This window comes from Armatimonadota bacterium (genome assembly GCA_016789105.1).
Lineage (GTDB): Bacteria > Armatimonadota > Fimbriimonadia > Fimbriimonadales > Fimbriimonadaceae > UphvI-Ar2.
Genome location: JAEURN010000008.1, coordinates 509,057 through 566,421, shown reverse-complemented (window position 1 = coordinate 566,421; position 57,365 = coordinate 509,057). Strand labels below are relative to the sequence as shown.

General features: G+C 59.0%; 55 protein-coding genes, 2 tRNA genes and 1 rRNA gene (1 of these 58 cut by a window edge). 25 read left to right on the top strand and 33 right to left on the bottom strand.

The window, feature by feature from the left end; all coding sequences use genetic code 11:
* Positions 1–113: 113 nt before the first annotated feature.
* From JNM28_11295 to JNM28_11265, 7 genes are all read right to left on the bottom strand, one after another.
* Entirely contained in the window at positions 114–677 is a 564-nt protein-coding gene (locus tag JNM28_11295; GenBank protein ID MBL8069025.1) for a type II secretion system protein, read from the bottom strand.
* Positions 678–700: 23 nt separating this feature from the next.
* The gene (locus JNM28_11290) at positions 701–967 is read right to left on the bottom strand and encodes a hypothetical protein (protein MBL8069024.1); all 267 of its coding nucleotides are present in this window, start codon (positions 965–967) and stop codon (positions 701–703) included.
* A gap of 281 nt (positions 968–1,248) precedes the next feature.
* Entirely contained in the window at positions 1,249–1,512 is a 264-nt protein-coding gene (locus JNM28_11285; GenBank protein ID MBL8069023.1) for a DUF1232 domain-containing protein, read from the bottom strand.
* An 80-nt stretch (positions 1,513–1,592) separates the two neighbouring features.
* Complete coding sequence (locus JNM28_11280) at positions 1,593–2,777, bottom strand: tyrosine--tRNA ligase (GenBank protein MBL8069022.1); 1,185 nt, start codon at positions 2,775–2,777, stop codon at positions 1,593–1,595.
* Between the two features lie 42 nt (positions 2,778–2,819).
* A complete protein-coding gene (locus JNM28_11275; GenBank protein MBL8069021.1) occupies positions 2,820–4,289 on the bottom strand; it encodes a DUF1800 domain-containing protein in 1,470 nt (489 codons plus the stop codon).
* A gap of 30 nt (positions 4,290–4,319) precedes the next feature.
* Positions 4,320–5,753 (bottom strand): DUF1800 domain-containing protein, encoded by a 1,434-nt coding sequence (locus tag JNM28_11270; protein ID MBL8069020.1) that lies wholly within the window; start codon positions 5,751–5,753, stop codon positions 4,320–4,322.
* Between the two features lie 101 nt (positions 5,754–5,854).
* Positions 5,855–6,049: a hypothetical protein gene (locus JNM28_11265; protein ID MBL8069019.1), complete on the bottom strand. Its 195-nt coding sequence runs from the start codon at positions 6,047–6,049 to the stop codon at positions 5,855–5,857.
* Between the two features lie 198 nt (positions 6,050–6,247).
* Here JNM28_11265 and JNM28_11260 point away from each other — a divergent pair, with 198 nt between their 5' ends.
* Entirely contained in the window at positions 6,248–6,688 is a 441-nt protein-coding gene (locus JNM28_11260; GenBank protein ID MBL8069018.1) for a transcriptional repressor, read from the top strand.
* A gap of 25 nt (positions 6,689–6,713) precedes the next feature.
* Here JNM28_11260 and JNM28_11255 read toward each other — a convergent pair whose 3' ends face one another.
* The 12 genes from JNM28_11255 to JNM28_11200 form a co-directional block, all read right to left on the bottom strand.
* Entirely contained in the window at positions 6,714–8,228 is a 1,515-nt protein-coding gene (locus JNM28_11255) for a trypsin-like peptidase domain-containing protein (GenBank protein ID MBL8069017.1), read from the bottom strand.
* Positions 8,229–8,301: 73 nt separating this feature from the next.
* Positions 8,302–9,264 (bottom strand): hypothetical protein, encoded by a 963-nt coding sequence (locus tag JNM28_11250; GenBank protein ID MBL8069016.1) that lies wholly within the window; start codon positions 9,262–9,264, stop codon positions 8,302–8,304.
* Positions 9,265–9,270: 6 nt separating this feature from the next.
* The gene (locus JNM28_11245) at positions 9,271–9,723 is read right to left on the bottom strand and encodes a zf-HC2 domain-containing protein (GenBank protein MBL8069015.1); all 453 of its coding nucleotides are present in this window, start codon (positions 9,721–9,723) and stop codon (positions 9,271–9,273) included.
* On the bottom strand, positions 9,720–10,310 hold the full coding sequence (locus JNM28_11240; protein ID MBL8069014.1) for a sigma-70 family RNA polymerase sigma factor: 591 nt from the start codon (positions 10,308–10,310) through the stop codon (positions 9,720–9,722). Before JNM28_11240 ends, JNM28_11245 begins: the two co-directional genes overlap by 4 nt.
* 24 nt (positions 10,311–10,334) lie before the next feature.
* Positions 10,335–11,228, bottom strand: a complete 894-nt coding sequence (locus tag JNM28_11235) for a hypothetical protein (GenBank protein MBL8069013.1) — start codon at positions 11,226–11,228, stop codon at positions 10,335–10,337.
* A complete protein-coding gene (locus JNM28_11230) occupies positions 11,228–11,557 on the bottom strand; it encodes a cyclic-di-AMP receptor (GenBank protein MBL8069012.1) in 330 nt (109 codons plus the stop codon). The genes JNM28_11235 and JNM28_11230 overlap by 1 nt, the downstream gene beginning before the upstream one ends.
* 44 nt (positions 11,558–11,601) lie before the next feature.
* Complete coding sequence (locus JNM28_11225) at positions 11,602–12,783, bottom strand: DUF1343 domain-containing protein (GenBank protein MBL8069011.1); 1,182 nt, start codon at positions 12,781–12,783, stop codon at positions 11,602–11,604.
* Positions 12,780–13,202 carry a DUF1854 domain-containing protein gene (locus tag JNM28_11220; protein MBL8069010.1) on the bottom strand — a complete coding sequence of 141 codons (423 nt, stop codon included), beginning with the start codon at positions 13,200–13,202 and terminating at the stop codon, positions 12,780–12,782. The genes JNM28_11225 and JNM28_11220 overlap by 4 nt, the downstream gene beginning before the upstream one ends.
* A gap of 32 nt (positions 13,203–13,234) precedes the next feature.
* Positions 13,235–14,164 carry a GNAT family N-acetyltransferase gene (locus JNM28_11215; protein ID MBL8069009.1) on the bottom strand — a complete coding sequence of 310 codons (930 nt, stop codon included), beginning with the start codon at positions 14,162–14,164 and terminating at the stop codon, positions 13,235–13,237.
* 1 nt (position 14,165) lies between these two features.
* A complete protein-coding gene (locus JNM28_11210) occupies positions 14,166–16,343 on the bottom strand; it encodes an ATP-binding cassette domain-containing protein (GenBank protein MBL8069008.1) in 2,178 nt (725 codons plus the stop codon).
* A 70-nt stretch (positions 16,344–16,413) separates the two neighbouring features.
* Positions 16,414–18,249, bottom strand: coding sequence for a polysaccharide biosynthesis protein (locus JNM28_11205; GenBank protein MBL8069007.1), 1,836 nt, complete (start codon positions 18,247–18,249; stop codon positions 16,414–16,416).
* Complete coding sequence (locus JNM28_11200; protein MBL8069006.1) at positions 18,246–19,592, bottom strand: SLBB domain-containing protein; 1,347 nt, start codon at positions 19,590–19,592, stop codon at positions 18,246–18,248. Before JNM28_11200 ends, JNM28_11205 begins: the two co-directional genes overlap by 4 nt.
* Before the next feature lie 71 nt (positions 19,593–19,663).
* On the opposite strand from JNM28_11200, the gene JNM28_11195 reads away from it, so the two are divergent.
* The 13 genes from JNM28_11195 (at position 19,664) to JNM28_11135 (ending at position 32,464) form a co-directional block, all read left to right on the top strand.
* Positions 19,664–20,611, top strand: a complete 948-nt coding sequence (locus tag JNM28_11195) for a Gfo/Idh/MocA family oxidoreductase (GenBank protein ID MBL8069005.1) — start codon at positions 19,664–19,666, stop codon at positions 20,609–20,611.
* Complete coding sequence (locus tag JNM28_11190) at positions 20,608–21,333, top strand: acylneuraminate cytidylyltransferase family protein (protein MBL8069004.1); 726 nt, start codon at positions 20,608–20,610, stop codon at positions 21,331–21,333. The genes JNM28_11195 and JNM28_11190 overlap by 4 nt, the downstream gene beginning before the upstream one ends.
* Positions 21,330–22,106 (top strand): SDR family oxidoreductase, encoded by a 777-nt coding sequence (locus tag JNM28_11185; protein MBL8069003.1) that lies wholly within the window; start codon positions 21,330–21,332, stop codon positions 22,104–22,106. Before JNM28_11190 ends, JNM28_11185 begins: the two co-directional genes overlap by 4 nt.
* Positions 22,103–23,119 carry an N-acetylneuraminate synthase gene (neuB, locus tag JNM28_11180; protein ID MBL8069002.1) on the top strand — a complete coding sequence of 339 codons (1,017 nt, stop codon included), beginning with the start codon at positions 22,103–22,105 and terminating at the stop codon, positions 23,117–23,119. The genes JNM28_11185 and neuB overlap by 4 nt, the downstream gene beginning before the upstream one ends.
* The gene (gene neuC / locus JNM28_11175; protein MBL8069001.1) at positions 23,116–24,282 is read left to right on the top strand and encodes a UDP-N-acetylglucosamine 2-epimerase (hydrolyzing); all 1,167 of its coding nucleotides are present in this window, start codon (positions 23,116–23,118) and stop codon (positions 24,280–24,282) included. Before neuB ends, neuC begins: the two co-directional genes overlap by 4 nt.
* A 93-nt stretch (positions 24,283–24,375) precedes the next feature.
* Complete coding sequence (locus tag JNM28_11170) at positions 24,376–25,443, top strand: nucleotidyltransferase family protein (GenBank protein ID MBL8069000.1); 1,068 nt, start codon at positions 24,376–24,378, stop codon at positions 25,441–25,443.
* Between the two features lie 27 nt (positions 25,444–25,470).
* A complete protein-coding gene (locus JNM28_11165; protein ID MBL8068999.1) occupies positions 25,471–26,454 on the top strand; it encodes an SDR family NAD(P)-dependent oxidoreductase in 984 nt (327 codons plus the stop codon).
* Positions 26,444–27,604 carry a LegC family aminotransferase gene (locus JNM28_11160; GenBank protein ID MBL8068998.1) on the top strand — a complete coding sequence of 387 codons (1,161 nt, stop codon included), beginning with the start codon at positions 26,444–26,446 and terminating at the stop codon, positions 27,602–27,604. The genes JNM28_11165 and JNM28_11160 overlap by 11 nt, the downstream gene beginning before the upstream one ends.
* 28 nt (positions 27,605–27,632) lie before the next feature.
* Positions 27,633–28,979, top strand: a complete 1,347-nt coding sequence (locus tag JNM28_11155; protein ID MBL8068997.1) for an N-acetyl sugar amidotransferase — start codon at positions 27,633–27,635, stop codon at positions 28,977–28,979.
* Between the two features lie 7 nt (positions 28,980–28,986).
* Entirely contained in the window at positions 28,987–29,733 is a 747-nt protein-coding gene (hisF, locus tag JNM28_11150; GenBank protein ID MBL8068996.1) for an imidazole glycerol phosphate synthase subunit HisF, read from the top strand.
* Positions 29,730–30,359: an imidazole glycerol phosphate synthase subunit HisH gene (gene hisH, locus JNM28_11145; GenBank protein MBL8068995.1), complete on the top strand. Its 630-nt coding sequence runs from the start codon at positions 29,730–29,732 to the stop codon at positions 30,357–30,359. The genes hisF and hisH overlap by 4 nt, the downstream gene beginning before the upstream one ends.
* A 9-nt stretch (positions 30,360–30,368) precedes the next feature.
* Entirely contained in the window at positions 30,369–31,346 is a 978-nt protein-coding gene (locus JNM28_11140; GenBank protein ID MBL8068994.1) for a hypothetical protein, read from the top strand.
* Entirely contained in the window at positions 31,343–32,464 is a 1,122-nt protein-coding gene (locus JNM28_11135) for an acyltransferase (GenBank protein ID MBL8068993.1), read from the top strand. Before JNM28_11140 ends, JNM28_11135 begins: the two co-directional genes overlap by 4 nt.
* On the opposite strand, the gene asnB is transcribed toward JNM28_11135, so the two are convergent.
* From asnB to JNM28_11105, 6 genes are read right to left on the bottom strand one after another with little or no spacing between them, the layout of a single operon-like run.
* Positions 32,428–34,245, bottom strand: coding sequence for an asparagine synthase (glutamine-hydrolyzing) (gene asnB / locus JNM28_11130; GenBank protein MBL8068992.1), 1,818 nt, complete (start codon positions 34,243–34,245; stop codon positions 32,428–32,430). The genes JNM28_11135 and asnB overlap by 37 nt on opposite strands.
* 3 nt (positions 34,246–34,248) lie before the next feature.
* Positions 34,249–34,803, bottom strand: a complete 555-nt coding sequence (locus JNM28_11125) for a sugar transferase (GenBank protein MBL8068991.1) — start codon at positions 34,801–34,803, stop codon at positions 34,249–34,251.
* Positions 34,800–35,624 carry an aldolase gene (locus JNM28_11120; protein ID MBL8068990.1) on the bottom strand — a complete coding sequence of 275 codons (825 nt, stop codon included), beginning with the start codon at positions 35,622–35,624 and terminating at the stop codon, positions 34,800–34,802. Before JNM28_11120 ends, JNM28_11125 begins: the two co-directional genes overlap by 4 nt.
* Positions 35,621–37,135 carry a hypothetical protein gene (locus tag JNM28_11115; protein MBL8068989.1) on the bottom strand — a complete coding sequence of 505 codons (1,515 nt, stop codon included), beginning with the start codon at positions 37,133–37,135 and terminating at the stop codon, positions 35,621–35,623. The genes JNM28_11120 and JNM28_11115 overlap by 4 nt, the downstream gene beginning before the upstream one ends.
* The gene (locus JNM28_11110; GenBank protein ID MBL8068988.1) at positions 37,132–38,301 is read right to left on the bottom strand and encodes a hypothetical protein; all 1,170 of its coding nucleotides are present in this window, start codon (positions 38,299–38,301) and stop codon (positions 37,132–37,134) included. The genes JNM28_11115 and JNM28_11110 overlap by 4 nt, the downstream gene beginning before the upstream one ends.
* Positions 38,298–39,545, bottom strand: a complete 1,248-nt coding sequence (locus JNM28_11105) for a hypothetical protein (GenBank protein ID MBL8068987.1) — start codon at positions 39,543–39,545, stop codon at positions 38,298–38,300. Before JNM28_11105 ends, JNM28_11110 begins: the two co-directional genes overlap by 4 nt.
* 59 nt (positions 39,546–39,604) lie before the next feature.
* Between JNM28_11105 and JNM28_11100 the strand changes: the two genes are divergently transcribed.
* From JNM28_11100 to JNM28_11090, 3 genes are all read left to right on the top strand, one after another.
* Positions 39,605–40,387: a hypothetical protein gene (locus tag JNM28_11100; protein MBL8068986.1), complete on the top strand. Its 783-nt coding sequence runs from the start codon at positions 39,605–39,607 to the stop codon at positions 40,385–40,387.
* Between the two features lie 45 nt (positions 40,388–40,432).
* A tRNA-Gly gene (locus JNM28_11095) sits at positions 40,433–40,506 on the top strand.
* A 17-nt stretch (positions 40,507–40,523) separates the two neighbouring features.
* Positions 40,524–40,598 (top strand) — tRNA-Gly (locus tag JNM28_11090).
* Between the two features lie 3 nt (positions 40,599–40,601).
* On the opposite strand, the gene JNM28_11085 is transcribed toward JNM28_11090, so the two are convergent.
* On the bottom strand, positions 40,602–41,876 hold the full coding sequence (locus tag JNM28_11085) for a glycosyltransferase family 4 protein (GenBank protein ID MBL8068985.1): 1,275 nt from the start codon (positions 41,874–41,876) through the stop codon (positions 40,602–40,604).
* Positions 41,877–42,009: 133 nt separating this feature from the next.
* Between JNM28_11085 and JNM28_11080 the strand changes: the two genes are divergently transcribed.
* Positions 42,010–43,335 carry an oligosaccharide flippase family protein gene (locus tag JNM28_11080; GenBank protein MBL8068984.1) on the top strand — a complete coding sequence of 442 codons (1,326 nt, stop codon included), beginning with the start codon at positions 42,010–42,012 and terminating at the stop codon, positions 43,333–43,335.
* A 15-nt stretch (positions 43,336–43,350) separates the two neighbouring features.
* Positions 43,351–43,953 carry an acetyltransferase gene (locus JNM28_11075; GenBank protein MBL8068983.1) on the top strand — a complete coding sequence of 201 codons (603 nt, stop codon included), beginning with the start codon at positions 43,351–43,353 and terminating at the stop codon, positions 43,951–43,953.
* Here the strand turns inward: JNM28_11075 and JNM28_11070 are convergent.
* The 3 genes from JNM28_11070 to JNM28_11060 are packed head-to-tail and all read right to left on the bottom strand — an operon-like array spanning position 43,950 to position 45,492.
* A complete protein-coding gene (locus JNM28_11070) occupies positions 43,950–44,432 on the bottom strand; it encodes a hypothetical protein (GenBank protein ID MBL8068982.1) in 483 nt (160 codons plus the stop codon). The genes JNM28_11075 and JNM28_11070 overlap by 4 nt on opposite strands.
* 34 nt (positions 44,433–44,466) lie before the next feature.
* The gene (locus JNM28_11065; GenBank protein ID MBL8068981.1) at positions 44,467–44,622 is read right to left on the bottom strand and encodes an Arc family DNA-binding protein; all 156 of its coding nucleotides are present in this window, start codon (positions 44,620–44,622) and stop codon (positions 44,467–44,469) included.
* Between the two features lie 9 nt (positions 44,623–44,631).
* Positions 44,632–45,492 (bottom strand): SPFH domain-containing protein, encoded by an 861-nt coding sequence (locus tag JNM28_11060; GenBank protein MBL8068980.1) that lies wholly within the window; start codon positions 45,490–45,492, stop codon positions 44,632–44,634.
* Positions 45,493–45,629: 137 nt separating this feature from the next.
* On the opposite strand from JNM28_11060, the gene JNM28_11055 reads away from it, so the two are divergent.
* Complete coding sequence (locus JNM28_11055) at positions 45,630–45,860, top strand: hypothetical protein (protein MBL8068979.1); 231 nt, start codon at positions 45,630–45,632, stop codon at positions 45,858–45,860.
* A 2-nt stretch (positions 45,861–45,862) separates the two neighbouring features.
* On the opposite strand, the gene JNM28_11050 is transcribed toward JNM28_11055, so the two are convergent.
* Both JNM28_11050 and JNM28_11045 read right to left on the bottom strand, forming a co-directional pair.
* Positions 45,863–46,444, bottom strand: a complete 582-nt coding sequence (locus JNM28_11050) for an SRPBCC domain-containing protein (protein ID MBL8068978.1) — start codon at positions 46,442–46,444, stop codon at positions 45,863–45,865.
* 19 nt (positions 46,445–46,463) lie between these two features.
* Positions 46,464–47,522, bottom strand: a complete 1,059-nt coding sequence (locus JNM28_11045; GenBank protein ID MBL8068977.1) for a 3-deoxy-7-phosphoheptulonate synthase — start codon at positions 47,520–47,522, stop codon at positions 46,464–46,466.
* A gap of 180 nt (positions 47,523–47,702) precedes the next feature.
* Here JNM28_11045 and JNM28_11040 point away from each other — a divergent pair, with 180 nt between their 5' ends.
* On the top strand, positions 47,703–48,731 hold the full coding sequence (locus tag JNM28_11040; GenBank protein ID MBL8068976.1) for a LacI family DNA-binding transcriptional regulator: 1,029 nt from the start codon (positions 47,703–47,705) through the stop codon (positions 48,729–48,731).
* A gap of 96 nt (positions 48,732–48,827) precedes the next feature.
* Complete coding sequence (locus tag JNM28_11035; GenBank protein ID MBL8068975.1) at positions 48,828–49,991, top strand: PEP-CTERM sorting domain-containing protein; 1,164 nt, start codon at positions 48,828–48,830, stop codon at positions 49,989–49,991.
* 52 nt (positions 49,992–50,043) lie between these two features.
* Here the strand turns inward: JNM28_11035 and JNM28_11030 are convergent, their stop codons facing one another.
* Positions 50,044–51,015, bottom strand: coding sequence for a hypothetical protein (locus JNM28_11030; GenBank protein MBL8068974.1), 972 nt, complete (start codon positions 51,013–51,015; stop codon positions 50,044–50,046).
* A gap of 664 nt (positions 51,016–51,679) precedes the next feature.
* A 16S ribosomal RNA gene (locus JNM28_11025) occupies positions 51,680–53,191 on the bottom strand.
* A gap of 433 nt (positions 53,192–53,624) precedes the next feature.
* Between JNM28_11025 and JNM28_11020 the strand changes: the two genes are divergently transcribed.
* From JNM28_11020 to JNM28_11010, 3 genes are all read left to right on the top strand, one after another.
* Complete coding sequence (locus JNM28_11020) at positions 53,625–54,359, top strand: spondin domain-containing protein (protein MBL8068973.1); 735 nt, start codon at positions 53,625–53,627, stop codon at positions 54,357–54,359.
* A 101-nt stretch (positions 54,360–54,460) separates the two neighbouring features.
* Positions 54,461–56,782: an MFS transporter gene (locus JNM28_11015; protein ID MBL8068972.1), complete on the top strand. Its 2,322-nt coding sequence runs from the start codon at positions 54,461–54,463 to the stop codon at positions 56,780–56,782.
* A 6-nt stretch (positions 56,783–56,788) separates the two neighbouring features.
* On the top strand, positions 56,789–57,365 hold the 5' portion of the coding sequence (locus JNM28_11010) for a hypothetical protein (protein ID MBL8068971.1). It continues 1,553 nt past the right edge of the window; only the first 577 of its 2,130 coding nucleotides appear in the window; the start codon lies at positions 56,789–56,791; the stop codon falls past the right edge of the window.

The following is a 57,365-nucleotide window of genomic DNA, read 5'->3' as shown; positions in this document are numbered from 1 at the left end:
CGCCAAGCCCAATCGTTGTGGCCATCATCAATTTTATTGCTGTCAGTTTCTTCATCACGATCTCCCTTTTAGATCAATGTTCTTCAAATTTCCACTAGGCTCTGATCTTGAGGTCACTCCGGGTTTGCCCACCAACCCGGTTTCAAGTGGTCTCCAATTCCGACCCTCAGTTTGACTTGGCCACTTAGGAAGACGCCAACCGCACGCTTGCGTGGATAGTCGTTCTTCAATTTGACTTCAGGGTCAGAACAGTTGTCTTCGATGAGCAGTATCCAATTTTCGCGATAGATATTCGATTCCTCGGCAATCCTTTCACGGCACTTTGGCAAAACCGCCTTCAGTTCCTCTTCGCTCATCCCGTCTTGGCCGCAGAAACACCTCACCCAGAAACTGACCCACAAATCCGGGTGCACACCGCATGGGGGTGGCCAAGTCTGATCGATCACGGCCATTGAGCGGGTTTGAAACTCTGGTAGACCCATTTCGGGAGAAGTCCCATACCGTCCGTCGCCTTCATAATCTGACCGGTAGAGGCTGAGGGCAACCCACTGGTTGCGAAGCCGCACCATGGTTGCCGTCACTTTGGCCGTGCGCTTGGCGGAAGACATGATCGGCACGGTGATTGCCATGAGAATCAGGATGACGCCGATCACAACAAGGATTTCGACGAGTGTCACTCCGCGGTTTCGACCGTGAATCATCATTTCAGGACTCCGTTGATTTCTTCTGAATCCTCAAAAACTTGAGTCACTTTCTGATCCCGGATCCCAAGAATCGTTGAGCCGTTAACGGGCAGATTCGGCTCGAGGTGAAAATCGGAATATGAAAGACAGGCATTGAGTTTGCACCAGTTACTTTCAAGGCCATTTTCAGGATTTACAACTAAGAATTTTCCATCAAGCTTGCGTGCCTTGGGGAAGCGAGCATAGGAACACGACTGGCAACTGGGCGGGAAAACAATGTTCAACTCACTGGAAGACTCAATTCCCTTTCGATTTAAGAGAGCCTGAGTCTTATCTGACAATCGTGCGCCAACAAGAAACGAGGATCATGGCAAAGAGTCTTCATGCACCCGCAAGAGCGCGAGGCCGATTGAACCCAAAGATAGCAACAAGCCTGAGCTGTAAATGAATATCGGCTTCACAAAGTCATTGTAACAATGATCTTGCCTTCACAAGGCCCCTCCCCCCCCTCTTTTGCAGCACTTGGGGGGGGAGTCTTTAGCCCTAGTTTGAACCTAAGTGGACCTTATGAAAAGGATTGCGGGATTTGCGGTTCCCGGGCGTTGGTTTCCACGATGGCCGACTGAACGCCCGGGCCGGGCTGGCGGAATCGTTTGCGGAACTTGACGAATGCCACCACGGCCATCACCAGAAAGATGGGGATTGCTATGGCATCATCCAACCATCCTAAGACGGGGATGACATCAGGGATCAAGTCGATGGGCGAGGCGCCGTAAAGGATTGCGACCAGGACATTGACGATCGCCATCCAAGGGATAGGGCTCTTCACCGGTGCAGGGGTATGGGCCATTGCTTGTTAGACGCCATTCGCTGCTTTGGGGTTGAAAGGCAATGGGACCCCACGGCGGATCACTGGGCCGATAGCTTGAAGAAGAGCTTTTTGCCGACCCGGAGGATTCGGCCGTCTAAATCGCTTGCCGGCCAGGCGGCACCCAGGTCAGCAATCTTGTCTCCGTCCAGTGAGACGGCCCCCGCCTGGATCAATTTCTTGGCCGCCCCTCGCGAATCTGCCCCGCCAGCCAGCATGACGAGCTCCACAGCCATAATTTCGCCGGAGACCGCCAAATCGGGGGCATCGGTCACCTGCTTCTTCTGGCTGAAGGTTTCGACGAAGAACCGCTCTGCCGACTCTGCATCTTCCACCGAATGGTAGAGAGCCACGATCTCTTTGCCGAGCCTGATTTTCGCGTCTCGCGGGTTCTTCCCCGGTTCAAGCATCGCCCGGACTTCATCCATGGGGACATCGGTGCAGAGTTCAAACCAATTTTCGATGAGGTTGTCGGGGATCGACATGGTTTTGCCGAACATGTCGTTGGGCGTATCGATGACGCTGACGTAATTGCCCAAGCTTTGCGACATTTTTTCTTTGCCATCTGTGCCGACGAGCAGTGGGCAAAGGATGACGGCTTGGGGTTCTTGCCCATATTGTTCCATCAGCGTTCTCCCAACCAGATTGTTGAATTTCTGGTCGTTGCCCCCCAGCTCGACATCCGATTCGATTTCGACCGAGTCCATGCCCTGGCACAGCGGGTACAAAATCTCGTGCATGGCAATCGGCTGGTGATTTTCCCACCTTTTGGTGAAATCGTCCCTCTCCATGATCCTCGCGACGGTGTAGCGTGAACACAGCCGGATGACATCTTCGAACCCCATCTTGCCGAGCCAATCTTTGTTGTAATAGATCACCGTTTTTTCGGGATCCAGAATTTTGTAGATTTGGCTGGAGACCGCTTCCACGTTGGCTTGCACTTCGTCGCGCGTGAGTTGCTTCCGGGTTTTGCTCTTTCCGCTGGGGTCTCCGATGAGGGCGGTGAAATCGCCGATGATGAGACAGGCCGTGTGGCCCAACTTTTGAAAGTCGCGGAGCTTCCGCAAGACGACGGCCCAACCCAACGTGACGTGGGCGGCCGTGGGATCCACTCCTAACTTGACCCGGAGGGGCTTCCCGCTGGCGAGCTTCCGCCGCAGGTCTTCCTCGCCGATAATTTCGGTAGTCCCCCGGCGTAGGAGTTCAATCTGCCCGTCGATGGTCATGCCGGGGTCGATTTTACCGCCGGGCTTGAACCTGGGCCGGGCTCACATGAACTGGAATTCGGGCGTGGAGCACATGAGTTTTGCGATGGCCCCACAGACCAGGTTCGCGTTCCGGGCGGTGACGGTTCCCCCAGATTCTTTGCGGGCGGCGGCAACCAGTCCTGCCTTTTTGTCGGTCGGCAACCGGCAATCGAACACGCTCAAAACGCGATCAGTCACGGCGGATGGGTCGCCGGTGCCAAAAATCTGGTCAGCGCGGAGCTGGGTGGCCCGGCTGTTGCGGATGAACAGTTCCTGTCCCCAGCTGATCCGTTCGACCATCGTCGAAGTGGATATCCAATCGGTGCCCGAGGGCCAACCGCTGACATCTGGCGGATACATGAGTTCCATTCCCATCACCGATGTCGATTGTTTGATGAGGACGGGTACCCCCAGGACGGCCCGGCGTTTGACCTCGTCGTCGCCGGCAGATTTGACGGCGTTGGCGATTCCGGCGCCGATGCCCAACTGCCGGGCCATGGGAATGCAGAAGTCGAACGGATTTTTGATGATGCTGCGCCGGGCACCCTCCGCAAGGAATTCGTCGGAGAGCATGATGGCTTTGAGGAGGGTCGGGATGTGCAGGTTCGCCTTGCGGAACGTTGCGGCGAACTTGTCAACCGTTGATTTTTCGGGAGTCGGAGAAACAAACCATTTCCACAGTTTTTCTGTAAGGTACGCGGCCGTGCGGGGGGCGGCAGCCAATATGCCGACGACGTCGTCGCCATTCCATTCCCCTTTGTTGCCGAGCACAGTTTTGAACCCGGTGTCGTGACTTTTTTGATCCAGGATGTAAATGCTTTGCGGTGGAGGGACCTGATTCCGGTTCAAAACGACGCGTTGACCCCGTTGAAACCCATAGGTCATGCCGGTGAACGCCCGGGCGGCTTCTTGGATGTCCTTTTCCGTGTAGTTCCCTTCGCCTAACGTGAAGAGCTCCATTACCTCCCGGGCGAAATTCTCGTTGGGTTTGCCGACGACGTTGTTTTGGTTGTCCAGCCAGTAGAGCATCGCCGGGTCTTGGCTGACCTCGATCAAGAGATCACGGAAATAGCCGAGCCCCTTGTCCCGGAATAGGTGCATCTGGTTGAGCATGGTTGGGCCGTTGCTGACCTTTTGCGCACTCGTCGCAAAATGGTCGTGCCAGAACAGGGCCATTTTGTAATTTAGCGGCCGGTTGGTGACCAGTTGCTCGGCATACCACACCGCTTGGGCCTGGCGGGGGTTGGCCACCACTTGGCCATCCTTGTTTTGCAGATACTCAACTCCCAGTTCGACCGATTCTTGGTGGTTGATTGATTCCAGGAGCCGATCCACGGCAGCTTCATATCCGCCACTGCCGTAGAAATCCACTTCCGCTTCACTGGCCCCGAGTCCAAATCTCCTCAGCAGGTGTTTAACTTTATCAATTTCTTGTGGTGACTGCATGGTGCTCCGGCTCCGTGGTTCTAGGCGGACGATCCACCCCGCCATAGCGGAATGACGCCGAATTCAGCCCTGGGTTTACATGAATTGAAACTCTGGTGTGCTGAAAAGCAGACGCGACGCTTTGGCCGCCGCCTGGGCCCCGGTGGCAAAATTGGCCACGCCTCCCCCCAAAGCCAGCTTTGCCGCCTGAACCATCTCCTCTCTCTTTGCCGCCGGGAGACTAGCATCGAAAACACTGAGCAGGTTGTCTACGACCTGGGTGGCGGTAGCGCCGTTCGGGGCGACGGCCGCAACTGTCGCCTGGGTCACGTTCCTGTTACTGGCGAACAGGGCGTCGCTCCACTTCATGCGTTCCACCATCGTGCTTGTGCTGATCCATTGGGTGCCACTCGGCCACCCGCTGACATCGGGTGGGGTGAGGATCTCCATCCCCATCGCGGCCGTGGAAGTCGCCGGGATCCGGGCAATCTGGAGCGCAAACCGGGTGCGCTGGAAGTCGGCGGTATCCACGCCTTTCACCTGATTAGCCATTTGGGCGCCAAGTCCGAGCTGGCGCATCGTGGGGATGCAGAAGTCGATCGGGTTCTTGATGATTTTGCGTTCGGCCCGGTCGCTGAAAGTCTCCTCGTCCAGCATGATGGAGCGGAGCAGCGATTTGATGTCCATCCCGCTGGCCAAGAATGCCGAGGCATGTTTGGCCACCACCGCCTTGTCTGGGTTCGGGTAGACGAACCAACTCCAAATCTTTTCCGCAATATATGTGGAAGTCCGGGGGAGTTGGCTGAGGATGCCGATTACGTCGTCTCCATTCCAAACCCCAGATTTTCCGAAGACCGACTTGGTGCCGTTGTCGTGGTTGGTGAAATCCAGGTAGTACTGGCTGAGTTGGTTGGGGACTTCTTTGCGGTTGGGCCGAGTGATGCCGTTCACGCTCACCCCATAACTCCAGCCGGTGAAGGCCCTGGCGGCTTCTTGGATGTCCTTTTCAGAGTAGTTGTCCACTCCGAGGGTGAACAGCTCCATCACTTCGCGGGCAAAGTTTTCGTTGGGTTTGCCTTTGATGTTTTCGATGTTGTCGAGCCAATAGAGCATGGCCGGCGACTTGCTGACGTTTTCCAACAGGTCGCCGAACTTGCCGGTTGCGCCCTGTTGCAATGTTTGCCAGTAGCGGTACATGGCTGGCCCATTGGAGACCTTTTCGGAGCTCGTTGCGAAATGGTCGTGCCAAAAAAGGGTCATTTTGGCTTGGAGGGGCCGGGTGGTGGTGAGCAGCCAGGCGTAGCAGGAGGTTTGGGCCAGGCGCGGGTTGGGGATCATCCGTCCATCCTGATCCTTCAGGAACTCATCGCCGAATTCGATCGGTTCTGGGATGGAAGGGTAATCCAGCAACCGGTCGACCGCTTTGCGCCAGCCCCCCTGACTGTAAAAATCGGTTTCGGCCTCGCTTGCCCCCAACCCGAACCGGCGGAGCAGGTGGGCGGTCCTTTCCTTGTCGCCTGTGATTGCCATGCCTGGCAGGACGCCTAACTCGAGGAGAGGTTCAATGAACCAAGACGAAAACCGGCCACCCTGACAGGGTGGCCGGTAACTTTCCCGATGAGTCTTTGCCCTTAGACTTCAGGCACGCTCATTGAATTGAACGTGGCTTCATTGACGAATTTGAACAGCGTGTTGCCATTGTAAGTCGCTTTGAGCGCGTAGCGCACTTGCTCACCGTTCTTCGTCTTGCGGATCATCTTAGTCTTGCGGATGTCGCCTTCCGGAACGTCAACGTGGGAACGGGTTTTCAGATCGTAGAATTGCATGTCTGCCTTCCAACCAAATCGAAATTGGGTTGCCTCCCTCTGGACGGTATCGGACTTTCGTTCGATTCACCCCAACCTCAACCTGAAGTGAGGGTAGTTTGAACTAGACTGAACCCAACGTGCAAGCCCCAAGCCGAATTTTCTGGTTAGAACGCGTAGAAAGCACGAAAAAGGGACAAAATGATGCTGAATAACCCCATGGAATCTATCGATGTTGCCGAATTCCGCCGCCGGATCCAAGATTCCGGCCTGCGACTGACCCAGCCCCGGCTCCGGATCCTGGATGCTTTGACCGCGATGGGGCGGCCAGTCGGCGCCTATGACCTGCATGCCGAAATGACGGCGGCTGGCCAAAAAGTCAACATCGTCAGCATTTACCGAACCCTTTCTGCCTTCCAAGAGCTCGGGATCATCCATTACATTCCCAGCCAGCAGGGGTACTTGGTCTGCACCTCCGACTGCAAAGACGACCTCCAGACGGAACACTTGGTTTGCGAGCAATGCGGCGACGTTTCGGAACTCCCGATCCCCGAGTGTGCCACCAAAGATTTGCGGCAACAGGCCGATTCGCAGGGATTTAGGCCGAAAAAGATCCGGGTCGAAGTCGGCGGCGTTTGCGGCAAATGCCAAGGGGCTTGAGCACTCGCCCAAGCCCCTTGACTCGTCAGCGGATCCGCCGGGTTTGCATGATGCGGGTCATCACGCCGTTTTCGTAGCGGTTTAGGACGATGGTGACCCTGTCGCCCCAGGTCACTTGATCCAACACCGACCGGACGTCGGACAGTTTGGAGATGGGTTCTCCGTTCAGTTCAATCAACAGGTCACCCGGTTTGGCCCCAATCCCATCGGCGAACCCACCGGGATCCACGCTGGTGATGACGAGCCCCGTGGCATCTTTGGGAAGGCTGAATTGGCTTCTCGACGTCTCGTCAAGCTCCCGGATGCCGATACCCAGCCTGACGGGGCCTTGGGGGAGTTGCGGGGTGGCAAAGCCATCTCCGTTGTTCTCTCCGCCGCCATTGCCAAAGGGGAACGGGTTCGCACCCTGCGGGAAGTTTTGGGCAACCGTCTGCTTTTCCGGCTCATCGAGTTTGAGTTGGGTTTCGCGGCGGGAGCCATCCCGGATGTAGGCCACCGTGACCGTGTCGCCCGGTGCGGCTTTGTATAGGTCGATCCGCAATCCCAGTTCGCTCCGGATTTCGGTGCCGTTGAATGCCACCACCACATCACCCTTCTTGATCCCGGCTTTTCCGGCGGCCGAAGTCCCGACGACATCATCGATCATGGCACCGCCACCTAGTTTGAGGTCTTTCTTTTCAAATGGTTTGAGATCGCGGATGAAGGCTCCGAGGACGCCGCGGTCGAATTTCCCGTTGGTAATCAGTTCGTCGGCAACGGCCCGGACGACGTTGCTGGGAATGGAGAAGCCGATGCCCGCGCTGGCCATGGTGGTCGAGACAATCGTGCTGTTCACGCCGATGACTTCGCCGTGGATGTTGAGGAGCGGGCCGCCGCTGTTGCCTGGGTTGATGGAGGCATCGGTTTGGATGAGGCCGGAATAACCGCGCGACACTTGGGCATTGGGGTCGTTGACCATGCTCCCCCGTCCCAATGCGCTGACATGGCCAATGGTGACAGTGTCGTCGAGGCCGAACGGCGAGCCGACGGCAATGGAGAATTCGCCGACGCGCACAGTATCGCTATCCGCCATCGGCAGGGCCACCAGGTCGGTGGCTGGAATTTTGACGACAGCCAGGTCGAGTTGGGCGTCGTTGCTGTGGGTGACCTTGCCTTTCATGGTCCGGCCGTCGGGCAGCAAGACTTGGACTTCGTCGGCATTGCCCACGACATGGTCGTTGGTGACGATCCAACCATCAGACCGGTAGATGAACCCCGATCCCGAGCCTTGCCCGTTGGAAATGCTGACCACACTACGGGCCGCTTCTTCCGAAATGCCCGCGAGGGTGTCATCAAGTTCGGCGAGCAGGGCCATGCCGTTCTTGGTCACTCCGGTTGGCTGGGCCCCGTTGCTGACCGGGGTTGAAAACTTGACCTTGCCGCCCAAGATCGACCACGGGGCCTTTGCCGAGTTGGCCGGGGATTGGGCAATGCCAAAGACGAGGGCACCGGCGGCCACCAGGGCTGCGAGGGCGATGACGAGGAACGGTTGTTTTGTCATGGGTCTTTCTCTGGAATGCTTGGAATCGCGTAACCGTTTCTAACCTTGTCTAGGCAATTGGCGTTCCAAGGGCCTAATCCAAGGCTGAAACAAAGGACTGCAATACAATTTCCGAGGCTTTGGGCGGTAGGTCGCCAACGATCGAATAAGCGATATCGGACCGGGAATCCACCAGGGTCGCGGGGATTTCCGCCATGCTCTTGTTGGCCCCATAGCCATAGCGCCATTCATAGATGTGGGCCGTGGCGAGCCCATCGGTGATGCGAACGACAAGGAACGGCTGCTCTTCGCGTCCCACCAATTGCTTGGCAAACACCGCGAAGCCAAACGGGATTTTCTCGGGGATACGGGGGGTGAATTTCAGAACCCCGGCCGCAAACTTCATGTCCGTGATGTCCTTTGGCCCCCATCCTTCGGCAATGGCGGCATTGGCTGGCGCACCCAAGGAGAGGTCGACGTCTCCGGCCGGCATCTCACGCAATTGGATTGCCTGCAACCGGAAAATCGTGTCGCCCCCGGCCGTGTGCCTGTCTTCTAAGACGACAGGGAGCCGGCTATCGATGAGGAACCGGCGGATTCCCAATTCTTGGTGTTTGGCCGTCGCGACGACGATGTTCGCCTCGCGTCCAATCCTCGTGGTGCGGCCCGCATCCTTAACGCTGTAGTTTTTGGCGGTCAACTTGAGGAGCGATTCGGCATCTGGCCAAAAACTCTGGAAGGATTTTCGCAGCCTCAGCAGGTTTTTGTCGGGAAAGTATTGACGGATCTGCCTGCCATCATCAAAGTAGGCCACCCCTTGCATGGTGCTGGGGTGGATCCAGGTGACTTTGGCCCCCTTCCCTTTCACCGTCTCGATTTGCACGGTCGCCGGCTCGTCGGACCAACTGTCCATGCGCATCGTGATTTCGCCGTTGAACAGAAAATCGTCATGCACGACCGGGAGCAACAACCGGAGCGGGTCGGAGGCGGGTTCGGCCCGAGGCTGGGCCGGAGCAACGGCCAGCCCCAACCAAGTGAAAAGGAAAATTGGGTTCACGGTGCGTTATTCGGAGGCGTTGACCAAGATTGCCGGGCGGATCGCCGGCCCTTCTCCTTGATCGACGCCGGCAACAACTGGGCTGGCGCCGGCAACGGGGATTTGGCCCTGTTGGATGGCTTGGGACTGCCGCTGGGCTTCGACCCAACCCAAGACCGCGAACATCAGAAAGGCGATGGCGGCCGCCATTCCCAGCCCGGCGGCGACGCGGGTTTTTGAAACGGGAACCGGTGCCGAATCGGTAAAGACTTCAGATTGGATGCGGGAAAGCAGGTCCTCCGAGGGTTCCACCTGGGGCACACGGATGAGCGCCGCCTTGACGGCCCGAAGTTCTTCGAACTCAAGGGCGCACTCGGGGCACTGGGCCATATGATCCCGCAGGGCGATCATTTCTTCCCCGCCCAGCTCCCGGTCCAAATAGGCCGAAAGCAGCGATTTGCAACGGTAGCAACTGTTCAAAGCTGTGCCTCCCGGAACCCCTGAGCCGCCAAATGCTGCAGGTGTTCCTTAATTTGTTTCCTTCCGCGATGGATGCGCGAGCGGACGGTTCCAACCGAAGTCTCCATGACTTCTGCTATTTCTTCGTAACTCATGCCTTCGATATCGGCAAGGACGACGGCAGTCCTGAATTCTGGTGTCATGGCTTGCAGGGCGCGCTGCAGCGATTCCCCGAGGGTTTCATCAACCTTTGCGTCCCCGCGGGCCGCTTCAGAATCGAGGAGATCCCAAGTACCGCCACCTTCATTCGCCGGTTGGTCGATGCTGACGGTTTTCAACCGGCTCTGTCGCCTTACAGTGTCGATGTGGAGGTTGGTCATGATCCGGTAGAGCCATGCTGTGAAGGGCATGGATTCGTCATACCGGTAAAAATACCTGTAAGCCCGAATGTACGATTCCTGCAAAAGGTCTTCGGCTTCGGACCGGTTCGACGTGAACCGGTACGCCATCTGGAATGCCTGGTGGTAACTGTTCGCCATCAGCTTTTCAAAGAGGGGCCGGCGCTCTTCTGCACCTTTCCCAGTGGATTTGGCCCACGACACGATCACTCCAACAACTCCTTTACCCATGGCCTACTTCCGCAATCCTTGTTCCGGTTCCCTTAGTTGAATCAACATCGCCGCAAAAAGTGTATCGTATCCGATCTGACCGCTGGCGTAGCCCAAAATCTCCCTTGCAACGGCGGCGCACCGGATGGGGATTTCGGGCCTTTCGGGATAGTGCGATAGCCACCAACGGGCGGCAAGATCCAAAAAGTGGACTTGGGATTCCCGCAACCCGCCACCTGTGGTGGCCGCATGTTCGGCGGCGATGGCCTGCGCTTGTTCGCTGAACCAGATCGCCGCCCCGACTGGCGCCGTAGGCAGCAGAGTCAAGTTTTCCCAGTAGCGGGTGTGGAGTTCGGCGGTTTCGCGGATGGCGGCCAACTCCCCGGCATTCCGGGCCCAAGCGGATTCCATGGCGCCCTCCGGCGGCCCGTCTGGCCAGCTGTCTGCACCGCAAGGCACGCACAGGCACCGCGACCGGACGGTCGGGATGATCTTCGAGATTTCGGTAGTCGTGAGCACAACCCGCGCATGGTTGGGGAGCTCTTCCAAAGTTTTGAGGAAGGCGTTGGCCGCATCGCCATTCAGCCGGTCTGCCTGCTCAAACCAGATGACTTTGCACTTTGCTGTCAAAGGGCTGGTGCGGAAGAACACTTTGGCGGGGATCCACTTCGGAGGTTCCTTATCCGGTTCGGTGCGCTTAGTTTCCTCAATGGCCCGCAGCCGGATCTGCATCCCCTTGCCATCCGGGGAGATCCTTTGAAAATCGACACATCGGCCAATGCGGTCGGCCGATATCCCCGACCAATGGGTGGCAAGGCGGTAAGCCGAGGATTCCAACCCTTGGCGGTCGGGGCCATAAAGCAGGACGGCCTGGGGGTCGCATCCCCCACCCACAATTCGGTCGATCAACGTGCCCATCAAAACCGTTGGAATTGCTCCACATCCAAAACGAACATCACCGCCCCGCCAACCGGCACCTTTACGGGTGTGGGCAAAAATCCGCCCGGGGCACCAGAATCGAACGGCGCGACATTGACCATCTGCTCCCGCTGCTCGCAGTTGTCTTGGACGACGCGCATCAGCTCTGGCAGGCGATCCGGTTCGACCCCGATCAGCATGGTCGTGTTCCCCTCGCGCAAGAACCCCCCGCTCGACCCGATGACCGTGAACTTGAATCCAAGTTTGACCATCTCGTCGGTGACCCGGTTGCGATCCCGGTTGTGCACGACGCAAACCACCAGTTTCATCGCCTCAGTATAGTGCGGTTCACCCATCCACCCAAGAAACCCCGTCAGTAAAGCCGGGGGGATGCCGTTTTGGCGCAAAGATCCCTGCTGGAGCTGTCGATCCATTCCCGCATGGCAGGAACCGGCTCGCCCCGGTCGACCATTTCGCGGAAATCTGGCCCGCCTGCCAAAATGTCGATTGGCAACTTAACCGGCTCATATTCATATGGCGGTTCGAGCCATTCGAACTGGTCACCATACAATCTCCGGATCTCGCCGAGTGCCGCCATGGTGGTGAGGACGGGCCGGAACGACCCCTTTTCCGTCACGTGGATGAACGCGCCGCCGCAAATCTGCCCCTGGAATTTTTGGAAGGTCGGCTGAAAGTGGACGGGCCGGAACACAACGCCGGGCAAACCTAGCCGGTTCACAGCTTCGCAATACTCCCACGCATCGATGAATGGCGCGCCAAAGTACTCAAACGGACGGGTCGTCCCCCGCCCCTCGCTGAGTTTGGTCCCCTCCACCAGGCATTGCCCGGGATAGACGAGGGCGGTTTCTTGGCTCGGCATGTTGGGGCTGGGCATCCCCCAAGCTAAGCCGGTATCGCCAAAGGCCATCTCCCGCTCCCACCCTTGCATTGCCACCACCGAGATTTGGCAATCCGGGATGAACCGGTCGCGGAGGGAGAGGGCGACTTCGCCGACCGTCATGCCGTGCCGGACGGGCAACGGATAGAGCCCGACGAAACTTTTGTATTCGGGGTCAAACCCCGGGCCTTCGCGGAGGGTTCCACCAATCGGATTGGGCCGGTCGAGCACAGTGACCGGGATTCCGAGTGCGGCACACGCTTCCATGCAATGGGCCAATGTCCAAATGAACGTGTAGTACCGCGAACCGACATCTTGGACGTCGAAGACCAATTCTTCCACCCCTTCCAGCATCGCGGCGGTCGGCTTGCGGTGTTCGCCATAAAGCGAAAAGAAAGGCAAACCTGTCCTCGGGTCGGTGTACCCCTCCCATTCGACCATGTTGTCTTGGGTGTGTCCCCAAATGCCGTGTTGGGGGCCAAAACAGGCGGCGATTTTGAGCTTGCCCGCTTGGTGTTGCGGAACCAAATGGTCGAGGAGGTGGCGCAGGTCGCCGGCGATGCTGGCCTGGTGGCACACGACGCCGATGGATTTGCCGTGGAACCGGGAAAACCCATCGTAGATGCAGAGGTCGAGACCGGTGGCAACGCCGCTCATACCGTCACCGAAAGCAGGTCTTGGCTCCGTTGATCCAGCGCATTGGTGTCGGTGATTTCATACCGGTTGCCGTCCACATCAACGAGCATTAGGTAGGTCGGCGTCAGCCACTGGGCGTTTTCTTGCAGGCTTTGGGTCAAGAACTCCTTTTCGCCACGGTCGGTGAGCACGCGCCAATAGGTGGAGCCGAATTCGGTCTTGAGGGAGACGATTTTTTGGATGACCCCGTTCAGGTAGCGCCGCCGGAGTTCAGTTTGGGCTAATTCCCACACATCGGGGGGGAGTTCTTGTGCCGGCTCGGTGACCATGAAGATCTCGTGGCCGCGGCCATCCAAAAAGGCTAGGTAGCGGTTTGGATAGCTGAGCGGAGAAGCCCAGGCGAGCTTGACTTCAAGGTAACTCCGGTCTTCGGTGGTCATCCTCAACCGACCTTCGGGTTGGTAAAAAAGGTTCAAACGGTGCCCTCCATCATGGCCCAGCCTTGCTTTTCGACAAATCCTTGGGCCGCGTTGATCGAGAGCATGCGGGTGTTTGTCGAATCGTTGTGGGTGATCGCTTTTTGCACTCCCAGTTCCTTCATTTCTTTGACCGCCAGGTTTTTGAGGGCGGTGGCCAGCCCCCGCCGCCGGAATTCTGGCAGAGTCCCTGTGAATGTGACTGCGGCCTCATTCCAATTGTCAGGCTCAACTCTTTTGAACTGGTGGTGGGCCACCCACTGCCCCTGGTGCTCGACCAGGTAGCAGTACTGGCCGTCGCTGAGATCGGGGTCAAAGGCGTCGCGTTCGATTGTGGCCGCGTCGAATCCGCCAAAGAACTGGGTTCCCGGCTCATCGTTATCCATTGTCTGCAACATGGTCACGAACCGGCTGCGGTTTTCCGGGGTGTCGTCGATTTCGCTCCACCGAACCAACCGGAAGCCATCTGGGAGTTGGCTGGACTTCAAGAAAGCGCTGGAAACGTCCAAAATCCCTTCCCTCAGCGTCATGGCCAGATTGAAACCCGATTGAGCGAAAAATGTCGTGGCAAACGGGTGTTCTTCCCTGGCCATGGCCACAAGGCGCGCGCCCTCCACACGGCTAAGTTCCGCCCTGACCGCCGCAAGGAGCCGCGTGCCGATCCCTTGGCCTTGCCGGCGGCCATCCACGCCGATTGTGAGCAAATGGAGCCCTGGTTTCATGCTCGGGTTGTTGCGGGCATAGGCAAAACCCACGGTCTCCCCGCCGTCCTCGGCCGTGAGCCGGAGAACCGACCACTGGGGCGGGGTTGATTTGATCTTGTCCGCGTAGGATTCGGCGACGATCGGCTCCGGGTCGTACTGGTTGTGGATTTCGGCAATCCGCCGGGCGTCGCGGTCCGGTTCGGTTGGACGGATGGCAACCACTTCAGACCGTCCCGATTCCGATGATCTCGTTAACGGCACTCTGGGTTTGGACAAGGTCGTAGAACTTGCCTTTTTTATCCATGAGTTCTTCGTGCGTCCCTTCCTCAACGACTTGCCCCCGGTCGAGGACGAAGAGGCGGTCGGCATTGCGCAGGGTGCTGAGCCGGTGGGCGATGGCAAAGGTTGTGCGCCCTTTGATAAGGTTCAGGATGGCTTCTTGAATTTTTCGTTCGGTTTCGACATCCACGCTGGAGGTCGCCTCGTCCAGGATCAATATCCGCGGGTTGTGCAGGATGGCCCGGGCGATGGAGATCCGTTGCTTTTCTCCGCCGCTCAGCCGCGACCCTCTTTCTCCCACAACGGTGTCGTAACCGTCGCTTTTGCCCAGGATGAAATCGTGGGCATTGGCGGCTTTGGCCGCCTCCATCACTTCTTCCATGGAGGCATCGGCATTGCCGTATTTGATGTTGTCCGCAATCGTGCCCGCAAACAAGAACGGCTCTTGCAGGACGATCCCGATTTGGTTGCGGTAGTGGCGGAGGTCGAGTTCACGGTAATCCACGCCGTCGATGAGGATTTGACCTTGATCCGGTTCATAGAACCGGCTGACCAAATTGATCGTCGTCGACTTCCCGGCCCCGGAATGGCCGACAAGCCCAATCATTTCGCCGGCTTTGACGTTAAAACTGACCCCGTTAATGACGGGGTTGGATTTGTCGTACCCGAACCGGACATCTTTGAATTCGACGGCCCCGCTGATGGCCAACTCTTTGCCCCCTTCAAAGGCTGGCTCTTGCTTCATGTCCATGATCTCGAAGATGCGCTCAGCCCCGGCCATGGCGCGGCTAAACCAGTTGTTCACGCTGGCAAACCATTGCAGCGGGCCATAGACCATGCCCAGGTAAGCGTGGATCATATAGAACTGGCCAAAGGTGAGCTCCCCTTTGAACAGCATGGTGCCGCCCACCAGCCAATGGATGACAGTCCCCAGGCTCACGGCGAGCGTCATAACCCCAAAGGCGGTGTGCCAGGTTTGGTCGGCCCGGACATTGGCGTTCCGGAGTTCTTCGCTCCTGGTTTTAAATCTCTGGAACTCGTCGTCTTCTTTGGCGAACGCCTTGACGACCCTGATCCCCATCAGGCTCTCGTTGAGGTGCATGTGGACACGGGCCATTTTTTGGCTGGCCCGGAAGAAGAGGTTGGAGATCGGCTTCCAAACCTTGACGCTGATGAACCCGACAAGGGGGATCGGCGCCAGGATCATGAGCGCCAACATCGGTTTGATGGCAAAAATCACGGCCGCAACCGCACACAGCATGAATCCGTTGATGACCAAGAACGGCAAGCCATCGACGAGGAAGAACCACACCCGGTCGGTATCTTGCGTGACGCGGCTGGCGATGGCGCCGACCGGCTTCTTATCGAAATAGTTGAGCGTGAGGAATTCGATGGAGCGGTAGGTTTTGGTCCGCAAATCGCTGGCCAAGTGCGCGCCCAGCCACGTGTTGAGCCGTCCGCTGAGGACCTGTAGCCCGGCGAGGGCGACCAAAACCAGCGCCCACAAACCGACCATTTTCAAAAGGAACCCGGTGTCCCGTGTCCCGGCATTGAAATTGTCCAGGATTGTGCCCTGGATCTTGGGCGGGACCAAGGCCAACAGCGTGGAGCAAGTAGCAAAAAGGGCGAGTAAAACCCCTTTGGCTTTGTACGGTTTGAGGAATGCCCCGAGACGCAGGAGGGTCTTTCCTCGGTTGATGCAGCTGGGGCACACCCCATCCTTTTCGGGGAGGAGCTTGCCACACTTGGGGCAACGGATTTTTTCAACCAAGAGGTTGATTTCCAACTCACTTCCTTTGGCAAGCTGTTCGATACCCCGCGCGAGTTCGCCGAATTGGTTGGCGTGGGTCAACGAATAGGAGGCGGCGACCACGTCCTCGTGGTTTTTTGTTCTCAGGATCAGCCGCCCTCCGCTGACGAGCGAATCGTTTTTGGCACTTTCCAGATCAGAAACCGGGTAGGTGGCCAAAACAGCCCCATTGGGGTCGGAAACGGTGACCGCCTGTTTGGTCACCCGGACAATACGCTCCCCGTACCGCCCGTCCTCGGTGAGGTCGGCGGTTAGCTCCGCGAGCACTCCTTTCGGCTCGCGGACCGAATTATCCTGGTCAGCCGAAAGCATGAAACTCCACCCTACCCACCGGGGAAAGGGTTTCGGGGCGGTTTTGGAAAGTTCGGGGATTAAGGGCCGGTCAGCAACGTATGGTTCCGTCTCCGGCCACAAGGGCCATGAGGGCTTTTCGGACGGCTTCTTGGTCGCCCGCTTCGCATAGATCCAACAGGTCGGCAATTTGCGGTTCCAACCTCTCCCAATCCGTCATGCCGGGGGACTTGAGCCGCAAGATCTTGCCGCCGTCCAGCCGTTCGAGATCCTCGCTTTCCCAACTCAGTTCCTCGTGGATCTTTTCTCCCGGCCTCGCCCCGATGAAGACCAAGTCGATATCTTTCCCCTCCTCCAACCCGTAAAGTCGGATCAAACCGCGGGCGACATCCACGATCTTGACGGGCTCACCCATATCGAGGATGAAAATTTCCCCGGCACCCCCGTGCGATCCGGCCTGGACGACAAGTTGTGCCGCTTCGGGAATCGTCATGAAAAACCGGGTCATGCGCTCGTCGGTGATCGTGATCGGCCCGCCTTTGGCGATTTGCCTTTTCAAAATCGGAATCAAACTCCCCCGGCTCCCCAGCACGTTGCCGAACCGGACGGCGGCAAATTGCGTCTCCGACCTCCCCGAAAGAGCCATCACAACCATTTCGGCCACTCGTTTGGTCGCCCCCATCACGTTGGTGGGGTTGACCGCTTTATCAGTTGAGATCAAGATAAATTTTTTGACGCCGTGGGCCATGGCGGCCTGGGCAACCGTGAGCGTGCCCAGAACATTGTTCCGCACGGCCTCGATGGGCACGCGCTCCATGAGCGGGACATGCTTGTGGGCGGCCGCATGGAACACGACATCGGGTTTGTGTTCAGCCATGATCCGGCCGATGGCTTGGGCATCCCTCACCCCGGCAATGATGGGCACGACATCGGCAACTCCCGTGTCGCGGAACTCTTGCTCGACTTCGAAAATCGAGTTTTCCCCTTTGCCCAGCAGGATCAGTTTTGCGGGCCGAAGGCTGGAAACCTGGCGGGCAAGTTCGCTGCCGATCGAACCGCCCCCGCCGGTGATGAGCACCGTTTTGCCTTCGATGTAGCCGGTAGCCCCAGACATATCGGTTTCGATGGCATCCCGGCGCAGGAGCTCCTCGGGCGCGACGTTGCGGAGCTGGGGCAACCCATACCCAGCTTCGGCGAGTTGCCGGCTGATGGCCGGCATCATCCTGATTTTCGCATTCAGCCCTTTGCACAGCCCCAAGATTCGGCTTTGTCCATCCCGGTCGAGGCTGGGAATGGCGATGATGACTTCTGTGGGTTGGTGGGCTTGGACAAGTTCGCCAAGCTGTTCGACCCGGCCGAGGACCGGGATCCCAAGCACGGTGCTGCCGATTTTCTGGGGATCGTCGTCCAGCAAGCCGGCGATCTCGGCATGGGGATGGCTTCGCCGCAGGTCTTGGATCAGCATCTCGGCGGCGGCGCCCGCGCCGATGACCAAAACCCGTTGCCCGCCCCCAGGTGCGGTGGGCACCGTAGTCGGCTCGGGCCGGTAGCGGACAAACCGCTCGCCCAGCAAACCGCAAAGGGCCAGAGCCGCCGTCAGCAGTCCGTAAGCGGCCGGGGTGTTATTCCGCAAGGCCACGGCGATCAGGGTGGAGGCCCCGAAAATGCCGAGGCCCAATCGTGTGACCAGCCGCCACTCGCCGGCCGCCGATGGGAACCGTCGCATCCGGTGGAATTCCAAGAACCGAAGGAACAGCCCGCCACAAACTGCGGCCAAGGCCCCCTGGGCAAGGTGCATCCGCCAAAACACCGGGTTTTGGCCCGTGAGCACCGAAGAGAGCCAAGCCCCGGCCAGCACCCACCCCAAGTCCAGCGCAAACCGCTGCACGGCCGGGCGTCCGGCCCATGTCTGTGGCGCCGGGCTCATTTTTTGAAGAGGGTGTTGATGAGCAGGGCGTTGGAGAGGACGGTCGTGACATCCGCCAATTTGAACCCTTTTGGTTCACCGACCATCACCACGTCGCCGGCTTGCAGAACCGGGTTCTGGGTGATGTCCCCGTCCTTCAAAAAGGCATCCAGTCGGTATTCCTCAACTTGGATCTTTCCATTTTGGTCTTTGCGGCCCAAGTAGACGCGGTGGTAGCTTCCCCGGGCATCAGGCCCGCCGCCTTCGCTGACCGCTTCGGCCAACCGGTATTCTCGGCCCTCTTTCATGGTGACGGTTTTTGGTTCCTTCACAAACCCGAGGATGGTCAACCGGTCTTCATTCCGTTGGACATAAACCGTGTCGCCGTCTTCCACGGGGAACGGGTTAACGAGTTTGCCATCTTGGGCGGGCGAGAGGTCGACCAAGTAAGCCTCGCCCTTGCGGATGACCAGCACATCGCGGAGAGAGCCATCGGGGTCCAGCCCGCCGGACCGTTGGATCGCGGCGAGAAGTTCGGTTCCTTTGCGCACCGTCCACAGCCCTGGCGTCTGGACGTCGCCGCCGACGCTGACTTTGATTTGTTCCGGCACCGCGACGATGACCGTGTCTCCGGCTTCGAGGGGGAACCGTTCATTTGGCGCAACTTCAAAGAGCGTTGCCCCCCGCCTCACCTGAACCGAGGTTGAGACTTCCCCAACGGCGGCTTCGTCGGTTCCCCCGGCTAATGCGACGGCTTGCAGGGCATCGGTACCCTCCCGGACCCGGAACTCGCCCGGGGCCTTGACTTTGCCGCTGACGTACACCCGGTATTTGGCGACTTCGGCAAGGGTGACCACGTCGTCGGGTTTCAGGCCGGTGGAACCAAATTCGCCGACCCCAGTCAGGATGCGGTCGAGGAAATCTTTGCCGGCAAGCTGGCCCTTCCGGAACAGCCGGACTTCATATTGATCCGCTTGCTCGGGGACGACGATCCCCGTCATCACCCGGCGTACATCCAATCCGTCTTGGAACTCCAAAGGCCCCGGGGCGGCGCCTGTGAGGCTGGTGACGAAGACAAAGCGCTTCTTTTGTTCCTTAACGACCAACGAGACGGTCGGCGATTTGAGTACCTTTTTGAAGGCATCGCGGATGAGCAGCCGGGCTTGTTCGACTGTTTTTCCCGCCACCACGACCCGGCCAAATCCGACGCCGGTGATTGCCCCGTCGTCGAGGACCGTGTACTCCCCGTTCAATTTCTCATCCTCAGCAACGACGACGCTGAGCTTGTCGCCCACATGGATCGTTGCCGGCGCGGGCACTTGGGACGCCAGGCACGCCAGGAGGAACGCCGAAAGGGCCGCCATATTTGCGAGGATACCAAAGGCCCCTTTCCACCGAGTCGCAGAGTTGCCGGCACCTGGGTAACTTATCCGCCATGGCGGTCAAAGTCGCGATCCTCGGCACGGGCAGCATCGGGTTGCGGCATTACCATTGTTTTTCCGGGCTTGACGGGGTAGAAGCCGTTGCCGTGCCGGCCCGGCCCGAGCGCGTTCGCGAACTCCGGGGGGATGGAGTGGAAGCGGCCGATGCTGTTCCTAGCGACGCCTCCGGTGTGGTCATTGCCACGGACACCGCCCGGCATTTGGCGGATTGGGCCCAATTTGCCGACCGCTTTTGCCTGGTAGAAAAGCCGCTGGCCGGAGATCCTTCCCCCGGCCTCGCCGAGCTGGTGCGCCAAACGCAGGGCCGGGCTTTCACCGCATGCGTGTTACGGTTTCATAAGACGTTGTCGGCGTTCAAGGACTTGATCGACGCCGGGCCCGACCGGCCCCAGGAAGTCTTTATCAAATGCCACAGCTTCTTGCCGGATTGGCGGCCAGGTCGGGATTACCGCACCCTGTATAGTGCCCAACCTGGGCAAGGGGGTGCCCTCCGTGAATTGATCCACGAGATCGACTATGCCGGCTGGATATTCGGCTGGCCCGAAACCGTGCACGGGCGGGTCGCCTCCACCGGCAAAATCGAGGTCGCTGATGAAGACCGCGCGGTTTTCCGCACAGAATCCCAAGGTGTGAAGGCCAGGTTCAACTTTAGTTTGAGCTCAAAAATCGGGGCGAGGCGGGCGACCGCCATATACGCGGGCGAAACGGTCACCGCCGACCTCATCCGCCAAGAGCTCGCGGTCGAGGGTCGGCCAGACCAAAACCAACGCTTTAACGAAGAGCTCGACGGCATGTACATCCGCCAGGCCGAGGCTTTTGTCCGCGCCATCCAGGGGGGCAACCCCGGCCCCTTGGCCACCGCCTGCGAAGGTCAGAAGGCGTTGGACGTGTGCCAGGCGGTACGCTTGAGCAGCCAGACCGGGCAGCCGGTCACCCTATGAGCTCTGTCCACCCTGTCCTCGCCGTTGTGCCCGCCCGGGGCGGGAGCAAGGGACTCCCCGGCAAGAACATCCGTCCGCTCGGCGACTTGCCTCTGATTGGCTATGCCATCAAATGCGCATTGAATTCGCCTAGCGTAGCAAAGGTGGTTTGCAGCACTGACAGCATGGAAATCGCCGATGTGGCGCGGGAAATGGGGGCCGAACTCCCATTCATGCGTCCGGCCGAACTTGCGTCCGACACCAGCGCGATGTGGCCCGTTGTCCGCCACGCCTTGGATTGCGCCTGTTCCCATTACGGAGTGGATTTCCAAAGCGTCTTGCTGTTGGACCCAACCAGCCCGGGCCGCACCCCAGAGGATGTCGAGACCGCGATCCGGTCGTTGGAGGCCGATCCTGGAGCGGATGCCGTTGTCGGGGTCAGCGAGCCCGAGTTCAACCCCATTTGGCATTGTGTTGTGGAATCCGGGGGCTATATGCGAGATTTGGTGCCAGAAGGCCGGACATACACCCGGAGGCAAGACCTGCCCAGCGTGTATCGCATCAATGCCAGCCTGTACCTGTGGCGGGCGGCGTTTGTGCGATCGGCGGAGAATTGGCGGGACGGAAAGTCTTTGCTCCACATCATCTCTGAATCCCGGGCGGTGCACGTCGACACGCCCGAAGACTTCGCCCACGCCGAGGAAGCGCTCGGCAAAGGGCTGATTTGGCAACCACCCCGATGAACATCCTCGACTCCATCAGGCTCGACGGGCGCACGGCATTGGTCACTGGGGGGGCTGGCCATATCGGCCGGATGTGCGCCGAAACCCTGGGCGGGCTGGGGGCAAACGTCATCCTCGCGGATTTGCCCGGCGGCAACCTGGAAGGCGTTGCGGCACAACTGGGGGCCATGCCCGCGCCGGTTGACCTTGCCGACCTCGATGCTGTGCGCAATTTGGCGGATCGGTTGCAAAGCGAACAAATCGAAATTTTGGTCCACACGGCCAGCTTGGTTGGCACCACCCGGATTCCGGGCTGGGCTGAAGAAATCCAAAATCAATCGGCCGAGATTTGGCCCAAGGCCTTGAACGTGGGGGTCGCCAGCGCCTTTGAACTTGCCCAGGGCCTCCGACCATCCATGGCGGCCAACGGACGCGGCTCGATCATCCTTTTTTCCAGCATTTATGGCCAGGTCGGGCCTGATTTCGGCCTGTATGAAGGCACTGGCATGGGCAACCCGGTCGGTTACGGGGTGGCCAAAGGTGGGTTGATCCAGCTTTGCCGCTACCTGACCACCACCTACACTCCGGAGATCCGCACAAACCTCATTAGCCCGGGCGGGGTGGCAAGGGGGCAACACCCTGACTTTGTGGCGAAATACAATTCCAAAACCCCGATGCGGCGCATGGCGACAGAAGCCGACCTCGCCGGGGCGGTCGCCTACTTTGCCACCGACCTGAGCCTTTATGTGTCTGGACAAGACCTTGCGGTCGACGGGGGGTTCACCGCGTGGTGAACAAGCGTTGCTTCATCATTGCCGAAGCGGGTGTGAACCACAACGGTTCGCTGCCCATGGCCTTGGATCTGGTGGATGCGGCAGCGGATTCCGGCGCCGATGCCGTCAAGTTCCAGACCTTCCGCGCCGAAGACTTGGTCACCGAAGACGCCCCCAAAGCCGAATACCAAAAACGGGCGACCGGCGAGCAGCAATCTCAGTTCCAAATGCTCAAGGATTTGGAACTGGATTGGCCGGCTTTCGAAACTATTGCCCACCGTTGCCGTGAACGGGGGATCCTCTTCATGTCCACGCCATTTGACGAAGGGTCGGCCGACATGTTGGAGCGGCTGGGGATGGGCGTGTTCAAAATACCAAGCGGCGAGCTCACCAACCACCCCCTCGTCCGGCATGTTGCAGCCAAGGGAAAACCCGTGATCCAAAGCACGGGCATGGCGACCTTGCGGGAGGTCGAAGAGGCGGTCGCGGTCATCCGCTCCACGGGGAACACCGATTTTCAACTGCTGCACTGCGTCAGCGACTACCCCGCAGACCCCAAAACCGTGAACCTGCGCGCCATGCAGACCATGCGGGAGCGGTTCCAGGTGCCGGTGGGCTTGAGCGACCACACGTTGGGCACGCACATCCCCATCGCGGCGGTGGCGATGGGGGCTTCTTGCATCGAAAAGCATTTCACGCTCGACAAATCCTTGCCGGGGCCAGACCACCAAGCCTCGCTAGACACCGCCGAGCTCGCACGGATGGTGGAGCAGATCCGCGATGTGGAATCGGCGTTCGGTAACGGAATCAAGGCACCGACTGAAGCCGAAATCCTAACCGCGTCGGTGGCCCGGAGGTCAGTTGTCGCGGCTCGGGATCTGCCCGCAGGACACCGGCTAGCCCCCGGTGATTTAGCCTTGCGCCGGCCGGGGACGGGAATCCCACCGTCCAATCTGCCGATGCTCCTAGGCAAAAAGGTGGTCAGGGCAGTTCCCCGGCTCAGCTTGCTGGCCCTGGAGGATCTGGAAGATTGAGGAAGATTGCCGTCGTCACCGTGGCGCGCAGCGACTACGGTCTCTACACCCCGATTTTCGACGAGATCCTCTCCCGCTCCGGCCTTGAACTCCAGATCATTGCTGCCGCTTCCCACCTGAGCACCCGGTTTGGCAAAACGGTGGATCAAATCCAGGCCGACGGCTATCCCCTTGCGGCAACGGTGGAGATGACGCAAGAGGACGATGGGCCAGAAGCGGTCAACCGCGCCACCGCGCTCGGGATAAACGGATTTAGCGCGGCCTATTCGCAACTCCGCCCCGATATCCTGTTGCTTTTGGGGGATCGGTACGAGATGCATGCGGCCGGGCTTGCCGCCGTCCCCCACTTACTGCCAGTCGCCCACATCCACGGGGGCGAAGAGTCGGAAGGAGCGATCGACAACGTCCTGCGGCATTCATTGACCAAGCTCAGCCACATCCACTTTGCCAGCACCGAGCTCCATGCCCAGCGGATCAGGCAGATGGGCGAGGCCGCGGAAAGGGTGTTTGTGACCGGAGCCCCAGGAATCGACCGGATCAAAAAGAGCCCTGTCCCCCCGTTCTCGGAATTGCTGGCCGCGCTCCCTTCGCCCCTTAGCCGACCCTACATTTTGGCGACGTTCCACCCGGTGACGACCGAGCCAGGGGAAGCCTATTTTCAGGCAACGGCGTTCTTGCGGGCGGTTTCAAAATCCGGAATGCCCACATTGCTCACCATGCCCAATGCCGATACCGGGGGGCTTGAGGTCCGCCGGGCCATTGCCGATTTCCGGGCAAAGCCTGGCGAGCTCGTCGCGGTGGAAAATCTTGGCGCGAGACTTTATTTGACAGCGATGGCCAACGCGTGTCTGGTTGCCGGAAACAGCAGCAGCGGAATCATCGAGGCGGCCAGCTTTGGCCTGCCGGTCGTCAACGTCGGCGATCGGCAAGCCGGGCGGGCAAGGTCAGGCAACGTTTTGGATTGTGGTGCGGGCGAAGCAAGCATTCTCGAAGCGATAACTGAAGCCCTTTCCGAAGGATTCTTGGCCCATTGCAAGAAAGTCCCAAACATTTATGGCGATGGGAATGCCGCCCGCCGCATAGTCGAAGTCCTAGAGGGCCTAGTGCTTACGCCGGGGTTTATTCGAAAGACGTTCCAGGATCAAGCAATATTAAGAGGGTAAATTGCGTCCAACTGACACCGGCGAGGTTTCCGGTTGCTGGATTTGGCGATAGTGCCGGCGGTGGCCGCCAGGACGAGGTAATAAGGAGGAAAAATGCCAAAAACAAAAGATATTGCCAAATACCTCTGCACTCCATCCGCTACCCTCCGCGACGTTTTGCGGGCGATCAACGAAAACAACTGCGGCGCCGTCTTTTTGACCGAGCCGGACGGTCGGTTGATCCGCGTGATCACCGATGGCGACATCCGGCGGGCCATCCTTTCTGGCTTTTCGCTCGAGTCCACCATCACCTGCATGGGCGAATCGTTTTCTGGCCGCCCCCCCACCTTTGCGGCCCAGGGCACGCCGGTTGCGCAAATCCGACAGATGATGGTTCGCGACACGGTGCGCCAAATCCCGCTTGTCGATGATGACTGCCGGGTTGTCGACGTCGTACTTTTGGATGACCTCCTTTTGAATACTGAACCTCCGGTAAACGCGGTGGTGATGGCCGGTGGATTCGGGTCGCGGCTCCGGCCGCTGACCGAAGACACGCCCAAGCCCATGCTGCCCGTCGGCGACCGCCCGTTATTGGAACGGATCATCGGCCAACTCTCCTCGGCCGGGATTTGCGGGGTGAGCGTCACAACCCACTTCATGCCGGAAGTGATCAAGCAGCACTTTGGCGACGGGAAGGACTTTGGGGTCAACATCAGCTATGTGCACGAAGAGACCCCGCTGGGGACGGCCGGAGCCCTGCGGATGATCGAGCGGCCCGCCGGACCGGCACTCGTGATCAACGGCGACATCCTGACCAACATCGACTTTCGGAACATGACGGCGTTCCACAACGAGCACGATGCAGATTTGACCCTTGCCGTCCGGGGATATGATGTTTATGTTCCTTACGGAGTGGTCGAAACCGAAGGGCCTTATCTCCGCAAGTTGGTGGAAAAGCCGACGTATACGCATTTCGTCAACGCTGGGATCTACCTTTTGAGCCCGGCAGCGTTCGACTATTTGGGAACCGACGGTCGTTTGGATATGACCCAGTTGGTCGAGCGCCTGGTCCGGGCTGGCCGCACAGTGGCCACGTTCCCGGTCGCGGAATATTGGTTGGACATCGGCCACATCGACGACTACAACCGCGCCCAGCGGGATGCGGCCGAGGGGCTGGTTTAGAACCCCGGATCGTGCTTAAATAGCCAAATGGATTGGAGTGGCCGCAAGGTGCTCGTCACGGGTGCCGGGGGTTTCATCGGCAGCCACTTGGCCGAAGAGCTGGTTCGCCAGGGTGCGGAAGTCACGGCGTTTGTGCATTACAACGGAGCCGGGCGGTGGGGATGGCTGGACGACAGTCCTCTCGCTTCCGAGATGCGGATCCACGCGGGCGACATCGCCGACAACGAATCGGTCAAAGAAGCGGTGCAAGGGCAAGACACCTTGTTCCACTTGGCGGCGCTGATCGCTATCCCTTACAGCTATTCCGCCCCGCGCAGCTACGTCCGCACCAATGTCGAAGGCACTTTGAATGTGCTGCAAGCCGCCCGCGAAGCCGGCACGCGCCGCGTGATCCACACAAGCACCAGCGAAACTTACGGTACGGCGATCACAGTCCCAATCGCCGAGACCCACCCGCTGCAGGGGCAATCCCCTTATTCGGCATCCAAGATCGGGGCCGACATGATGGCCGAAAGCTATCAGCGGTCTTTCGGCGTTCCCGTGGTGACTGTCCGGCCGTTCAACACGTTCGGCCCGCGCCAATCGGCCCGAGCAGTGATCCCCACCATCATTTCCCAACTGTGCAACGGCCCCGAAGTCAAGTTGGGTTCGCTCACCCCGACCCGGGATTTGAATTACGTGGCAAACACCGTTGAAGGGTTCCTGTCCGCCGCAGGGCCCGACGAAGTGGTGGGCGAAGTCGTCAATTTGGGCAGCAACCGGGAGATTTCCATCGGCGACTTGGCGGAGCTGATTGCCGAAACGATGGGCAAGCCGATTCAAATTGTCACCGATGGTCTGCGGGTTCGGCCGGGAAACTCAGAGGTCGAACGACTGCTGGCCGACAGTTCCAAAGCCAAGCGGCTCCTGGGATGGGAACCCCGGGTCAGCCTGGAGGAGGGGCTCGCCCAGACCATCGAGTGGGTTGTTGGCCACATCGGGCATTACCGTCCGGGGACTTATGCCGTCTGACCCGCCGTTCATCCCGCTCTGCGTGCCCCATCTGGCGGGCAACGAGTGGGTTTACATCAAAGAATGCCTGGACACCGGGTGGGTCAGCAGCGTAGGCAGCTATGTGACACGGTTCGAACAGGAATTCGCGGCCGCCGTGGGAACGCGGTTTGCTGTCGCCTGTTCCAACGGAACAACCGCCTTGCACACCGCGCTCATGGCCGCCGGTGTCAAGCCCGGCGATCGTGTCCTGGTTCCAGCGCTAACCTTTATCGCGAGTGCCAATGCGGTTTCCCATGCTGGCGCTGTCCCCATTTTTCTGGATGTCGATGAAGAGACCTGGCAATTGAATCCATGTTCGGTTGAAAGGTTTTTGACCGATGAATGCGAGATGGTGGGCGGGCAAACCGTAGAGCGGGCTACTGGCCAGCGGGTAGCCGCCATCATGCCCGTCCATATTTTGGGGATCTCGTGCGACATGGCCCCTATCTCCGCAATGGCGGAACGCCATGGGTTGAAGGTTGTGGAGGATGCGACCGAATCGCTGGGCGCCACGTGGCAAGGGCGACTCGTTGGGAGCATCGGCGATTGCGGTGTGTTCAGCTTTAATGGTAACAAACTCATCACAACTGGCGGAGGTGGGATGGTTTGCACAAATCACGAAGCTCTGGCCAAACAAGCCAAGCACCTCACGACTACGGCAAAAATCGAACCGGTCGAATTCATCCATGACGAGGTCGGATACAACTACCGATTGGTGAATGTTCTGGCGGCAATGGGCGTGGCGCAATTGGAACAGCTGCCGGCATTCCTGGCCAAAAAAGCCGAGATTGCCGACTGGTATGCCGAGTTGTTGGCCGACCTCCCAATAGAGCCCATGCCCGAGCCTGGCTACGGTACCGGGGCCAAGTGGCTTTACACAATCCGCATGCGGGGCCGGCATTGGCGCCCGGTTTGCACGTTTCTGGAATCCGCCGGGATTCAAACAAGACCCTTGTGGCAATGCCTGCACCGTTCGCCGGCCTATTCTCATTTGGCACCTCGGGATTGCCCGGTGGCGGATCAGCTCCAACGCGAATGCCTGAGCTTGCCCTGCTCGGTCGGCTTGACGCGCGCCGATGCCGCGCGGGTGGCGGCCCAACTCGGAGCCGCCCTGAAACAAGTAGAATAGCGGGCACCCCATTGCGGCGGCTCAACCCATGGCGACAAAGTATCCGGCAAGACGCGAAATCGACTACTCCAAGTACGACCGACCGGAAGACCAACTTGAAATCTATTACGGTTTGCCTCGGGAGATCAAGTTCTGCAAGAAGTGCGTCATATCCAACCAGCGGCCAAACTCGGCGGTCGAGTTCAAACACACACGCGACAGCAAAAAAGCCACGATCAACTTTGACGAAAACGGGGTCTGCGACGCCTGCCGGTTGGCAGAACAAAAGCACGACGGCCGGATCGACTGGGCCGAACGGGAACGCGAGCTCGTGGACCTGTGCGACCGGTTCCGCAAGACTGACGGCTCCTATGACTGTCTGGTGCCCGGCTCCGGCGGCAAAGACAGCTTTTATGCCGCCCACATCCTAAAAGAAAAATATGGGATGCACCCGCTGACGGTGACTTGGGCCCCCCACGTCTACACGGAATGGGGCTGGCGCAACTTCCAGCGGTGGATCCATGCCGGGTTCGACAACTACTTGTGCACCCCCAACGGCCGGGCCCACCGCTTGCTGACCCGCTTGGCCGTGGAAAACCTGTTCCACCCGTTCCAACCTTTCATTTTCGGGCAAAAGTTGTTGGCCCCCAAAATGGCGGCCTTGTTCAACTTGCCGCTGGTTTTTTACGGTGAAAACGAGGCTGAATACGGCAACCCGATCGCCGACACCTCAAGCGCCAAGCGCGACTACGCCTATTTTGCCGAGCAAGACAACTCGCAAATCTTCATCGGCGGCACCAGCGTGCAAGACTTGATCGATCACTTTGGCTTTGAACAAGCCGACCTGAACCCCTATCTCCCGGCTGACCCCGATGAGCTTGAACGCAAGAAGATTGAAGTCCACTACACCGGCTACTATCTAAAGTGGCACCCCCAAAGCTGCTACTACTACAGCGTTGAGCATGGAGGGTTTGAAGCGAGTCCCGAGCGAACCCCTGGCACCTATAGCAAATACAACTCGATCGACGACCGGATCGACGACTACCACTACTACACCACCTACATCAAATTTGGGATCGGGCGGGCCACATACGATGCCGCCCAAGAGATCCGGTCTCAAGACATCGAGCGGGAGGAAGGCATCGCCTTGGTCAAAAAGTATGACGGCGAATGGCCGGAAAGGTTTGCCGACGAGATCTTCCGCTACCTCAGCATTCCGGAAAAAGAATTCCCGGAAGCCAGCCAGATGTTCGAACAACCGATCATGGATCGGGAATATTTCGACAACTTGGCCGACTCGTTCCGGTCGCCGCACTTGTGGAAGCGAGAAAACGGCGTTTGGAAACTGAGGAACACCGTCTTTGAGGCCGAGGCCTTGCCGGCCCACTACGCTTGAACCGGAAATGCGCGACGTCCGTGTGATTGCGCGGCTCGACATCAAGAGCCCGAACCTGATCAAAGGCATCCGGCTGGAGGGCCTGCGCAAGTTGGGCGACCCCCAAGAGTTCGTCGAAGACTACTACCGGCAAGGAATCGACGAGATTTGTTACATGGATATCGTCGCCAGCCTATATAACCGCAATTCTTTGGAAGACCTCCTGCAAAAGACCGCCGGCAACATCTTTGTGCCGCTCACCGTCGGCGGCGGGATCAGGAGTGCTGATGACGCCGCCAAGCTCCTGCATTCAGGGGCGGATAAGGTCGCCATCAACACGGCGGCGACCAAGAATCCGGATTTGATCCGCGAAGTCAGTGAACGATTTGGAACGCAGTGCATGGTGCTTTCCATCGAGGCCAAATCGGCTGGGGAAGGCAAATGGGAAGCCTTCACCGACAATGGGCGGGAGCACACGGGTCGCGACGTGGTGGAATGGGTTTGCGAAGCGGTCGAACTCGGTGTGGGGGAAATCCTGCTGACTTCAGTCGACAACGAAGGCACACAGCAAGGCTTTGATGTCGAATTGTGCCGGGCGGTGACGAGCCGGGTGGAAGTGCCGGTGATCCTGAGCGGGGGCATGGGCACTCTGGAGCACGCCCAGCAGGCCGTCCGGTTGGGCGGTGCCGATGCCGTGGCGGTGGCCCACGCCCTCCATTACAAATCATTTTCGGTCGCCGAAATCAAAACAGCCGTCCGAGAGGCCCAATCATGAAAGCCACCCTTGTCAACTATGGGACAGGCAACCTGTTCAGCGTGCACAATGCGCTCAAGGCGTGTGGGGCGGATGTCACCGTGGCCGCCCACCCCGACGAAGCGGAAAACGCCGACCGCCTAATCGTGCCCGGAGTGGGGGCCTTTGGCAATTGCATCACGGAGTTGAACCGCCTCCACTTCCGCGAGACCGTGCAGGGGTTCATCCAAACGGGCCGGCCATTCCTTGGGATCTGCGTCGGGATGCAAATGCTGATGGACAAGAGCTTTGAGTTTGGCGAACATGGCGGCCTCGGCATCATCCCCGGGGTTGTGCAAGAGATCCCGGGCCGCACTGACCAAGGGACTGTTCGCAAGCGCCCCCACATTGGTTGGGCTCCATTGCGCCAGACCAACCCCTGGGAAGGCTCAATTCTGGAGGGAAGCAACCCCTCGGCCCAGTTCTATTTCGTCCACAGTTTCAGTGTGATTCCCAACGATCCTGGGCACGTTTTGGCAGAGTGCGACTATGACGGGTACCCGGTGGTGGCCGCCGTGCGGAAGGACAATGTGTTTGGCACCCAATTCCACCCCGAAAAGAGCGGTGAAGCCGGTTTGACGGTCATCCGCTCGTTCTTGGCCCTGTAAACTCACCTGATGGCCACCACCGCGACGCCCAGTCCACCGCGCCGCTGGGTGGTTTCGCATTCCCAACTGGCGGTTGCCATGGCCAGCCTGTTGTTCATCGTGCTTTCCCAGGTTCGGGGTCTCCACTTGTTCAACGGCGATGACACCGATGGATTCTTTTCCCAAATCAAATACGTTTCCATCCTTTTGGCAACCGGAAAGCTGAACATTCTCGCGGAGCCCGTTTTGGGAGTGCATTTCTTGCGGTTCGCCATCGTTTCGCCTTGGTATTTCTCTTGGCTGCAAGGCATGCCCTCCTGGTTCGAGGCGGTGTTGATGGCGCCGGTATTGTTGACGGTGGCCACGGCCAGGTTCCACGGCCGGATCCATTTGATCCAGTTGGTGGTTTTTTTGCTTCCGTTTGCCCTGAGTTATCGAACGGTTCTCGTGATCGTCGGCATTGCCAACCTGTATATCTATCTCTTTTCTGACAACCGCCGAGGTTGGCAGTTTTATGTCAGCGCCGCAATGAGTTTTCTGTCTTCGGGGGTGGCCTTAGCGTGGTTCATGATCGTCTTGATGAACCTGCAAGCCGTGAAGAAAATGCGGATCGGCCTGTACATGTCGCTTGCATTGGGATTTGCAGGCTTGGTCGCGGCGGTCAAGAACAAGCTGGGGTTTTTCGGCAGCGGAACGGCCGACTACGCCAAGGGGACCGGGTTGAGTGCCGCATTAGAACGCAACACGATCTTGGTCAGCTACATGGTGAACGACAAGATGCGGTTCTTCCTCTACATCGGGATTTTAGCTTTGGTCGTTTGGTTTTTGGTGGCCCTGAACAGCCTGGGTCGGCCGGCCCGCCCGCTGATGTGGTTCTTTTCTGCGGCGGCGGTCGCCTTTTTGTTTGAAGGGCTAGGCGCGATCGCCTTTTTGATGCCGGTGCTTTGGTGCCTTGCCGGGTGCGCCGTCCTGCCCGAAACTGGACCTGCGGAGCCTGAACCAGCATGACGGTTCCAGCCGCGCCGGCGGGCAAACCCCGAATTGAAAGCGTGGACGCGCTGAGGGGGATGCTTGCTTGCGGCATCATGCTGTTCCACACGACTGGCTGGACCGGCATCTTGCAAGACGGGCTCTTCCAGCATTTTTGGAACTGGCTGGGAATCTATGGGGTCGAGATGTTCTTTGTCATCTCGGGGTTCTCCATGGCTTATGTCTATAGTGGCAAGCCGCTTTTGACCGCCATCGGCCTCAAAGACTTTTATTGGAAACGGTTCATGCGGCTCTGGCCGCTGTATGTTGCGGCGTTCGCCGTAGCGACGGCATTCCGGATGCTCACCCACGACATGGAAGGGGTCAATTGGCGGAACGCGCTGCTCCATACCAGCCTCTTGTTCGGGTTCATTGATCCCAGCATCAAGGGGATCATCGGGGGGTGGTCGATCGGCGTTGAGGTGGTGTGTTATGCCGCGTTCCCGTTGCTTATGGGTGCCATGGGTCGGCCGTGGCCGCGGATGGCGGCCGTATCCGTGTTAGCGACCGGATCGGTGGCGTGGACGGCCTGGCAGTTGGATTCCCGCGCCCTGCTGGCTCCACAGTGGGCGGAATACGTCAGTCCCGTGAACCACCTGTTTTTGTTCGCGGTGGGGATGTACTTGGCGGTGCATTTCCAGTGCCACCAGCCAGCACGCCCGGCATGGGTCTCGCGGGCTGGACTCGCGGTGCTGTTGGCCATAGCGGTCTGTTCGCCCCTTGCCGCCACCGACACGGCCACCGTCACCGGGGTTGGCCGGTTGGTTTTCGTGCTTTTGGCCGCATGGATGGCCTGGATCAGCATTGCCCAAGTGGAAACGCCCAAACCGTTCGACCGGGTTTTTAACCCTATTGGGCTGTGGAGCTACAGCATTTACCTGCTCCACCCCTTTGCCTTCCAAGCCCTCAAATTGGTCGGGCTAGGCAACTTCCCTGCCGTGCATGCGGTTTTGACCATTGCAGGAACGCTTGGCCTCTCGGCCCTAAGTTACAAGTTCCTTGAAAGGCCGAGCGTTGAATGGGCCCGCCGAAAATCGGCCGAGTGGTTCGCCCCGGGCGTTCAAACCGTCGCGATCAGCGACTCTTCGTCCAGGTGAGGTGAGAGTTCCTCCCGGTCGATGAAAAGCCGGAACCAGATTTCTAACGCCAAGAGCAAGCGGATCTGCCGGGTGTGGTCAACCTGCCCGGACTCGTGCTCCTCCAACAAACGGTTGACAACTTCAGGTTCAAACAATCCCCGCTCCAAGAACCGATCCGAGTGAAGCAGCCCGCGCGTGAACCCGGCCAAAACATCTTTGAACCATTCTCCGATCGGCACGGTGAACATCCGCTTGGGCCGGTAGGTGAGTTCATCGCCAAGCAATGGGGCCACCGCCATTTTGTAGGCATACCGGGTGACTTCGCCGCGGACTTTAAGGTCGCCCGGGACGGAGAGCGCGAACTCCGCCAGATGCTTATCCAAATAGGGGTCACGCGCTTCCAGAGAAACCGCCATGGCCATTCGATCCGGCTTCACCAAGTTGTTCCCGGGGAGCAGAAGGGCAACATCTAGCCACAACGCTTGATTGACCCGATCGAACTGGGGCACCTTCTTAAGCCAGCTTTCTGTGACCGAGCAGGAATCGAGCCCCACGACGCGGTCCGATTGAGAAGACGTGTAGATGGCGCGCTTTTCGCCCTCATCGAAGAGCGTGATGTGCCGGTGATAGGCGTCACAAAAATTCTTGGTCGATTGGTTGAAACCATGTTTTTCAAAATAACTTGAATATTTTGTATAGCCGCCAAACAGTTCGTCGCCGCCGTCCCCGGTGAGCACCATTTTCACATGTTGGACGGCTAGTTCGCTCAACCGCATGGTGGGCAAAAAGCTGACATCGCTGTGGGGCTGGTCGCAATGATAGACGGCACGAACCCATTTGTGGACAATTTCCGGCCCCACGAATTCCAAGCGGTGGTCGGTTCCAAACCGGGCCGCCGCCATTTTCCCCCACTCCGATTCGTCAAATCTTTCATCGTGAAAACCTATAGAAAACGTCTTAACTGGTTCGTCCGTGAAGCGGCCCATCAGCCCGACCACCGTACTAGAATCCAAGCCCCCGCTGAGGAAGGCCCCAAAGGGGACATCCGCGCGCATGCGGAGCCGCACAGATTCTTCGAGCAGGCTCAAGAACTGTTCGGCAAAATCACTTTCACCAATCGGGACGGGTTCGGTGTCGGCCGGGTGCCACCATTGGGCGAGCTCGGTTCCCCGTTGCGAAACAGTTGCCATCCACCCCGGCATTAAATGTCTGATTCCAGCAAAGAGTGTGTAGGGTGGAGGAACAAAACCATAACTTAAAAAGTGATGGAGAGCTTCGTGGTCAACCGACCTTGGCACCCCGGCCGCCAAGATTGCCTTGATCTCGCTGGCAAAATAGGTTCGTCCACCCTGGTCGCAAAGGAACAGGGGTTTGACTCCCAGGGCATCCCGGAACAAATGCAACTCCTTCGACCTGGCGTCCCAAATGGCGATCCCAAACATGCCGGTCAGGCGGGAGACAAAGGATTTTCCCCACGTCAGGTAGCCGTGCAGCAGCACTTCGGTATCGCTTTCAGTCTCGAACCGGCAACCCTTCCCAATCAGCTCGTCGCGAAGTTCGATGTAGTTGTAGATTTCGCCGTTTTGGACGAGGGCGACTTGGCCGTCCGCCGAAACGACCGGCTGGTGGCCCGATTCCAAGTCAATGATCGAAAGGCGCATGTTGCCGATGGCCGCAAAGCCGGATTCAAAGACGCCGTGGTCATCGGGGCCGCGGTGCCATTGGCAAAACCCCATGGTCGAACAGAGCCCTTCTGGTGCCGACCCTGAGTGGTCGAAAAAGCCTTGGATGCCGCACATCGCTCAGTTCCCGCCGCGGAAGAGTACCTGTCGCAGGGTCATGGCCAGGATCCGCAGGTCGAATCCCAATCCGGCCCGATCAACGTAGTCGAGGTCGAGCCGCGTCCGCTCTTCCGGTGTGGCATCGCTCCGCAACGTGGCTTGGGCCAAACCGGTGATGCCGGGTCGCACGGAACAGCGCTTGGCCCAATCTTGCGGGGAGTAGTTAGCTTCTTGCATGGGTGTATCCGGCCTTGGGCCGACAAGGCTCATATCGCCTTTGAGCACGTTGACCAATTGGGGCAATTCGTCGATCGAGGTTTTGCGCACCAACCGGCCAGGCTTGGTGATCCGGGGATCCCCATCCGCGGTTGCATACCCGCCGATGCGATCCGCCTCGGCCACCATGCTCCGAAATTTGTAAAGCTCGAAGAGTTTGCCGCCCTTGCCCACCCGCTTTTGCCGGTACACGGCCCCTCCCGGGGAATCGAGGGCGATCCAAATCGCCACCGCCAGCATCAAGGGCCACAGCACGGCCAGCAGCACCAGCGAAGCAGCCAGGTCGAACGCCCGCTTCAAGCCCGACCACCTATGCGGTCGGCAATGGCCTGGGTGATTCCGGCGAGTTCCAGGCGGTCGGCTTCGCGCTGGTCGTCATCGCGTTCGGCCAGGCTTTCCAAACATTCCTGGACGCGGGCGACCTCTGCTTTCAGGTCCAGGTCGGCCGGCATGTCCGACAAAGTTTTGGCCCCGCCGGTGAACGCCCGGGAAAGGATGACCGCGGTGCTCCCCAGGCGCTCATGTTCGCCCAAGATGAGGCGGGCCGGGAGTTCCCCGCCCCCAACCCGCGCCACGCCGCCAAAACCGAACGGCACCCCGGCTTCCAGACAGCGGCTTGCGGCCAAATCCATGAATCCGCCCGCCAATACTTCGAACAAGAAGTCCAGCCCCATATCCAAGTGAAGGTCGTTGAGCCCAAAGTGGATTTCATCCAGCTGCCCCGAGGTGAGGATTGGGCCAAGCCGGGCAAGCCCGGCCGCGGTTTCGCAAAGTCCGACAGTGGTGGCCCGCCCTGCCACACAATGCGTGAAGGCGGCCACTTCTTGGGCGTTGGAAAACATCGGGAGCATCAGGGCATCGGCACCGGCATCCAAAACCGCTTCGACTTGGCCAGGCGACCCGTCTCCCCACGGGTCGATGCGCACCAAGAGCGATCCCTGGGGAACCACTTGCCGGATGGCGTGGACATCCTCGAGGGTATGGCGGCTGATCACCGTGTCCTTGTGCCCTTGGCGGGCTTCTTTCCCGGCGATTTCCAGGTCGACGAAAATGCGATCCACCCCGGCAGCGGTTGCGGCCCGGGCAAGATCTGGGCAGGCGGTGATCAAGTAGAGCGTCATGCCGCTTTCCTTAGTTTGCGCAATACCGCTCCGGAGAGGCTACGCCTCGTTTCGGGATCGGCGGCGAGCCCGCCGGCGAGGCTGGCAATACCTCCCAAAATGGCGAGGCAAACCCCGGCCGCCGGCGGCAAATCGGTGGCCGCCCGGTAGGCGGCCAAGCAAAAGATCCCGAACGCGACCCCAGAACCAGCGATCCCAGCAAGGGCTTTGGTGGCAAACCCGGGTTCGAACAATCTGAGTTTGTGTCGGATCGCCAGCCCGGCCGCCAGAGCCACCATCAAACACCAGTGGAACCCCGCGTAGAGCCAAGCCAAAGGCAACAGTCCCCGCACACCCAAGAATCCGGCCGCCAAAAAGCCCAAGATCGCAACGAGGCTCAAGATGAACGGGGTGACCATATCTCGCAAGGCATCGAAGACGACGAGGAGCATCGAATTTAGGGCTTGCGGCACCAAACCCACCATCATGACGGCGGCGAGTGCGCCGACATGCCGCGCGCCATCGGAACCCATTTCCCCGTGGCGGTACAAAAGGTTAGAAAAAGCCAGGCTGAACACGCCCATCCCCAGGGCCACCGGCAGAGCCAGGGCAAGCACGGCCCGCAAGCCGTTTTGGGCCAGTCGGACACCTTCTGGATGGCTTTCGGCTTTGGCAAATGCGTCGGCGATCGCGGGGAACATGGCAATGCTGACAATGGTGAGCACCGTCCCCATGGGCAAGTCAACTAGTTTGGAGGCGTAATACACCACGGCCTGCCCTCCCGGGCCATTGGTCGAAGCAAAAGCCCGCATCGCCACCGGTAACACCAAGACGGCCGATCCGGCCAAAAGGGCCCCGATGTACCGGCCCGTCAAGCGGTGGTCGATCTGCAAACCCGGCTTGGCTCCGCCGGTCTCGCGGAACTTCCACGAATCGGCGACTTGCATTCCCAAGCTGAGCACGGCGCCGCCGACCGCCGAAACCGCTAACCACCGGAGGTCGGCAAAGAATCCGGCCGCAACCAAGCCCAAAACGATCGCCAGGTTATAGACAAACCCCGCAAACGAAGGAACGGCAAACCGTTCGTGGCTTTGCAGTTTGGCCCGCACCACCGCCGAAGCCGCGGTGAACGGAACCGCCCAAAGGCATATTTGCACGAGCCGCGCCGTGCCCGGAACCGCCTCTTCTGGGAGCCCGCTGACCAGCATCCGGGTGATCGGCCCGGCAAAAACGGCCAGGGCCGCCGTGGCGGCGGCCATCACGCCGAAGACCGCCCATCCGGACTGCCGGAATAGGGCCCAATTGTCGCCGGGCCCGCGCCGCTTGAACTCGGGGATCAACGCAGCGCCCATCGCCCCGCCGATCAGGATGTTGACCATCACGTCCGGGATCGTGACGACGAAGATCGCCCGGTCGGCGTCCACACCTTGGCCGAGCTGGTTGGCAATCACGAGGTCCCGCACCAAACCCAGGATCCGGCCGAGCATGATGCCGGCAAACAGCCACATGCTGGATCCGAGGAACCGCTTCATGTCAAGAGCCGCTCCACCTCGGCGGCAACGGCAGGTGCGGCGGGACGCCGAGGCATGCCGCACCCATCGGGACGACTTTGTGCCTCCAAAGCATCGAAAACCGCTTCGGGAGTGGTTCCATAACCGCCCAATCCCATGGCCGGGTATGGGGCGGGGTCCGCGTTCACCGGGATGTCGTAGACGGCCATTGGCCGACCAACGAGCAAAGCTTGGATCCCGACCGTGGAGCTGATGACAAGGCACCCATCACAACCGCAAAGGCTTTCCCAAATCGAATCGTCACCACCGCTGACCGGGATCCAATCCGGAAGGATGGAGGGGTCAAACAGTTCGTTCGGATGGGGTCGGTAGACGACCAGCCACCCCTTGCTGCGGCCTGCCTCAGCGAGCCGGACAGCGGCCAGGGCACCCAGGTTCTCTTCCCGATCCGGCTGACTGGCAAACAAGGCGACACGGCAATTTGGCCCCAAGCCGTGCCGATTACGCCAGTCCTGGCGGAGAGACTCGGCGTCGAGTTCGAAGACGGTATCGAAAGCCGGGTTCCCGGTCACCACGATTTCATCGACATGGCGGCCAGATTCGACCATCCGATGCTTGACGCCCTGACTCATAACGCAAAGCCGGTTTCCATATCCGGGGACGGCAAGCCATTCCAATTCGCTTTGGGGCATGAAGTCGCAGAGGACGAGGGCGGGGATCCCGCGGGCGGCCGCCGCGGTCACGGCGGCCCGTTCGGCTCTGGGGCTGCTGGTGGCGACAACCAAGTCCGGTTGGATGTCGTCGATGATGCGGCCAACGGTTTGGATTGGGAAAAAGGCTTGCCGGCCCCGATCCGCATAGGCTTGCGCGGCGCCTTCTTGCCCGTGCGTTGCGATTAGCTCGGCGTAGTTGAGTCCCAAGTAGGCCGAAGTCTCGTCGGGGTGCACATCTGGATTGGAGGACGTCCCCCCGCTTAACCGCGGGCCCCATTCGTGAGCCAGCGTATCACTCGCCCTGAGGAAGTTGCGGAACCCGAGTGGGGTGAATCCCGCCCGTGCCGCGGGGCCGTGGGCGGTGGTAAGGGCAAGGATCAAGACGTCATGGCCGGACCGTTTTAACACCGAAATGACGGGCAAGACCATGTTGACGTGCCCCGCCCCGTATGTGACCGCAAGGATCCGGCTCATTTTTTAGCGGCCCGGTTGGCGGCCAGCGCGCCGAGCAGGCCGCCAAGCACCAGCCCCAACCCCGTGTTCATCCCAAACTTCTTGTTGACGGCTTCTTCTTCGACATAGGGTTCGTCAAGCACCTGCCAGATTTTGGCTTCGACTTTGTTCCTCACGGCTTCGGCATCGGCTTCGGTTTTGAGCTCGTCGCGGGCTTTGCTTTCTTGTTGAAGCCTGCCGATGAGGCCCCGGTATTCCGCGGCTTCTTGCGGGGCGACGCGGGCAAGTTCTTGGGCCCGGGCGTATTCCCATTTGGCAACGACTTGGTCGGCAATGAGCTCGGCGGTTTCCAAGTCTGCCCCGGATTGGACACTTTTGACATACTGGGCGATCTCCTTGGTCAAGTTGGACTTTGTTGTCGCAAGCTTTTCTTCAGCTTCTTTGACCTGGGCCGTGCCGGGTTGGTATTTGGCCCGCAACTGGTCCAGTTCAATCGAGGCTTTCAGGAGTTCGTCCCGCCATTTGGTTTCGCGTTCAAGCCCGGTCGGCAACCCGCCGACCGCCGCTGATCCTACCCGTTGGGCAGCCGCCCGTTTTGCTTCGACTTTGCGTGTGGCGACCTGCAACTTCAGCAATGCCTCTTGTTGGTTTTTGAGGTAATCCGAACCGGTAAACCCGTCTTCCGCCGTGGGCACGGTGGCCGAGCGTCGTTGGAAATTTTCGATCTGCTGCTCGATTTCGCGCACCGTCTGGGCTTTTTCGTCATAGGCTTCGCGATACCCGGTCAGTCTTTTTTTGCTGGTGTTGACCCCGATGGATTCTTGCACCTGGTTCAATCGGCTAAGCGACTCCGTGACCACTTTCAGGCCTTGTGATTTGTCGGGCGACGCATAGCTGATGGTGACAAGCCGGCGACCGGGAATTTGGGAGACCCGCAGATTTTCGCGGAGATCCCTACGTTTCAAACCCGTCGCTTGAACCAGCCCGTCTTCGACTTCGCGGCTGGTGATGATCCCTTCGACGAGCTCCATGTTTTCGGAACCGACGGCGTTTTGCAATCCCAGGCTTTGGAGTCCGAAACTCGGCGTGGCGTTGGGAAAGATAAGGGTTGCCTTGGCTTCGTATTCGGGCGTGAGGGCCGCCGTGATTCCAAGTCCCAAGACTCCGCCGCCCAGGGCCATGCCAAGGGCTATGGGCCAGCGCCGGGCGACCCGCCCAAAAACCGCGGCAAGATCCAATTCGCCTCTTTGGGCGTCTTCTCCCATTCCAGGCAAGTTTAGCAGTTAATGCGGGGCCAAGGCTCCCACCCGGTATCTTTGCGGTTATGGTGCTTCGGATTCCCGCTCTTGGCGTGTTTTTGGCGGTTGTTGGGATTTCGCTGGGGCAATCCTCGTTCTACCGTCCGGGGCAATATCCTTCCTTGCGCAACTTCAACGGACTACCCGGCCAGGGGTATGGGATCAACCGAGATGGTGCGCCCGATTTCCGGGGTGCTTTTAGCTACAGCACCCCGGTTGCCTATTCTTTGAGCGACTGGCATTGGGTCATCGGCGGGACTTTTGTGTCCGACACGTTGAGGCCGAGTTTTGCCGATAACTCACGGTCCGGGGGGTCGGATTCGGCGAACGGCACGGCCGTGTTGCAAATCGGCACGAGGTTGGGGGAATGGGGCGATTTCTGCTACGGATTTTCCGTGCTGTCTTCCCGGGGGGACAACATTGGCTCGGCTCAATTCACCCCTCGACAATCGGGCCCGGTCGTCTTTGCCGTCGGCGTGATGGATGTCAGCGGCTCGGGGGGTTCTTCGGGGTTCGGGAACTCCGGTGACTCAGATTCCTCGCGGAGCCCTTATGTCGTGGGGACTTGGGAAGCCTCACCGGGCACATTCTTCAGCCTGGGTTATGGCAACACGCGATTTCGAGGCGTTTTCGGTAGCGTGGGGAGGCTCGTCACGCCTCGGCTCAAGGCCCTTTTGGAGTACGACTCGTTCCATTGGAACCAGATGCTGGCTTATGATTGCGGGCGGGTTGGCCCCGCCCACTTCACCGCAACCCTCGGCACGCAGGCGGGGCGATATGCCGGGTGGGCGCTCATGGTCTCGTTTTGAGGGTCGGGCCCGCTTCCCCTCCATGGGTAGAATCGGTTGGAGCGGGCGGGAGTAGCTTAGTGGTAAAGCGTCAGCCTTCCAAGCTGGGGATGCGAGTTCGATTCTCGTCTCCCGCTCCAGTAGAATAGTGGTTCGTGCGGGAGTAGTTCACTGGTAGAACGTCAGCTTCCCAAGCTGAATGTAGCGAGTTCGATTCTCGTCTCCCGCTCCAAATTTACCGGCGGATCCGGTTTTTCTGATAGTCCAGCCAATAAATGAGCCCGCTGTTGCGGAGCCTGAATTCGACGAAGTCCTTTTTGGGGTAACTGCCCAAGACCTCGCGGCGCGATTCCCATGCTGCTCGCGCATCTTGGGGTTCCAACAGGTCACCGCTTGACCGGAGCCGGTTGGCAAGGTCTACTTTCCCGGTTGACTGGCCCACGAGGTGGTAGAGCCTTTCGAGCTTGGGCAGAATTGCCGACGAGGAAAAGTTGGCTTGGCAAAAGGCTTTGCCCTGTTCGCCGAATTGGATCAGAAGGCTGGGTTCGGCGATGACGGTTTGCATCGCTTCGGCCAATCCAGATTCCCCGACGCAGACCAAACCTCCCCGGCGGTGGCCCACCACCAACCCCTGGGAGTTGTCCCGAGGCAAAGTCGCTTCGGTGATGACCGGGATCCCGCACAACATCGATTCCACCAGGACATTGCCAAAGCTCTCGCCGCCGTATGCGGAATGGAGGAAGCAGTCAAAAGCACCGTAGGCGTCGGCCAGCAACTGGTCGCCTTTGATCTGGGGCCGGGCGGCAATCCTCGCACGGACGGGTTCTGGTAGCCGGTCGGCGGCGGCCATGAATTCCGGGGTTGGGCCAATCAGGCCAAGCCATGCGTGGGGATGGCGCTCGGCAACCTGCCGGAAGGCGGCAAGGACAGATTCCATCCATTTGCTGGCGATGGGTTGGGCGATCCGCCCGAAAACAAAGGCGTCTTCCGGCAGGCCGAGCAGTTCGCGGCCCCGCTTCCGGGATCCCGAATCTTGGCTCCCCGCCCAAAAATCGTCGGCGGGGTTGGGCATTTCCACGCTCGGTCCGTCTCCAAAAAGGAACCACGCGCGCATCCGGTACCGAAGCCAACACCATTTGCTCAATTGGCAATGGAGATCGATCAACCGGCCTTCCGCTGAATAGTCCGGACGGGAGAAGATGTTGGTCTCGACCACTTTGGCACCCGCGTTTTTTGCGGCGCGGATCATGAGCGAATACCGGGCCCCCGCCTCGCCGGCCCGGTGGAAATGGACAAGGTCCGGCTTCCAGCCCATAGCCCGCGAAAATGGGTCTGGCTGGGGGAAGAGGTCGATCCCCGCCGCGGCCAGCTCGGGAGCCCGTTCCAACCCAGGATGGTAGGTGAAAACGGCGCATTCGTGGCCGAGTTGGCGCGCCATCACGGAATATTGGACGGCCGTCCGCTGGGTTCCGCCAAGCCCCAGGTTCCCGACGACGGTCAATATGCGCATCGGCACCCTCCGGCCGTCCCACGAGACATGGCTGGGCGATAGGTTACCAGTTTGAGCCTGCAGGTACCATTGGCCCGGTTCAAGGCCGCCCTAACCGGCCGGCGCGGAATATGCGCATGCCCCTTCGCCGCCCATGAGTTCTGACCCGGCCCTGCATATCGATGAACGCCATGTTCGCCGGAACGTGATCGGCGGCTATATCGGGAGGGCCGCCCCCATACTCGTCGGCCTTGTCACGGCCCCGATTCTCACTCGCTACCTCGATAAGGACGCCTTCGGCTATTGGACGATTGTCATGGGGATCGTCGCCGTCGTGCCGGTCGGCGACCTCGGCGTAGGGGCGGCCCTCACCGTCCGCCTGGCCCAGGCATTGGGCAAGGGCAAAACCGGAGAGGCTCGCCGCGTGGTGGCCGCCGGATTGTTTTTGCAGATCCTTTTGGGCCTTGCCATGGCTGCCCTGTGTGCTGCCGTGATCCCGTTGATCCCTTGGGCCGAAATGCTGCATGTGAAAAAGGAATCTACGGCGGCCGTGGCGATGCCGACGGCCTTCGTTATGTTTGTCAGCTATTGCCTGTTAGTCCCCCTGAATGTGGGCCAGCAGATCTTGATCGCTTACCAAGAAAATGTCCGCAACTCTCTGGTGACATCGCTCGGCTATGTCACGAACCTGGTCTTCACGGTTGTTTTCGTCGCCCTCAAACTGCCATTGCCCTGGATCGCCTTTGCCGCTGCGGGAATGCCCGGGATTGTGTGGCTCGCCAACGATATTGTCGAACTCAAACTCCGCAAAAAGGAACTTTGGCCTTTGCGGCGCACCGACTGGGACCCCGAACTGGCCAAGGATCTCCTCCGGATGGGTCTGAAATTCCTTGGGAGCCAAACCTTCCGAGTGTTCCTACTCTCCGACACCATCATTATCGGATTGACGATTTCGGCGGGCGCCGCCGCCCTTTATGGTCAGACCCAGCGGTTCTTTTTCATCTGCTCAATGGGGCAGTATGTGGCCAATGCGTGGACCCCGGCATTGGCGGGGTCGTTTGCCCGGAACGAGGAAGACAAGGCTCTGGGTTTCTTCCGCAAGCAACTCTTCAAGTTCCTGGGCGGAACCCTTTTGCTAGGATTGATCCTTGCCCCGGCGATCCGGATCTTTTTGCCCTGGTACCTTGGGCCGGAATACGCCGCTCCGGGTTGGGATTTGGTCGGCGGGTTTGTTGTTTGGATCGTGGTGTGGACCTTGGTGGACGGGATGACGGCCTACGCATCCGCGGGGCATTATCTCAAAAGTCACTTTATCTGGCTGTTGGCGGCAACGGTTGCCGCCACCGCTGCCAAGTTTGCCCTGGCCCCCCAATTCGGCTATAACGGGATCGTTTGGAGTTCGGTGGCTTGCCTGGGCTTGATTTACGGGGTGCCGATGCTCATCCGCACGCGGTTTTTTGCGCGGCGCGCCGCGACTTAGGGCAGAATGGCGGTGATGTCGGAAGTGCGGCCGATTTTGATCCACGGGGCCGGGGGCCATGCCAAGGTTGCCTATACGGTGGCCGAGTCATCAGGGCGGATCGTTGTGGGATTCTTCGACCCCTTTGCCTCGATCCAGTCCCTTTTTGGCAAACCGGTTTCCCCCAGCGACCCCCTGCGTCGGGATGCCGACGCCTTTATCGCCATCGGGGACAACGCCGCGCGGATGGCGGCGGCTGACCGTGTCCTTGGCGGATTCGCAACCTTGATCCACCCGTCAGCGATCATCGCGCCGGGTGTTGAGATCGGCGAGGGGTCGCTCGTGTGCGCTGGGGCCATCATCCAAACCGGGACGACCATCGGCCGGCATTGCATCATCAACACCGGCTCGCGGATTGACCACGACTGCCGGATCGGCGATTTTGCGCACGTCGCCCCTGGGGCAACCCTGTGTGGCAACGTGACGCTGCAAGACCTCGTGCTAGTCGGTGCCGGTGCCACGGTCATCCCCGGGGTGGAACTCTTTTCCCGGGCCGTGCTGGGAGCTGGCGGGGTCGCTTTAGAAGACATTCACCAAGGCGAAAAGTGGGGCGGGGTCCCCGCTAAATACCTGCCCTAGGCGATTGCGGCGACGTGGCCTTTGGCCTTGAGCTCCGAAACGGCCTTGGGGTAGGTGGCAAGCGCTTCTCGCAGAATGCCCTGGACATCAGGAACCCCGTGGTGCCCGTGCTGGCCATGTTCTTCCAAAATGACCTCGATTTTGGCCTTGGCCCCGTCGTGAGCCTGCTCGGCCATCAGGTTTTCGACCCAAGCCGCCGCATCCGCATCCTCAAGGTGGAGGCCTTTGCCGTTCATAGCCAAGAATGCGACCAACCCGACGAACGCCGTGGCCTCGTTGCCCATTTTGAATGGCCGGAGTTTCCCGAAACCGATGAGGAACCGGGCAGCCTGCCCGGCCAGGTCGTGGTTTCCGCCGTGAGCGTACTGGTTGAAAACGGCTTCCTCCAGCGTTGCATAGTCCCACGGTTGCTGTCCGCCACAGACTTGGGCGTTGACCCACATCATGTCGGGGACTGTGAGGGTGTGGATCGTCTTCATGGGGGTGATTATGCCTTGTCGGGAAAGGGGTGCCTTACTTTTTGGGCTCAATCCCCCGCCTTTTGAGGGCTTCCCGCAAGAGCACTTCGATCTGGGCGTTCACACTGCGCAGTTCGGCATCCGCCAGACGCTGCACGGCGGTGTGCAGTTCTGGCGGAAGCCGGAGCGGGAACGCTTTCTTCTCAGCCATGAGGGCCCCTCAGTAGATGGATCCGGCGTTGACCACGGGGTTTGCGGGATGCTCGCTGCACAAGACGACCATGAGGTTGCTGACCATTTGAGCCTTGCGCTCTTCGTCCAGGCTAATCATCTTTTCGCGATCCATCCGTTCCAAAGCCATTTCGACCATGCCGACTGCGCCGTCGACGATTTTTTGCCGGGCCGAGATCACGGCATGGGCTTGTTGGCGGCGGAGCATGGCTCCGGCGATTTCTTGGGCATAGGCGAGGTGGGAGATCTTGGCCTCCAAGACTTCGACCCCGGCCAGCTTGAGTTTGCTCTGCAGTTCTTGTCGGATGTGCTCGCTGACTTCGTCCCCGTTTTGCCGCAAGCTCACCTCGTGGTCTTCGCCATCGTAGGGGTAGGCGCCGGCCGAATGGCGGAGGGCCGTTTCGCTTTGAAGGTTGACGTAGTTTTCGTAGTCGTCGACATCAAAGCTGGCGGCAAAGGTGTCCACGACCTTCCAGACAAGCACGATTGCGATTTCGATCGGGTTGCCGCTCGCGTCGTTAACTTTGAGCTTTTCGCCGTTCAGCGTCCGGACCCTAAGGCTCAAGTTGCGTTTGGAGAAGAACGGGTTGGCCCAATGGAATCCGTCGTCTTTGACCGTCCCCACGTATTTCCCGAACAGGAGCATGACTTTGCTACCGTTGGGCTCGACAACAAAGAAGCCGCTGATCATGAGGGTCCAAACAAGGATCCCCACAACCCCGCCAACTGCCATCAGGGCGTTGTCCGTGGAAACACTGCGGATGAATGTGGCGACCACTCCGACGATGAACAAGATTGCGAGCAGGAGCATCGGCATGCCCGGAACCGGGCGGATTGGTTTCTCTTTCATATGCGATCCCGATATCATGATGATATCACTTTGATATTACGGCAACATTTTGGCCAGGTTGCAGCCTGGGCCTAGCAAGTCCCGTTGTTCTAGTTGCAGTGGTTCAAGGCGAACCGTGGCTGTGTCGATGTGGTCAGGTGAACAAGGGCCCGGCCTGCCCCAACTGTGGCCGCACCGACGAAAGCGCGAGGGACGCCCTCAACAAAGCCGGCGAAGATGCCGACAAAGCGGGTCGGGCCAGTTCGCTTGGTCTCGGCTGGGTGACTTCACAATCGTCGCCCACTTTGCAAAAGGGCACCATGATCGCCATCTTTATGGCGATCGCCCTGCCGATTGCCGCCGCCATCCTCCCCAGGCTCACCCGGTAGCGTTAGCCCTCGGCCTGCGCTTTAAGGCGGTCAAAAAAGTCCGCCCAGGCATTGCGGAGGCCATCCGCTTCTGCCCGAGTTTGGATTTTGGAATGGGTCAGGGTCACCAATGTTTTGCCTTTGCCCTTGTCCACAAAGGTGCAATCGACCAGAGTCGGGGTATCGACGCCCGCGGTCTGCCACGATAATCGAAGGTCTTTTCCTGGCCGGAGCCGCAACCACATACCCGAGTTGCCGCCGTCATCGGAATATGGTTCCCCTTCCGAAGCCGCCCCCACCATGGCGTGGTAAAGGTCGCCGACGGATGCCCCGATGGTTTTGGTCGAACAGATGGTGTACCCCTCAGCTGTGCCGTCCTTTTTGACGATCCCCTTGTGGGCTTCGTACTCGACCCACAACGTTGTTGGCCACCACATGTTTGGGCCGCGACCGGTGGCGTTGTAGATAGCCTGGACCGTATCCCGCCGGCCCTGCCCCCCGCATTCGGATTCGATCCAAGCGAACCATTCGCCAAGTGTCTTACCCGTGCTGTCGCGGCACGATTGGTCGTTGATCTCGAAATCTGGCTTGAGGGTGACAACCACGCGATGATTGTATCCGCACTTAAGTCTTTGCGGACGCCCGGGCCGTTGCCAGTCTTTCCAACATGCCTTCGCATGTTTTCAGGTCGACGCAGCTATCGGTGATGCTTTGGCCATAAAGGAGTTCCCGGCCCGGCTGATAGTCTTGGCGGCCGTCACACAAGTGGGCTTCGACCATCACGCCGAACACCTTGCCTTCCGCCGTGGCAATTTGTTCCGCCAGCGCCTCGTTGACTTTGGGCTGGTTCCGGTGGTCTTTGCCGGAGTTTCCGTGGCTGCAATCCACCATGACGGAAGGCCGGAGTCCCGCGGCCCGCAGCCGCTCGCAAGCTTCGGCGACGTGGAACGTCTGGTAGTTCGGCCCCGCGGATCCCCCGCGCAGAATTACGTGGCACGAATCGTTGCCCGTCGTTTCGCTCAAGGCGGCAACCCCATCTTTGGTCGTGCTTGGGAACCAATGGCTTCGGGCGGCCGCCAAAACGGCATCGACGGCCGGTTGGATCCTCCCATCGGTGGCATTTTTGAATCCGATGGGCATGCTCAGGCCGCTGGCGAGTTCGCGGTGGGTCTGGCTTTCCACGGTGCGCGCACCGATTGCCCCCCAGGAGATGAAATCGGCAATATGCTGGGGCACCGTGGTGTCCAAGAATTCGGTGGCGGCGGGCATGCCTAGTTCAGCAAGGTCGCGGAGGAATCCCCGGGCCAACCGGAGCCCTTTGTTGATTTTGTGCGTCCCGTCGAGCTCGGGGTCGTTGATGAGCCCCTTCCAACCTCCGACCGTCCGAGGCTTTTCAAAGTAGGCGCGCATCAAAACAAGCAAATCGTCCGAATAGCGCTCCGAAATTGATTTGAGGCCTTCGGCAAATTCCAAGCAGGCCACCGGGTCGTGGACGCTGCATGGCCCGGCAATGACCAATATGCGCCGGTCGTCCCCGCGGACTACCGATTCGACTTGCCTCCGCCATTCCGCGATGCGGCCAGATTGCTCCGCCGTCCGGGAGATTTCCTCAGTGAGGATCGCCGGCTGGATCAGGGGCCGCGTTTGTCGGATGCGGGTGTCGTCGATACGGGGTTCCGGCATGGTCGGATGACAAGGTTGTACCTGTGATGGCAGCCCAGGGAGTAAGGCGGCACACCGCGGATCCGCTTGACTAGATTTCATTTTTCAATTATTTCTGAAATAACTGTACTTCTTTGGGCCACCAAGTCGGTTGCCAGGTATAAAGCTCCAGAGCCGCGCCCTGCGGAGGAAGGATCGACTTTGTCCCCCCAAAAGCCTAAGCGGATCACCCTGCGCGACGTCGCCAAAGAGGCCGGGGTTTCCATCCAAACGGTCAGCCATGTTTTAAGCGGGAACCCAACCGTTTCGCTGCCAGAAAGCACCAGGTGCAAAGTGCGGGCGGCGGCAGAAAAAGTCGGCTACCAGCCAAACCGGCATGCCCAAGCAATCCGGGGCGGCAAAACCAATTTGATTTCGGTTTGGATGCCGGTGGATCGGCCGATCGTCACCTACATGCGGTTCCTCAAACGCATCAGCTCTCTGGCACGTCGTGACGGCTATGAATTGATGGTGAACTGCCTGCAAAGGGACGATGCGCTGAATGAAGGTGGCCGACCGCCGACCCTTTACCCGGTGGACGGCATCGTCAGCATCGACTCGGGCAAGGCGATCCAAGAATTCCGGAAAGTGAAAGGGAACGACCACATCCCGGTATCCATCCTTGGATTTGAGCAAGTGGCTTATGGCGATTCAATCTCTTGGGATTTGGATGGGGCTTCCAAGCGGGCGGTCTATGATTTGATCGAACGGGGGGCGCGCAAAATCGCCCATGTCACGTTGGACTGGATATTGGCGGATTTTCCGCGGGAACGCCGCCGCCGGGGCTATGTGGAGGCAATGGAATCCGCTGGCTTGGAGCCCGTTTTGATCCCGGCCGCCGGCGACACTAGCACCGAAGCGGCGGAATCGCTCCGGGCGCATTTTGCCAAAAACCGGTACGACGCGGTTTTTTGCGTCACCGACACCTATGCCTTGGCCGTTGCGCGGGTTTTGACCGAGCAGGGGTTGGGCGTTCCGGCCGATACCATGGTAATTGGGACGGGCAATTATCCGGAAGCCGAAGATTATGCCGTCCCGATCAGCACCATCCGGCTGGACGTGGACGCCGTGATCGACCAATCTTGGGAGTGGCTGATGCAACGCATTGCCGACCCCACAATCCCGCCGCGGATGACGGTTTTGGACATGTCGGTGGTCCACCGGGCTTCGACAACCCGCCGAGATAGCTAGGGACTCCGGCCCAACCTGGCATTTATTACAGCACAACGCGAAAGACTTTTATGATAACGTTATTGCAAGAAAAATCCTTTGACCTTGGAGACACTTATGAACAAAACCCTCATTGCGGCCTTCGCCGTGACCGCCCTGGCATCTCAATCTTCGGCCGCCGGGATCCAACTTTGGACGGTCGGCACTTTCATCCCTTCCGGCATCAGCGGGAGCGGCAACCTTGTTGTTGGCAACGGGGCATCGGTGGGCTATTGGGATACTTCGGTCAGTGGCGGGGCTTTGACGTTTGTTGGCGGCAACAGCACTGGCCGCGTGCAAGCCAGCAACGATGGCACGCGTTTTGGTGGCACGTCTTTGGCGATTGACAGCTTCACCTCAAACAACTACAACCAGATGTCCATTTACAGCATTGCCGGCGGGGCATGGACAAGCTACGGCAACCTGGGCTACCACAGCGGGACAACGGCGAGCAGCGGCTGGGGCCTATCGGGCGACGGCAACACGGTTGTTGGCCAGGCTTATTACAACACGACCGCGGTCGGCGGGACGGCTGCCCGGGTCAACCCGACGGTGGGCACAATTCCCGGTGGCCCGCCGGTGAACCTCCACCCCAACACCACCAACAACGGCCGGGTGCAGGCATCGAACTTTGATGGGACGGTGGTTGGCGGGTTCGCGGTTGGCACCGCTCCCGGCGCCATTTGGGTGAACGGCGTTGAAAAACTGATGCAAACCGACCTCGGTTCCGGCACGGTGAGCCTGGGTTCGATTGAAGATATCAGTAACAATGGCCGCTTTGCTTTGGGTGATGGCAGCTCGGTGACTTCCGGCTCGTTCTACATTTACGACCGAATTGCCGACACCTACACTTTTGGCCCCAACCCGTACCTTTCCAATTCTGAGATTGCGACGATGGCAAGCATTTCGTCTGACGGGCGGTATGTTGGCGGCCGTTACCTGAAATCTGGTTTCAGCCCCTATGTGGATGCCAAAGCGTTCCGCTATGACACCGTGACCAACACCTTTGCCACGCTGGATGACTTGGCCGATGCGGCCGGGATCAACCGTCAAGGCTTCCACCTGGGGACGATCACCGGGATGTCCGACGATGGCATGAAGTTTGTGGGGATTGGCGGCTTGTTGACCGCGCCGACGACGACTTCGTTTTACATCGACCTGACCCCGGTTCCGGAACCCGGCACATTCGCCCTGGCTGGGTTGGGCGCTGCCGCGCTCATCCGCCGAAAGCGAAAGGCTTGAAATCATCGATGACAAACGATTTGGCCCCGGTTTACTCCGGGGCCAAATCAGTTTATGGCTTGATAATCGGCTTGGGCTCTTTTGGACGATCAGGTTCCAAAACAGGGCCACCGTACATTGTCAGATTGCCATTCTTCTTGATGAGAAACTTTAAGTGGAATGCCGCAATCGGCTCAGTAGAAGCAACTCTGAATTTTGCCCAAGAAGGATCCAATTGAACATATCCAGACATCTCCTGTTGTAGTGCCATCAGTTCCTGCTCATTGAGGACAGTGCTTCCTTTAACCCACTCGGGATGCTCGGACTCAAAAATTGATTCAAACTGTTTGATGGCTTGATCTATCAGTGAAAGCTCCTGTGCCTGCTTGGTTGCAATCCAATCAAAAAATCCGCCAAGCGCGTCAAGTCTCCTTTGAGGATATTCCGAAAAGCCAAAAAATTCTACGGCAAATTTGGATGCAGCACCAGTTCCTTCCAAGACGTCAGCGTTTTTATCAGGCTTTTCCAACAGATCGTTTGTTGGCCCTGTACTGCCATTTGGATTTCCGGCCAAAAGAACTCTTGTCATCCTTTGGCCGGTTTCATTCTCGACGGTAACCTTGCGATAGATATTGAATTGCATCTTGAGATTTTGGCAATTTTCAGGAGTGACTCCCCAATCACGGCAAAGCCTTGCTGCCGAATTGGAAAATGCGTCAACTGTGTCGCCCAGCAACACAGTGTCCCTAGGTTTTATTTTCCCTTGAGCGATTTCTTGCCATAGCTCTACTCTCGCATTGGAGGCGTCGAGGTCGAAAACACCATTATCCCAAAGAACTCCAACATGACCAAAATCACGGTAGTAGAATCCCAGTTTCTTTAGTGCTTTTTCCGCCTCGTCCTTATCAATAATTGCTCTGAATAGTTTTGCAGTATCGACAACCTGGGCTGATGAGGTGACGACGACAAGGTCTACGACCTTTGTTTGAACCGTCCGACAGGCATTATTTGCAATAAGTTGAAATGCCAAAAGACCGGCAATCATGGGATCAACTCCACATCCATCGTCGGCGTTCCTGGTGTTTCCCAGGTTCGCTTCCGGTGTTTTGCGCCTGCATAGGCTGTGGGGTCGCTCGTACAGTACCAAGTATTATCACCCTCGATGATTGTCTTTGACAATGTAATTTTGACGCGATATCCGTTTGGCAATTCGCAAGGGCCATACTCAATAGTGTACATATCTGTGCTGAGATCCTCTTCAGTCTCGTACCCTGACCTCCATTGCGGAACTGTAGAAAAGGGTTGCCCACTCACGCTCCACCAATCGCCGATCACCTTCTGAGTTACTGTGAAGTTTACATATCCCCCAAACGAATACACCTCGTTGCCGGTGGTGTTTGATACGGGAGTGCGTGTGTCTTGGATATTTCCAGTGTTTTGGCTATATAGAGTCTCGCTCCATTGGGCGTGAGCCATGGCGGCGGTTGTCGCAAGAAACAGAGTTGACGAGAGCAAGTAGAGGTGCCTCATGGTGCGACGCTACCCCCCCCCGGCGTGGTAATCAAGTCTTCGATAGAGACTTTAACAAAACAGCAAAGCCGCCAGGTTCTTTGCAGATCCTGGCGGCTGATGACAGTTCAGTGTGAAAAGCGCAGTTCGACCTGAGTATGTGAGAGATCCTAAACTTGAGGTTCTCAGTTCTTACTCTTTAAGGAGGTGATCCACCCACACCTTCCGGTACGGGTACCTTGTTACGACTTAGTGCTCCTTACCCCCCGCACCTTCGGCCGCTCCCTCCTTACGGTTAGGCCACGGACTTCGGGTGCAGACGATTCAGATCACTTGACGGGCGGTGTGTACAAACCCCGGGAACGTATTCAACGCAGTATAGCTGACCTGCGTTTACTAGCGATTCCGCCTTCATGTAGTCGAGTTGCAGACTACAATCTGAACTGAGGGCGTATTTTTGGGATTAGCTCCACCTCACGGTATCGCTGCCCTTTGTTGCGCCCATTGTAGCATGTGTGTAGCCCCAGGCGTAACCGCCATGCTGACTTGACGTCATCCCCACCTTCCTCCGGTTTACACCGGCGGTCTCCTTCGAGTTCCCGGCTTTACCCGCTGGCAACAAAGGACGAGGGTTGCGCTCGTTGCTGGACTTAACCAAACACCTCACGGCACGAGCTGACGACAGCCATGCAACAGGTGTCTTCACGTCTACCTTGTGGGTAGAGGGCCCGCTTTCACGGGCTTGCGATCGATGTCAAGCCTGGGTAAGGTTCTTCGGTTAGTATCGAATTAAACCACATGCTCCACCGCTTGTGCGGGGTCCCGTCAATTCATTTGAGTTTCAACCTTGCGGCCGTACTCCCCAGGCGGGATACTTAATGCGTTAGCTGCGGCACCAAGGGGGTCGATACCCTTGACGCCTAGTATCCATCGTTTAGGGCGTGGACTACCAGAGTATCTAATTCTGTTTGCTACCCACGCTTTCGCACCTCAGCGTCAGGAAAGGCCCAGTAAGCTGCCTTCGCTATTGGTGTTCCTCCCCATATCTACACATGTCACCGTTACACGGGGAATTCCACTTACCTCTACCTTCCTCCAGCTTGCCAGTATGCGGTGCAGTTTCCGGGTTGAGCCCTGGAGATTTCACACCACACTTAACAAGCCGCCTACGCGCGCTTTACGCCCAGTAAATCCGGACAACGCTTGCTCCCTACGTATTACCGCGGCTGCTGGCACGTAGTTAGCCGGAGCTTATTCGCCAGGTACCGTCCTAAGTCTTTCCTGGCAAAAGGACTTTACAGGCCTAAACCCTTCATCGTCCACGCGGCGTCGCTGCATCAGGGTTTCCCCCATTGTGCAAGATTCCCAACTGCTGCCACCCGTAGGTGTGTGGGCCGTGTCTCAGTCCCACTCGGGCGGATCATCCTCTCAGACCCGCTACCCGTCGTCGGCTTGGTAGGCCATTACCCTACCAACTACCTGATGGGTCATGAGCCGCTCCCTATGCGAATAAATCCGTTTAGTCACCCCAAGATGCCAAGGGGTGGCCACATCCGGTATTGCCCAGAGTTTCCTCTGTATATCCCAGTCATAGGGGCACGTTGCTCATGTATTACTCCGCCGTTCGCCACTGAACCGAAGTTCCGTTCGACTTGCATGTTTTAGGCACGCCGCCAGCGTTCGTCCTGAGCCATGATCAAACTCTCCGAAGAAATGGTTTTCTTACAGAGAAGCTTTTTGGCTTTCTGAATTGTTCTTTACAGGACACACAAAACTCTTGTGGAGTATTTGCATGTTGCTCGGAACTGGGCCGAAGCCCGGTTCGTTGCTACTGAATGCTGCGTCTTCACACTTTATTGAACTGTCAATTTGCTGGCCACCTCAAGAGGGGCGAGTGAAATTATAGGCGGTCCCCAAGGCAGGGTCAAGGGGTCCCGGGCAGTTTCTGGCAAAAAGTGCGGCCTTTCTGTCCACATTGGCGTCTTTTTGACTGTATCCGGCCCATTTGCCCCAACTGGCCAAGCTACAAAACGCCCGAGACCAGACCCAGCGGCCCCTTTTGGGAAAAAACTTGGAACACAAACGGGGGCCTGGTTCTTCTCCTCATGTATTTGCCCAGTTGCACTTACAAGAGGAAACAACCAAATGAACCGAATCTTGACCCTTGCCGCTTTGGCCGCGGTTGCCGTGGGCGCCAACGCCCAACAAACGTTCCAAATCACCGTGGAAAACCTGGGCCCGCAGCCTTTGAGCCCGGCCTTCTTTTCCGCTAGTGACTCGACATTCAACATCTTTGACATCAACGGCACCAGCTCAGCCGGGATCAAAGCCATCGCCGAAGGGGGCAACACCACCCCGATGTTTAGCATCGCCACTGCCGCCGGCAGCGCCGTGATGTCCTTTGGGCGCTTGCCGGGCAGCCCTTTGACAACGGGGAACTCCAGCACATCAACCTTCACGGCGGACATGGCCCACGGCTACTTGAGTTTTGCGACGATGCTCGGCCACACCAACGACGGGTTCTTAGGGGAAAGCGTCAGCAGCGCGGGCATCTTCCTGTTCCAGCAAGATGGCACGGCGCGCAGCTTCTCAACCGTCATCACCGGGCTCCGCGCCTGGGATGCCGGAACTGAGCAAAACACCCAAAACGCTGCCGATCTCGGATTCTTGGGTGGATCCGGCAACCCGGCGGATTCCAACAACCGCATCCGGATCCACGACACGATCATCCCGAACGTCGGCGACAGCTGGCAACAGCAAGAGGATTGGACATTGAATAGCAACTTGGCCCGCGTCACGGTGACCCCGGTTCCCGAACCGGCCACGTTCGCCGTCCTCGGCCTTGGGATTGCCGCCGCATTCCGCCGCCGCAAGAAGTAAGCCCTTTTCACCCCAAACCTCACCTGGCCCTCCATTTGGGGGGCCTTTTGCTCTTTAAAAAGCCCCTAGGTCACCCCCCCTGCCGCCTTCAAAATCAATGGATGGCGGCCCCATCGCGGCTCGAAACCCTCGATACGCTCCGTGTCGCCAATTGGGACGGGGCTTACGCCACGGCGTTCATCACCCTTTTTGGGGGATCGTTGATGGTCGGTTTCGTCCAGTATTTGGGCGGCGGAGATTTCGCCATCGGCCTGTTGGGCGCACTGCCCGCAGCCATGGGGCTGATGCAGATCCCGGGGGCGGCACTCGGCCGGGCGTCTTCCAGTTTCAAGAGTTATGTGGCCCGGGGCGGTCTGGCCTGGAGGCTCTTGTTCCTCCCCATCATCCTGTTGCCGCTGGCTCCTCTCCCCAACCCGGCCAAATTGGCCATCTTGTTGTTCTGCCTCACGTTGGCCGCGTTTTGCGTGAACCTGGTCAACCCCATCTACAACGAGTGGCTCGGCAAAATCGTCCCCGAACGCGCGCGGGGTTGGTATTTCAGCCAAAGAACCATGATCGCCACGGTCACCGGCATGGTGGTCGGCTTGGTCGGTGCCCGCCTGCTCGACTTGTTCAAAGGAACCCCAAATGAAGGCGTGGGTTTCACGATTGTTTTTGGGCTCGGGTGGGTTTTTGCCGCTTTGAGCATGCTTTATTACTACCGGATGACCGATTCCAACCGGGAAGAGGTCGTTAAGCCCGATTTGCGGGAGGTGGTGGGGGTAGTCCGCGAGCCTTTGCGGGATCCGAACTTCCGCCGCATCATGGCCTTTGGCGCCTGGATCGCCATCAGCCAGGGGTTTGCCGGGAACCTGTTCTCGGCCTTTGCTTTCGAGACCTTAAAATTGGACTTCACTGTCCTGCAGGTGACCAGTGTGGCCTCAGCGGTCGGCACTCTGTTGACGGTCAAAGTCAGCGGATTTCTGGCAGACCGGTATGGCAACAAGCCGCTCCTGCTCTTGACCGCCGGGGGCGTGACGTTGACGCCCTTGATGTGGGTGGCCTGCCAGGCCGGCAACCCCTTGCAAAACATGTTGATCTTGGGGATCGGTCATGTTTTTGTCGGAATTTTTTGGTCGGGGGTCGGGGTTGGGCAGATGAACCTATATCTGGCCTCTTCCAACGAATCGAACCGCGCCAACTATTTGGCAACGGCATTGACGGTCAACAGCATTGCGCTGGCCGTCTCGCCGTTGGCGGGCAGTTGGATGCTGGCCGCGCTCCGCCCCTTGCAGGGGGCTGAGTGGGCCTACAAACTCGTCTTTGCCGCCGTTACGGTGGAGCGGGTGATCGCATTGCTGCTTCTGACCCGTGTCAAGGAGCGGGGGGCATCCCCGCTTTCGGAAACCGTCCGGCAGATTACGGGCGTGACCCCCCGGTCGTTTGCCGCATTGCGTACGGTGCGGCGGGGCACCGACGAACGCACCCGTCTCGGGGCGATCCGGTCCATGGGGGAAACCAAGATGAGCCTGGGGACTAACGAACTTCACGAGGCGCTGTACGACCCGTCGCCGCAAATCCGGCGGGAAGCGACCTTTGCCCTTGGGCGTTTGCGCACATTGGGGGCGGCCGAAGCCCTGATGGAACACGCCCGGGCCCATCCCGAATCAGTCGAGGAGGAGACGATCGAAGCCCTCGGGGATTCGGGCCAGCCGGTGGCGCTTTCGTTCCTTGTCGAAATGTTGGAAAACCCCAGCAGCATCCTCCGCCGGGCCGCGGCCAAGGCTTTGGGCCGACTTGGCGACCCCCGGGCGATCGAATCGCTGCGTGCAGCCGCCACCCAACCTGGCGATGCCGACATTCGGCGGGCCGCCCTGCAAGCCCTCCGGAATCTGGGTGCCAACGACCCCAGCCTTTTTGCCGATGCCCTGTTGGAAGCACACCCCAGCATCCGGACGGCTGCCGCCGAGGCGATTTCCGAGCTTGCCATCAAAGACTTGGCCCCAAGCTTGAGAACGGCCCTGGAGTGGTATCCGCATGAAGCCACCTCCGAGACGGCCTATGCTCTCGGCACTGTCGGGGATGAGGGCGACCTTCCGCTGATCCTGCAAGCCGCCCAAGCCTCAGTTGGTTCGACAAAACGCCGGAGATGCCTGCTGGGGGCAGCCAAACTTTTTGACCTAGACCGCGACCTTTACCGGCTGTTTGCCCTTGGCGAAGTGGTCAGAGACACCGAACTGCTGCGACGGTACCGGGGACTCAGCCGCCGCGTGCCCCAATTTTCGGTTGCCTTGGAAAAGTACTCGTCTGGCGACGAGCGGGGCGCCTTGCATGCTTTGGCCGAATTCGACCGGAAGCGGTTTGAAACCTGGGCGGCGTTTGCTGTGCCAGAATCGTTTTTGGTTGCGGCTTTGCTCTTTGAGAGGTATCACGCCGGCGACTAGCCACGGATGACCATCTCGTTCCAAACCGCCCTCCTGATCCGGATTTCTATTGTTTTGCTCATCGCCCTTGGCGCGGCGGCGGCTTACACATCCCTCAAGGTCGGCAAAATGGCGAACGAGCTGAGCGACCGGGTCATTCTGCAATCGAGCCGGCTGATCGACCAACGGGTCGACGCCCTCCTTTCTGACACGGAAAATGAGGCCCGAGTCGCCGCCGGCCTGGTTAGCCCAAACATTGTCGGGCCAGGATCCAAACCGCTTAATTCCGAAAATTTCCTCCATTTCGCCCCCCAATTGGTCGAGCTGATCCGCGTGAAGCCCCAATATGCGGCCGTCACCGTAACGCTGGATAAAACGGGCGAATTCCTACAGGTCGCGCAGTCCCCCAGCGGCGGCGTTGTCGTGCGGACAACCCAGGCCATTGCCGGCGGCAAAACCGTCTTGAAGAAGTTCACCCCGTTTGGCAACCGGTTGGAGCCAGCCGGACAGGTTTCCGAAACCGCCGCAGATCAACGGACATCCAACGCCTATTCCATCACCAAAGAATCCAAATTGGTTTCTTGGACCACGGCCGACGTCCTGC

Bases quoted from the DNA above. Each gene is read 5' to 3' on its own strand.
- hisH (MBL8068995.1), top strand. From the start codon at position 29,730: ATGAAAGCCACCCTTGTCAACTATGGGACAGGCAACCTGTTCAGCGTG.
- JNM28_11115 (MBL8068989.1), bottom strand. From the start codon at position 37,135: ATGAAGCGGTTCCTCGGATCCAGCATGTGGCTGTTTGCCGGCATCATG.
- JNM28_11235 (MBL8069013.1), bottom strand. From the start codon at position 11,228: ATGGGCACGTTGATCGACCGAATTGTGGGTGGGGGATGCGACCCCCAG.
- JNM28_11045 (MBL8068977.1), bottom strand. From the start codon at position 47,522: ATGCCGGAACCCCGTATCGACGACACCCGCATCCGACAAACGCGGCCC.
- JNM28_11020 (MBL8068973.1), top strand. From the start codon at position 53,625: ATGAACCGAATCTTGACCCTTGCCGCTTTGGCCGCGGTTGCCGTGGGC.
- JNM28_11035 (MBL8068975.1), top strand. From the start codon at position 48,828: ATGAACAAAACCCTCATTGCGGCCTTCGCCGTGACCGCCCTGGCATCT.
- JNM28_11135 (MBL8068993.1), top strand. From the start codon at position 31,343: ATGACGGTTCCAGCCGCGCCGGCGGGCAAACCCCGAATTGAAAGCGTG.
- JNM28_11165 (MBL8068999.1), top strand. From the start codon at position 25,471: ATGGATTGGAGTGGCCGCAAGGTGCTCGTCACGGGTGCCGGGGGTTTC.
- JNM28_11225 (MBL8069011.1), bottom strand. From the start codon at position 12,783: ATGAGCGGCGTTGCCACCGGTCTCGACCTCTGCATCTACGATGGGTTT.
- JNM28_11100 (MBL8068986.1), top strand. From the start codon at position 39,605: ATGGTGCTTCGGATTCCCGCTCTTGGCGTGTTTTTGGCGGTTGTTGGG.
- asnB (MBL8068992.1), bottom strand. From the start codon at position 34,245: ATGTGCGGCATCCAAGGCTTTTTCGACCACTCAGGGTCGGCACCAGAA.
- JNM28_11065 (MBL8068981.1), bottom strand. From the start codon at position 44,622: ATGGCTGAGAAGAAAGCGTTCCCGCTCCGGCTTCCGCCAGAACTGCAC.
- JNM28_11170 (MBL8069000.1), top strand. From the start codon at position 24,376: ATGCCAAAAACAAAAGATATTGCCAAATACCTCTGCACTCCATCCGCT.
- JNM28_11220 (MBL8069010.1), bottom strand. From the start codon at position 13,202: ATGACCACCGAAGACCGGAGTTACCTTGAAGTCAAGCTCGCCTGGGCT.
- JNM28_11140 (MBL8068994.1), top strand. From the start codon at position 30,369: ATGGCCACCACCGCGACGCCCAGTCCACCGCGCCGCTGGGTGGTTTCG.
- JNM28_11075 (MBL8068983.1), top strand. From the start codon at position 43,351: ATGTCGGAAGTGCGGCCGATTTTGATCCACGGGGCCGGGGGCCATGCC.
- JNM28_11260 (MBL8069018.1), top strand. From the start codon at position 6,248: ATGGAATCTATCGATGTTGCCGAATTCCGCCGCCGGATCCAAGATTCC.
- JNM28_11275 (MBL8069021.1), bottom strand. From the start codon at position 4,289: ATGGCGGGGTGGATCGTCCGCCTAGAACCACGGAGCCGGAGCACCATG.
- JNM28_11195 (MBL8069005.1), top strand. From the start codon at position 19,664: ATGGCGGTCAAAGTCGCGATCCTCGGCACGGGCAGCATCGGGTTGCGG.
- JNM28_11120 (MBL8068990.1), bottom strand. From the start codon at position 35,624: ATGACGCTCTACTTGATCACCGCCTGCCCAGATCTTGCCCGGGCCGCA.
- JNM28_11280 (MBL8069022.1), bottom strand. From the start codon at position 2,777: ATGACCATCGACGGGCAGATTGAACTCCTACGCCGGGGGACTACCGAA.
- JNM28_11110 (MBL8068988.1), bottom strand. From the start codon at position 38,301: ATGAGCCGGATCCTTGCGGTCACATACGGGGCGGGGCACGTCAACATG.
- JNM28_11205 (MBL8069007.1), bottom strand. From the start codon at position 18,249: ATGAGCCCGGCGCCACAGACATGGGCCGGACGCCCGGCCGTGCAGCGG.
- JNM28_11185 (MBL8069003.1), top strand. From the start codon at position 21,330: ATGAACATCCTCGACTCCATCAGGCTCGACGGGCGCACGGCATTGGTC.
- JNM28_11030 (MBL8068974.1), bottom strand. From the start codon at position 51,015: ATGATTGCCGGTCTTTTGGCATTTCAACTTATTGCAAATAATGCCTGT.
- JNM28_11015 (MBL8068972.1), top strand. From the start codon at position 54,461: ATGGCGGCCCCATCGCGGCTCGAAACCCTCGATACGCTCCGTGTCGCC.
- JNM28_11270 (MBL8069020.1), bottom strand. From the start codon at position 5,753: ATGGCAATCACAGGCGACAAGGAAAGGACCGCCCACCTGCTCCGCCGG.
- JNM28_11155 (MBL8068997.1), top strand. From the start codon at position 27,633: ATGGCGACAAAGTATCCGGCAAGACGCGAAATCGACTACTCCAAGTAC.
- JNM28_11200 (MBL8069006.1), bottom strand. From the start codon at position 19,592: ATGGCGGCCCTTTCGGCGTTCCTCCTGGCGTGCCTGGCGTCCCAAGTG.
- JNM28_11160 (MBL8068998.1), top strand. From the start codon at position 26,444: ATGCCGTCTGACCCGCCGTTCATCCCGCTCTGCGTGCCCCATCTGGCG.
- JNM28_11105 (MBL8068987.1), bottom strand. From the start codon at position 39,545: ATGGGAGAAGACGCCCAAAGAGGCGAATTGGATCTTGCCGCGGTTTTT.
- JNM28_11210 (MBL8069008.1), bottom strand. From the start codon at position 16,343: ATGCTTTCGGCTGACCAGGATAATTCGGTCCGCGAGCCGAAAGGAGTG.
- JNM28_11070 (MBL8068982.1), bottom strand. From the start codon at position 44,432: ATGAAGACGATCCACACCCTCACAGTCCCCGACATGATGTGGGTCAAC.
- JNM28_11230 (MBL8069012.1), bottom strand. From the start codon at position 11,557: ATGAAACTGGTGGTTTGCGTCGTGCACAACCGGGATCGCAACCGGGTC.
- hisF (MBL8068996.1), top strand. From the start codon at position 28,987: ATGCGCGACGTCCGTGTGATTGCGCGGCTCGACATCAAGAGCCCGAAC.
- JNM28_11255 (MBL8069017.1), bottom strand. From the start codon at position 8,228: ATGACAAAACAACCGTTCCTCGTCATCGCCCTCGCAGCCCTGGTGGCC.
- JNM28_11265 (MBL8069019.1), bottom strand. From the start codon at position 6,049: ATGCAATTCTACGATCTGAAAACCCGTTCCCACGTTGACGTTCCGGAA.
- JNM28_11085 (MBL8068985.1), bottom strand. From the start codon at position 41,876: ATGCGCATATTGACCGTCGTCGGGAACCTGGGGCTTGGCGGAACCCAG.
- JNM28_11190 (MBL8069004.1), top strand. From the start codon at position 20,608: ATGAGCTCTGTCCACCCTGTCCTCGCCGTTGTGCCCGCCCGGGGCGGG.
- JNM28_11080 (MBL8068984.1), top strand. From the start codon at position 42,010: ATGAGTTCTGACCCGGCCCTGCATATCGATGAACGCCATGTTCGCCGG.
- JNM28_11060 (MBL8068980.1), bottom strand. From the start codon at position 45,492: ATGAAAGAGAAACCAATCCGCCCGGTTCCGGGCATGCCGATGCTCCTG.